The organism is Celeribacter baekdonensis (assembly GCF_003047105.1).
Classification (GTDB): domain Bacteria; phylum Pseudomonadota; class Alphaproteobacteria; order Rhodobacterales; family Rhodobacteraceae; genus Celeribacter; species Celeribacter baekdonensis_B.
The window spans coordinates 901,957-958,571 of record NZ_CP028475.1; the positions used below are offsets into that span (position 1 = coordinate 901,957).

Annotated in this window: 57 protein-coding genes, 1 tRNA gene and 2 pseudogenes (2 of these 60 only partly in view); 24 read left to right on the forward strand and 36 right to left on the reverse strand. The window is 57.2% G+C overall.

The window, feature by feature from the left end; translation table 11 throughout:
* Positions 1–1,322: pseudogene (gene putA, locus DA792_RS07910) on the forward strand (bifunctional proline dehydrogenase/L-glutamate gamma-semialdehyde dehydrogenase PutA) (it extends 2,094 nt beyond the left edge of the window).
* 189 nt (positions 1,323–1,511) lie between these two features.
* Here putA and DA792_RS07915 read toward each other — a convergent pair.
* From DA792_RS07915 to ypfJ, 8 genes are all read right to left on the reverse strand, one after another.
* Positions 1,512–2,234 (reverse strand): amino acid ABC transporter ATP-binding protein, encoded by a 723-nt coding sequence (locus DA792_RS07915; protein ID WP_107719477.1) that lies wholly within the window; start codon positions 2,232–2,234, stop codon positions 1,512–1,514.
* Positions 2,231–2,884 carry an amino acid ABC transporter permease gene (locus DA792_RS07920; RefSeq protein ID WP_107719478.1) on the reverse strand — a complete coding sequence of 218 codons (654 nt, stop codon included), beginning with the start codon at positions 2,882–2,884 and terminating at the stop codon, positions 2,231–2,233. The genes DA792_RS07915 and DA792_RS07920 overlap by 4 nt, the downstream gene beginning before the upstream one ends.
* Positions 2,881–3,555: an amino acid ABC transporter permease gene (locus tag DA792_RS07925; protein ID WP_107719479.1), complete on the reverse strand. Its 675-nt coding sequence runs from the start codon at positions 3,553–3,555 to the stop codon at positions 2,881–2,883. The genes DA792_RS07920 and DA792_RS07925 overlap by 4 nt, the downstream gene beginning before the upstream one ends.
* 68 nt (positions 3,556–3,623) lie before the next feature.
* Positions 3,624–4,451: a transporter substrate-binding domain-containing protein gene (locus DA792_RS07930; RefSeq protein WP_107719480.1), complete on the reverse strand. Its 828-nt coding sequence runs from the start codon at positions 4,449–4,451 to the stop codon at positions 3,624–3,626.
* A 288-nt stretch (positions 4,452–4,739) separates the two neighbouring features.
* A complete protein-coding gene (locus tag DA792_RS07935; RefSeq protein ID WP_159075205.1) occupies positions 4,740–5,390 on the reverse strand; it encodes a hypothetical protein in 651 nt (216 codons plus the stop codon).
* An 87-nt stretch (positions 5,391–5,477) separates the two neighbouring features.
* Complete coding sequence (locus tag DA792_RS07940; RefSeq protein WP_107719482.1) at positions 5,478–5,990, reverse strand: hypothetical protein; 513 nt, start codon at positions 5,988–5,990, stop codon at positions 5,478–5,480.
* Positions 5,991–6,704: 714 nt separating this feature from the next.
* Positions 6,705–6,791, reverse strand: a tRNA-Leu gene (locus DA792_RS07945).
* Between the two features lie 78 nt (positions 6,792–6,869).
* Positions 6,870–7,721: a KPN_02809 family neutral zinc metallopeptidase gene (gene ypfJ / locus DA792_RS07950; RefSeq protein ID WP_107719483.1), complete on the reverse strand. Its 852-nt coding sequence runs from the start codon at positions 7,719–7,721 to the stop codon at positions 6,870–6,872.
* Positions 7,722–7,862: 141 nt separating this feature from the next.
* Here ypfJ and DA792_RS07955 point away from each other — a divergent pair, with 141 nt between their 5' ends.
* The 3 genes from DA792_RS07955 to DA792_RS07965 all read left to right on the forward strand — a co-directional run bounded on the left by DA792_RS07955 (position 7,863) and on the right by DA792_RS07965 (position 9,311).
* Positions 7,863–8,441: a YqaA family protein gene (locus tag DA792_RS07955; protein ID WP_107719484.1), complete on the forward strand. Its 579-nt coding sequence runs from the start codon at positions 7,863–7,865 to the stop codon at positions 8,439–8,441.
* The gene (locus DA792_RS07960; protein WP_107719485.1) at positions 8,438–8,929 is read left to right on the forward strand and encodes a disulfide bond formation protein B; all 492 of its coding nucleotides are present in this window, start codon (positions 8,438–8,440) and stop codon (positions 8,927–8,929) included. Before DA792_RS07955 ends, DA792_RS07960 begins: the two co-directional genes overlap by 4 nt.
* Positions 8,930–9,119: 190 nt before the next feature.
* Positions 9,120–9,311 carry a hypothetical protein gene (locus DA792_RS07965; RefSeq protein WP_107719486.1) on the forward strand — a complete coding sequence of 64 codons (192 nt, stop codon included), beginning with the start codon at positions 9,120–9,122 and terminating at the stop codon, positions 9,309–9,311.
* A gap of 49 nt (positions 9,312–9,360) precedes the next feature.
* Here DA792_RS07965 and DA792_RS07970 read toward each other — a convergent pair whose 3' ends face one another.
* Positions 9,361–9,648, reverse strand: a complete 288-nt coding sequence (locus DA792_RS07970; protein WP_107719487.1) for an usg protein — start codon at positions 9,646–9,648, stop codon at positions 9,361–9,363.
* Positions 9,649–9,897: 249 nt separating this feature from the next.
* On the opposite strand from DA792_RS07970, the gene gyrA reads away from it, so the two are divergent.
* The 5 genes from gyrA to gluQRS all read left to right on the forward strand — a co-directional run bounded on the left by gyrA (position 9,898) and on the right by gluQRS (position 16,338).
* Complete coding sequence (gyrA, locus tag DA792_RS07975) at positions 9,898–12,642, forward strand: DNA gyrase subunit A (RefSeq protein WP_199908138.1); 2,745 nt, start codon at positions 9,898–9,900, stop codon at positions 12,640–12,642.
* A gap of 251 nt (positions 12,643–12,893) precedes the next feature.
* Positions 12,894–13,760 (forward strand): hypothetical protein, encoded by an 867-nt coding sequence (locus DA792_RS07980; protein ID WP_107719488.1) that lies wholly within the window; start codon positions 12,894–12,896, stop codon positions 13,758–13,760.
* Between the two features lie 145 nt (positions 13,761–13,905).
* Complete coding sequence (trmFO, locus tag DA792_RS07985; RefSeq protein ID WP_107719489.1) at positions 13,906–15,255, forward strand: methylenetetrahydrofolate--tRNA-(uracil(54)-C(5))-methyltransferase (FADH(2)-oxidizing) TrmFO; 1,350 nt, start codon at positions 13,906–13,908, stop codon at positions 15,253–15,255.
* 10 nt (positions 15,256–15,265) lie between these two features.
* A complete protein-coding gene (locus DA792_RS07990; RefSeq protein ID WP_009571898.1) occupies positions 15,266–15,469 on the forward strand; it encodes a hypothetical protein in 204 nt (67 codons plus the stop codon).
* Positions 15,466–16,338: a tRNA glutamyl-Q(34) synthetase GluQRS gene (gene gluQRS, locus DA792_RS07995; RefSeq protein WP_107719490.1), complete on the forward strand. Its 873-nt coding sequence runs from the start codon at positions 15,466–15,468 to the stop codon at positions 16,336–16,338. The genes DA792_RS07990 and gluQRS overlap by 4 nt, the downstream gene beginning before the upstream one ends.
* Positions 16,339–16,365: 27 nt before the next feature.
* Here the strand turns inward: gluQRS and hisI are convergent, their stop codons facing one another.
* Positions 16,366–16,725, reverse strand: a complete 360-nt coding sequence (gene hisI, locus DA792_RS08000) for a phosphoribosyl-AMP cyclohydrolase (RefSeq protein WP_009571896.1) — start codon at positions 16,723–16,725, stop codon at positions 16,366–16,368.
* 64 nt (positions 16,726–16,789) lie between these two features.
* Here hisI and DA792_RS08005 point away from each other — a divergent pair, with 64 nt between their 5' ends.
* Both DA792_RS08005 and DA792_RS08010 read left to right on the forward strand, forming a co-directional pair.
* On the forward strand, positions 16,790–17,281 hold the full coding sequence (locus DA792_RS08005; RefSeq protein WP_107719491.1) for an iron-sulfur cluster assembly scaffold protein: 492 nt from the start codon (positions 16,790–16,792) through the stop codon (positions 17,279–17,281).
* Positions 17,282–17,368: 87 nt separating this feature from the next.
* Positions 17,369–18,727 (forward strand): methyl-accepting chemotaxis protein, encoded by a 1,359-nt coding sequence (locus DA792_RS08010; protein WP_254679640.1) that lies wholly within the window; start codon positions 17,369–17,371, stop codon positions 18,725–18,727.
* A 185-nt stretch (positions 18,728–18,912) separates the two neighbouring features.
* Here the strand turns inward: DA792_RS08010 and DA792_RS23060 are convergent, their stop codons facing one another.
* The 5 genes from DA792_RS23060 to sciP all read right to left on the reverse strand — a co-directional run bounded on the left by DA792_RS23060 (position 18,913) and on the right by sciP (position 24,644).
* A complete protein-coding gene (locus DA792_RS23060) occupies positions 18,913–19,035 on the reverse strand; it encodes a hypothetical protein (RefSeq protein ID WP_269771043.1) in 123 nt (40 codons plus the stop codon).
* Positions 19,036–19,161: 126 nt separating this feature from the next.
* Complete coding sequence (gene recG / locus DA792_RS08015) at positions 19,162–21,255, reverse strand: ATP-dependent DNA helicase RecG (protein ID WP_107719492.1); 2,094 nt, start codon at positions 21,253–21,255, stop codon at positions 19,162–19,164.
* Positions 21,252–23,363 (reverse strand): NAD-dependent DNA ligase LigA, encoded by a 2,112-nt coding sequence (gene ligA, locus DA792_RS08020; protein ID WP_107719493.1) that lies wholly within the window; start codon positions 23,361–23,363, stop codon positions 21,252–21,254. Before ligA ends, recG begins: the two co-directional genes overlap by 4 nt.
* A 165-nt stretch (positions 23,364–23,528) precedes the next feature.
* Complete coding sequence (gene ctrA, locus DA792_RS08025; RefSeq protein ID WP_107719494.1) at positions 23,529–24,248, reverse strand: response regulator transcription factor CtrA; 720 nt, start codon at positions 24,246–24,248, stop codon at positions 23,529–23,531.
* A gap of 117 nt (positions 24,249–24,365) precedes the next feature.
* Positions 24,366–24,644 carry a CtrA inhibitor SciP gene (gene sciP, locus DA792_RS08030; RefSeq protein ID WP_009571890.1) on the reverse strand — a complete coding sequence of 93 codons (279 nt, stop codon included), beginning with the start codon at positions 24,642–24,644 and terminating at the stop codon, positions 24,366–24,368.
* Between the two features lie 125 nt (positions 24,645–24,769).
* Here sciP and mnmA point away from each other — a divergent pair, with 125 nt between their 5' ends.
* A complete protein-coding gene (gene mnmA, locus DA792_RS08035; RefSeq protein ID WP_107719495.1) occupies positions 24,770–25,915 on the forward strand; it encodes a tRNA 2-thiouridine(34) synthase MnmA in 1,146 nt (381 codons plus the stop codon).
* 1 nt (position 25,916) lies between these two features.
* On the forward strand, positions 25,917–26,303 hold the full coding sequence (locus DA792_RS08040; protein WP_107719496.1) for a lysozyme inhibitor LprI family protein: 387 nt from the start codon (positions 25,917–25,919) through the stop codon (positions 26,301–26,303).
* Here DA792_RS08040 and DA792_RS08045 read toward each other — a convergent pair.
* From DA792_RS08045 to pyrH, 15 genes and pseudogenes are all read right to left on the reverse strand, one after another.
* Entirely contained in the window at positions 26,293–26,568 is a 276-nt protein-coding gene (locus DA792_RS08045; protein ID WP_107719497.1) for a c-type cytochrome, read from the reverse strand. The two genes, DA792_RS08040 and DA792_RS08045, sit on opposite strands and share 11 nt — an antisense overlap.
* A 57-nt stretch (positions 26,569–26,625) precedes the next feature.
* Positions 26,626–27,768: a lipid-A-disaccharide synthase gene (lpxB, locus tag DA792_RS08050; protein WP_107719498.1), complete on the reverse strand. Its 1,143-nt coding sequence runs from the start codon at positions 27,766–27,768 to the stop codon at positions 26,626–26,628.
* Positions 27,765–28,559, reverse strand: coding sequence for an LpxI family protein (locus DA792_RS08055; protein ID WP_107719499.1), 795 nt, complete (start codon positions 28,557–28,559; stop codon positions 27,765–27,767). The genes lpxB and DA792_RS08055 overlap by 4 nt, the downstream gene beginning before the upstream one ends.
* A gap of 10 nt (positions 28,560–28,569) precedes the next feature.
* Positions 28,570–29,370: an acyl-ACP--UDP-N-acetylglucosamine O-acyltransferase gene (gene lpxA / locus DA792_RS08060; RefSeq protein WP_107719500.1), complete on the reverse strand. Its 801-nt coding sequence runs from the start codon at positions 29,368–29,370 to the stop codon at positions 28,570–28,572.
* Positions 29,371–29,384: 14 nt separating this feature from the next.
* On the reverse strand, positions 29,385–29,849 hold the full coding sequence (gene fabZ / locus DA792_RS08065; protein ID WP_107719501.1) for a 3-hydroxyacyl-ACP dehydratase FabZ: 465 nt from the start codon (positions 29,847–29,849) through the stop codon (positions 29,385–29,387).
* 161 nt (positions 29,850–30,010) lie between these two features.
* Entirely contained in the window at positions 30,011–30,664 is a 654-nt protein-coding gene (locus DA792_RS08070; protein ID WP_107719502.1) for an OmpH family outer membrane protein, read from the reverse strand.
* Positions 30,664–33,009 carry an outer membrane protein assembly factor BamA gene (gene bamA, locus DA792_RS08075; protein ID WP_107719503.1) on the reverse strand — a complete coding sequence of 782 codons (2,346 nt, stop codon included), beginning with the start codon at positions 33,007–33,009 and terminating at the stop codon, positions 30,664–30,666. The genes DA792_RS08070 and bamA overlap by 1 nt, the downstream gene beginning before the upstream one ends.
* A gap of 223 nt (positions 33,010–33,232) precedes the next feature.
* Complete coding sequence (locus DA792_RS23065; RefSeq protein ID WP_269771042.1) at positions 33,233–33,364, reverse strand: hypothetical protein; 132 nt, start codon at positions 33,362–33,364, stop codon at positions 33,233–33,235.
* Between the two features lie 182 nt (positions 33,365–33,546).
* Complete coding sequence (gene rseP, locus DA792_RS08080; RefSeq protein ID WP_107719504.1) at positions 33,547–34,884, reverse strand: RIP metalloprotease RseP; 1,338 nt, start codon at positions 34,882–34,884, stop codon at positions 33,547–33,549.
* A 46-nt stretch (positions 34,885–34,930) separates the two neighbouring features.
* Positions 34,931–36,096 (reverse strand): annotated as a pseudogene (gene dxr, locus DA792_RS08085) (1-deoxy-D-xylulose-5-phosphate reductoisomerase).
* 3 nt (positions 36,097–36,099) lie between these two features.
* Positions 36,100–36,831 (reverse strand): phosphatidate cytidylyltransferase, encoded by a 732-nt coding sequence (locus DA792_RS08090; protein ID WP_254679641.1) that lies wholly within the window; start codon positions 36,829–36,831, stop codon positions 36,100–36,102.
* Entirely contained in the window at positions 36,828–37,619 is a 792-nt protein-coding gene (locus DA792_RS08095) for an isoprenyl transferase (RefSeq protein WP_107719505.1), read from the reverse strand. The genes DA792_RS08090 and DA792_RS08095 overlap by 4 nt, the downstream gene beginning before the upstream one ends.
* Positions 37,620–37,785: 166 nt before the next feature.
* Positions 37,786–38,349: a ribosome recycling factor gene (gene frr, locus DA792_RS08100; protein ID WP_107719506.1), complete on the reverse strand. Its 564-nt coding sequence runs from the start codon at positions 38,347–38,349 to the stop codon at positions 37,786–37,788.
* Positions 38,350–38,561: 212 nt separating this feature from the next.
* Positions 38,562–39,161: an outer membrane protein gene (locus tag DA792_RS08105; RefSeq protein WP_107719507.1), complete on the reverse strand. Its 600-nt coding sequence runs from the start codon at positions 39,159–39,161 to the stop codon at positions 38,562–38,564.
* A gap of 112 nt (positions 39,162–39,273) precedes the next feature.
* Positions 39,274–40,011: a UMP kinase gene (gene pyrH, locus DA792_RS08110; RefSeq protein WP_107719508.1), complete on the reverse strand. Its 738-nt coding sequence runs from the start codon at positions 40,009–40,011 to the stop codon at positions 39,274–39,276.
* 134 nt (positions 40,012–40,145) lie between these two features.
* On the opposite strand from pyrH, the gene miaA reads away from it, so the two are divergent.
* Together miaA and DA792_RS08120 are read left to right on the forward strand one after the other, a co-directional pair.
* Positions 40,146–41,033, forward strand: a complete 888-nt coding sequence (gene miaA / locus DA792_RS08115; protein WP_107719509.1) for a tRNA (adenosine(37)-N6)-dimethylallyltransferase MiaA — start codon at positions 40,146–40,148, stop codon at positions 41,031–41,033.
* A 124-nt stretch (positions 41,034–41,157) separates the two neighbouring features.
* On the forward strand, positions 41,158–42,099 hold the full coding sequence (locus tag DA792_RS08120) for a helix-turn-helix domain-containing protein (RefSeq protein ID WP_107719510.1): 942 nt from the start codon (positions 41,158–41,160) through the stop codon (positions 42,097–42,099).
* 8 nt (positions 42,100–42,107) lie between these two features.
* Here the strand turns inward: DA792_RS08120 and DA792_RS08125 are convergent, their stop codons facing one another.
* Positions 42,108–42,761, reverse strand: a complete 654-nt coding sequence (locus DA792_RS08125) for a lytic transglycosylase domain-containing protein (RefSeq protein ID WP_107719511.1) — start codon at positions 42,759–42,761, stop codon at positions 42,108–42,110.
* 218 nt (positions 42,762–42,979) lie between these two features.
* On the opposite strand from DA792_RS08125, the gene ssb reads away from it, so the two are divergent.
* Together ssb and DA792_RS08135 are read left to right on the forward strand one after the other, a co-directional pair.
* Positions 42,980–43,516 carry a single-stranded DNA-binding protein gene (gene ssb, locus DA792_RS08130; protein ID WP_107719512.1) on the forward strand — a complete coding sequence of 179 codons (537 nt, stop codon included), beginning with the start codon at positions 42,980–42,982 and terminating at the stop codon, positions 43,514–43,516.
* 61 nt (positions 43,517–43,577) lie between these two features.
* Positions 43,578–43,790 (forward strand): hypothetical protein, encoded by a 213-nt coding sequence (locus DA792_RS08135; RefSeq protein ID WP_107719513.1) that lies wholly within the window; start codon positions 43,578–43,580, stop codon positions 43,788–43,790.
* A gap of 29 nt (positions 43,791–43,819) precedes the next feature.
* Here the strand turns inward: DA792_RS08135 and DA792_RS08140 are convergent, their stop codons facing one another.
* The 3 genes from DA792_RS08140 to DA792_RS08150 form a co-directional block, all read right to left on the reverse strand.
* Complete coding sequence (locus DA792_RS08140) at positions 43,820–44,827, reverse strand: GGDEF domain-containing protein (RefSeq protein ID WP_107719514.1); 1,008 nt, start codon at positions 44,825–44,827, stop codon at positions 43,820–43,822.
* A 101-nt stretch (positions 44,828–44,928) separates the two neighbouring features.
* Complete coding sequence (gene aroB / locus DA792_RS08145; protein WP_107719515.1) at positions 44,929–46,053, reverse strand: 3-dehydroquinate synthase; 1,125 nt, start codon at positions 46,051–46,053, stop codon at positions 44,929–44,931.
* Positions 46,050–46,637: a shikimate kinase gene (locus tag DA792_RS08150; protein WP_302667094.1), complete on the reverse strand. Its 588-nt coding sequence runs from the start codon at positions 46,635–46,637 to the stop codon at positions 46,050–46,052. The genes aroB and DA792_RS08150 overlap by 4 nt, the downstream gene beginning before the upstream one ends.
* Positions 46,638–46,918: 281 nt before the next feature.
* Between DA792_RS08150 and DA792_RS22430 the strand changes: the two genes are divergently transcribed.
* From DA792_RS22430 to DA792_RS08160, 3 genes are read left to right on the forward strand one after another with little or no spacing between them, the layout of a single operon-like run.
* Positions 46,919–47,056, forward strand: a complete 138-nt coding sequence (locus DA792_RS22430) for a hypothetical protein (protein WP_199908139.1) — start codon at positions 46,919–46,921, stop codon at positions 47,054–47,056.
* Positions 47,057–47,069: 13 nt separating this feature from the next.
* On the forward strand, positions 47,070–48,668 hold the full coding sequence (locus DA792_RS08155) for a hypothetical protein (protein WP_254679642.1): 1,599 nt from the start codon (positions 47,070–47,072) through the stop codon (positions 48,666–48,668).
* Positions 48,665–49,624 carry a site-specific tyrosine recombinase XerD gene (locus DA792_RS08160; protein ID WP_107719517.1) on the forward strand — a complete coding sequence of 320 codons (960 nt, stop codon included), beginning with the start codon at positions 48,665–48,667 and terminating at the stop codon, positions 49,622–49,624. The genes DA792_RS08155 and DA792_RS08160 overlap by 4 nt, the downstream gene beginning before the upstream one ends.
* A gap of 177 nt (positions 49,625–49,801) precedes the next feature.
* On the opposite strand, the gene DA792_RS08165 is transcribed toward DA792_RS08160, so the two are convergent.
* A complete protein-coding gene (locus DA792_RS08165; RefSeq protein WP_107719518.1) occupies positions 49,802–49,993 on the reverse strand; it encodes a hypothetical protein in 192 nt (63 codons plus the stop codon).
* A 302-nt stretch (positions 49,994–50,295) separates the two neighbouring features.
* Here DA792_RS08165 and DA792_RS08170 point away from each other — a divergent pair, with 302 nt between their 5' ends.
* The 3 genes from DA792_RS08170 (at position 50,296) to DA792_RS08180 (ending at position 53,991) form a co-directional block, all read left to right on the forward strand.
* The gene (locus DA792_RS08170; protein ID WP_107719519.1) at positions 50,296–51,663 is read left to right on the forward strand and encodes an HlyC/CorC family transporter; all 1,368 of its coding nucleotides are present in this window, start codon (positions 50,296–50,298) and stop codon (positions 51,661–51,663) included.
* Positions 51,664–52,455: a 23S rRNA (adenine(2030)-N(6))-methyltransferase RlmJ gene (rlmJ, locus tag DA792_RS08175; protein WP_107719520.1), complete on the forward strand. Its 792-nt coding sequence runs from the start codon at positions 51,664–51,666 to the stop codon at positions 52,453–52,455.
* 411 nt (positions 52,456–52,866) lie between these two features.
* The gene (locus DA792_RS08180) at positions 52,867–53,991 is read left to right on the forward strand and encodes a calcium-binding protein (protein ID WP_107719521.1); all 1,125 of its coding nucleotides are present in this window, start codon (positions 52,867–52,869) and stop codon (positions 53,989–53,991) included.
* Between the two features lie 125 nt (positions 53,992–54,116).
* On the opposite strand, the gene DA792_RS08185 is transcribed toward DA792_RS08180, so the two are convergent.
* Positions 54,117–55,733 carry a helicase HerA-like domain-containing protein gene (locus tag DA792_RS08185; RefSeq protein WP_107719522.1) on the reverse strand — a complete coding sequence of 539 codons (1,617 nt, stop codon included), beginning with the start codon at positions 55,731–55,733 and terminating at the stop codon, positions 54,117–54,119.
* A gap of 700 nt (positions 55,734–56,433) precedes the next feature.
* Here DA792_RS08185 and DA792_RS08190 point away from each other — a divergent pair.
* Positions 56,434–56,615 carry the beginning of an invasion associated locus B family protein gene (locus DA792_RS08190; RefSeq protein WP_107719523.1) on the forward strand. Its footprint extends 445 nt past the window's final position, so only the first 182 of its 627 coding nucleotides appear in the window; the start codon lies at positions 56,434–56,436; the stop codon falls past the right edge of the window.

Here is a 56,615-nt window from a genome sequence, read left to right on the forward strand (position 1 = left end):
TTGCTGCATGAGGCGGGCGTGCCGAACACCGTTCTGCAACTGATCACCGGGCTTGGGTCCACCGTGGGCCGGGTGCTGAGCTCGGACGCGCGCGTGGCGGGCGTGGTGTTCACCGGCTCAACCGCAACGGCCCAATCCATCCGCCGCGCCATGGCTGGCACGATGGACGCAGGCGCGCCGTTGATCGCGGAAACCGGCGGGTTGAACGCCATGTTGGTCGACTCGACCGCCCTGCCCGAGCAAGCCGTGCGCGACATTGTCGCCTCCTCCTTTCAATCGGCGGGCCAACGCTGTTCGGCGCTGCGGTGCCTCTATGTCCAAGAGGACATCGCCCCGCATTTCATCGACATGCTCAAAGGCGCGATGGATGAACTTTGCGTTGGCGACCCTTGGGCGTTGACCACCGATGTTGGCCCCGTCATCAACCAAACCGCCTATGACAGCATCAACGCCTATATCGCCGCCAACGAGGCCAAGGGGCGTTGCTCCATCGCGTTGATGCGCCGACCTCTGGCCTCTTCGTTGCCCCGACCCTGTTGAAAGTTGGCGGTATTGCCGATCTGGAGCGCGAGGTTTTCGGGCCCGTGCTGCATGTCGCCACCTTTAAGGCGCATGAGTTGGACAAGGTGATTGCGGATGTGAACGCGCGCGGATTTGGTCTGACCTTTGGTCTGCACACCCGGATCGACACGCGGGTGCAAGAGATTGCGGATGGCATTCATGTTGGCAACCTCTACGTCAATCGCAACCAAATCGGTGCCATCGTTGGCAGCCAACCCTTTGGCGGCGAAGGGCTTTCGGGCACCGGGCCGAAAGCGGGCGGACCAAGCTATCTGACCCGGTTTGTCAAACCACAGGCCGCCCCCGAGGCGGGTGTTTGGGAGGTTCCTTGTGATGTGGAGACCCTCAAAGCGGTACTGACCAAGACCCAAAGCGGTGCGCTTTTGGCGGCCACGGAAATGCCGGGGCCGACCGGCGAGGCCAACACCCTGCGCAGCTATGCGCGCGCACCGATCCTGTGTATGGGACCGGGACAAGCGGCCGTCGAGGCACAAATCGCTGCTGTTGAGGCCTTGGGCGGGGTTGCGATCCCGGTCAAAGGCGCGATTGACCCCGCCGTATTGACCTCACTGTCAGGCTTTGATGGCGTGATCTATTGGGGGCGTGAACCGCGCGCCTATGCCGAGGCGCTGTCCCTGCGCGACGGCGCGATCTTGCCGCTGATCACCGCCCTGCCGGATGCCGCCCATGTTGCCCATGAACGGCACATGTGCGTTGACACCACCGCGGCGGGCGGCAACGCGGCCCTTTTGGCCGGATAAGATCCGCAGCACTCCGCTGCCGCACTCAAACAGATCCCCCCGCGCCTGAAACATGGCGCGGGGGTTTTACTTGGGTCACACATCGCGCACGAACATCGCGCACGAACATCGCGCACGAACATCGCGCACGAAAAAACCGCCGCTCCTATGTGAGGAACGGCGGTTTTGTTGCTGTGTGATCTGAGGCGATTAGCCGATGGTGGAGAGGAACCGTTGCAGATCGGGGTCTTGCGGATTGTTCATCACCTGCTCGGGCGCCCCGATTTCGGCCAAAACGCCTTTCTTGAAAAAGGCAACGCGATCAGAGACATCGCGGGCAAAGCTCATTTCGTGCGTCACAACAATCATGGTCATGCCCTCAGAGGCCAAAAGCCGCATGATGTCGAGCACTTCGCCAACAAGTTCTGGGTCAAGCGCCGAGGTGGCTTCGTCAAACAACATATAGGTCGGTTCCATCGCCAGCGCGCGGGCAATCGCCAAACGCTGTTGCTGACCGCCCGAAAGCTGCGACGGATAGTGGTTGAGCTTGTCACCCAAGCCGACGTGTTTGAGTTGCTTTGCGGCAATCTCCTGCGCGTCTTTGCGGCTGAATTTCGACACCACACGCGGCGCGAGGGCCACGTTTTCAAGTGCGGTCAAATGCGGGAATGAGTTCCATTGCTGAAACACCGTGCCCAATTTCTGGCGTAACTTGTTGATGTCGGTGCCCTTGGCATGCACGTCCACCCCATCGACGGTGACCTTGCCGCCATCAATGGTTTCCAGCGCGTTGATGCAATAGAGCAACGTCGATTTGCCCGATCCAGACGCGCCGATCAGCGACACGACCTCGCCCTTGTCCACGGTCAGGTTGATGCCTTTGAGAACTTCCAGAGGGCCAAAGGATTTGTGCAGGTTTTCCAGTACGATCATGATTTTTGCCTCTGTTCGTAACGTGCGCCCAATCGCGACAGCGGATAGGAGATGATGAAATAGATCAGGCCGACCAGCAGCATGATTTTGACCGACTCTTGGGTGCGGGTGTTGAGGATTTGCGAGGCGCGCAGCAATTCGACATAGCCGATGGCCGAGACCAGCGCAGAGTCTTTGATGGTTGCCAGTGCGACACCAAGCCAGGACGGAAACGCCGTGCGCAGGCCGACGGGTGTGGTCACATGGCGCATTTCTTGCCAGTAACTCATCCCCAAACAGCGCGCCGCAGCCCGCAAACCGGGCGGCACAGCGTCGATGCCGGAGCGGACCACAACGGCGACAAGCGAGGCGGTGTAGATGATCAACACGATCGTACCCGACCAAAATGCCGGCAACGGAAAGCCCGCAATTGCCACGAAACTGTCAAACAGGATCAATTGGATCAGCAAAGGCACCGAGCGGAACACATCCAGCACGGCCATGACCGCAAAGGTGATCAGCTTGTTGTTCAGCGACATCAGCCAGCCAAACACCATGCCCAAAAGCGTGCCCAAAAGGATGGAAACGACTGAGATTTGGATGGTTTTCCATGCCCCTTCGAGCAGGAAGGTCAGGTCACTCCACTGCAGCGTGGTAAAGACATCGGTCATGATTTTGCCCTTTCCGCTTTGAACAAGGGTCGGCCCAGAATGGCCATCAAAATCAGCGCCATTTTGGCGATCAGATAGTAGATCACGGCGGTGGCGGCGAAGAATTCAAAGGTGCGGAAGGTGCGCGAGTTGAAATATTGCGTCTCGCCCGACAATTCACGCAGACCCGCCAGCATCCCCAAAGAGGAAGCCAGAATGACCCAAGTGAACTGGTTCGTCATCGGCCCGTAAATGGCACGCAACACCTGCGGCAACACCACATAGCGCATGGATTGCATCCGGTTCATCCCCAACGTACGTGCGGCTTTGTCCTGACCGGCGTTCACCGCGTTAAAGCCACCGCGATAGGTCTCGGCCATATAGCCCGCACAGTTAAAGGTCAGCGCGGCAACGACCGCCGTATAGGAGCTGAGAAAAATACCGAACTCGCCAAGGCCCCAATAAAACACGAAAATCTGGAACAGAGACGGCGTGTTGCGCGCAATTTCGACCCAGGTCGAACCAAACCCGCGTAGAACACGCAGTTGGCTTGAGCGGAAGAAATAGAGCACAAGGCCGATCATCAGACCAAGTGCCATTGCGATGATTGAGACCTGAAGTGTGACCAGTGAGGCTTTCAGAAGATCGGGAAGAGCCTGAATAACCGGTCGCCAGTGGAATTGATAATCCATCCAAATGACCCATAATTTGGACGGCGACAGGGGTGCCTGCCGCCGCCAATGTGACGTTAAATCAGGAGTTAGTAGTAGACGCCCAAAGTCGTCAGGTCGGGCATTTCGCCGCCGATGTGTTTCGTATAGAGATCACCGAGCGTGCCGTCGCGGTAGGCGTGGTTGATGTAGAGGTTCAGGTAGTTGATCCAGCCAAATTCGTTCCGCTCGGTCATAAAGCCAACGATATCTGCGCCAAAGGGGGCCACGGGACCGGCTTTGAGGTTGGAAAAGCTTTCCGATTGCAGAATGTTGGCGATGGCGGTGTCTGTGGCGATACCGGCTTCGACGCGGCCTTGGGACACGGCAAGATAGGTGTCGTTTTCGGCTTGGAACGTGGTGATTTTGCCTTTGCCATCCGGCCAATTGGCGGCGCTGTAATCGGTCAGTTCGGATTCATAGGTCGTGCCAACCGCGACACCGACATTGGCGTCTTGGAGTTGGTCCCATTCGGTGATTTCGGAATCGGCAGGCAGCAAGGATTGGAATTGGAACACCATGTAGGGGATGGTGAAGCCAACGGTCTGTGCGCGCTCAAGCGAGTCCGAGGAGGAGGCAATCGCCACATCGGTGCGGCCAGAGATCAGCGACGGAATACGCTCGGCCCAGGTGACGCCGACGACTTCGGCTTCTACGCCCATGCGGGTTGCGAGATCATGACAGATGTCCACGTCCATACCGGCCGGGTCGTTGTTGGCGTCGCGGTAGCCCATGGGTGGGAAGTCGAGCACAACGGCGCAACGCAGCTTGCCCGAGCCCAAAACATCATCAAGTTTATCGGCGGCGGCGGGCGTTGCCAAAGTGGCGCCCAAAAGAGCCAAAGCGCCAAATGCGCCGAGAACTGTGGTATTTTTCATGTGAGATCCCTGAAGTTTTGTTTGGTTATAAAGCCAGAATACAGGAGCAATTGCAGTCATATTGCCCTAAAGGCGCGCGCCTGTGGTCGATATGACTAAATTGAAGGTTAAATCTGGGAAATTTTGTCATCCCGACCTCCACAGCCTCGATTCGCGGCTCACTAAAGCCAGACTAACGTCCGTGGCTACTCTTGGGAACCTTTGGCCAATTTGATTTGTCACGCCGGGATCGACAGGTGCCCCAAACCGGCGATTGAGCGCCTCATTGAGGTTTGTGCGGCACATGGCCTACGGGTCAAATTGTGCGACAAGCACTTCTAACATCGCGAAGGGTTCGACGAGTAGATCGCACAATGCCTCTTTTGAGAGAGTATCCAGCGAGAGCTTCCACGCGCCAATACCAACGATTTTTTCTAAAGACATGTCGGTGATTGGCGTCTCAGAGGAAACAATCTGTGCCGAGACATACGGCTTAAGCGGATTGTCAATTTTGCCATAAATCAAGACCTGGAGGTGCAGATTGTGCCGAAGATGCCGGACACCCATCGTTGTGAAGCGTGCTCCTTGAACTTCTGAACGAGGGACTTCACCGCCGAGTTCAATCATGTGCTCTGTGAAACAGATTTCAATCCATTTAAGAGCCTCAGCCTTGATCGGTTTGATGTCATAAGGTTGCAAAAAACTTATGCGTTTCTCACTCAGCGACATAACTCTTTGCTGCCAGTATGCAGAGGTCGCCTCTTTCAGATCATCTGATGGTTCCTCAAGGCGTAGGGTGCGCTTTGCTTCCGCGACACAGACCTGATAGGCACCCAGATCATCCAAGCCTAAATCATGCAGCGCCTGGGCCGCCATCTCTTTGCACCACCGCACAGATGGCAAGCGGTGCGCATCATCCATTGCGAACAGCTGTTCGACAAACTGGGTAACCAAACGCACCGTTCCCCCGCCGCGCGACCGCGTTTGAGCGACTTTGGGATGGAGCTTTTCGTGGGGTGCTGTAGTGCCTAGTGGTTAAGTCGCTAACTAAACACCGCGCAAATTAAAAATCGACATGAAGCGAAATTGTTTCTCAACCTCAAGTGTCACCTCACCACTTAATTGTTCAATCGAACACATAGCGCCACACACATTAAGACTAATGTTAAAATCTAACCTAGAAACCAATGGGATATCAATCTGAACTGAGGGAAGAGACACCCATCCTTTCTTATCATGTGTCGGTAAAATCAGGCCAGATTTGTCATCATTAATAATCGATATTCGTGCGCCGTCTGCCAAAGTTTGTATTTCGAGTACATCAACAGAACTCACCACTGAAGGCGTCGTAAATAACGGCCTTCCAAGCCTCGCGGGAAAGATATCTGAAATGCGTTCTTGCCTAAATATACTGGTCTCAAAAAAGTAACTTTGCGGCAAAAAAATCTCATATCCGCCTTCATTGCTTGCTCGCAATGTAATCTCAACTTTATGAGACATACCGGGGTTCAAAAAAATAATGATCAACCCAAATGCAAGTATTGCAGCTAGAGTCTTCATTCTCAATGGCCTCTCTCATTTCTTACCAATCGTTCATCCCGACGCGCTTCGTGCGCATGTCGCCTCTGCTCTTGACGTTGTTTTTCTTCTAACTTGGCTCGCTCTGCTTTGGTAAGTGAAACATCTCCATCATAGCCCCATCGAGGATTGAGCAGCCCAAGAAAACGCTCCGTGACGGTTATCGGACCCTTTATTGGATGCGTGCCTAAGGCTATGTGTGGCGCAACATCTGCAACTGCATGTTTCAAAGGGTCCGTGACCGTTAATGCTCTTAGGATGAACGCGGATTACATTCCCAGACTGATTATAACTTTCCATCCATTGTCTGGCCGATCCTGTAGCCGGATTATATTCAGTTACGAATGATGCACCACGCGTTGGGCCTTCCCTTCGAACTGGAATTTCTTCTGTATAATAGCGAATGCGACTATCAGGTCGTGTTTTGGTTGTCACAGCTTCTGCTTGTACCTGCTCTAACGCTGACAGCTTAGAACGCAGAGCAGATTTATTTGACGGACGTTTATAATGTGCCGTTTTAGCGACCCCAAAGATGAGCCCAAAATTCTTTGGGGTTCAAACCCTCAAATTTTCCAAATGGCAGTACAGGTATAAAACGTGAAAATGCTGGAACTTCAGACCTTGATGAGGATCACGATAGAAATTCTCTGCCAACTGGCAGCTAAAAGAGGACTTGGTAGTCACCTCTTTTAATAATGGTACCCGTGGGCGGACTCGAACCGCCAAGCCTGTTACAGCGGGGGATTTTGAATCCCCTGTGTCTACCAATTCCACCACACGGGCAAAAAGTTCCGCGCACATCATCGCGGTATGGGGCATTTATCGAAGCTCGCGGGCGACGACAAGAGGGATTTGTCAGATTTATAACCGATCGGCAGAAAAAGTGTCACAAGAGGCCAAATCTCCGGTTTTATAGCCGGTCGCAAACCAGTTTTGGCGCTGCTCGGAGGTGCCGTGGGTAAAGGTGTGCGGTTGCGGCACCCGTCCGGCGTTCTTTTGCAATGTGTCGTCACCGATTTGTTTGGCCGCATTCAATGCCTCGCGAATGTCGCCATGCTCAATCGACCCAAAGGCCTCATCGGCCTTTTTCGCCCAAATCCCGGAATAACAATCGGCCTGAAGCTCGATCATCACCGAGACCGCGTTGCCTTTTTGCTCTGACACTTGCGCGCGGTAGGCATTGGCCTGACCCAAAATGCCCAATTCGTTTTGGACATGATGCGCCACTTCATGCGCGACCACGTAAGCGGCGGCAAAATCGCCTTTCGCGCCCAGTGCGCGACTCATCGTGGTGAAAAAATCGGTATCGAGGTAAACTTTTTGATCCGACGGGCAATAAAACGGCCCGGTCGCCCCCGAGGCGGAGCCACAGGGGCTTTGGGTCACGCCTTTATAGAGCACCAGAATCGGCGGCTGGTAGCGCGCGTTCAATTGCTCGGCAAAGACACCGGTCCAAATCTCTTCGGTGTCGGCCAGGGTGACGGAGACGAATTGTGCCGCCTCTTCATCGGCGGCGGTGATTTGGGTGTTCTGGGTTTGGGGGCTGATACCCCCTGCCCCTTCCAACAGTGGCGTGACGTCAATGCCAAGGAAATAGCCGATGACCACAACCGCGATCAGGCCCAAGCCGCCGATCCCACCCACGGCCTTGCCGCCGCTCATGGCGCGCCGATCCTCAATGTTGCGCGACCCGCGCCGTCCTTGCCATTTCATCACTCACCCTCGGCCAAAATCAAAACTGTGCTCACAATAACGTCACCCCTGCGTCCGACAAGCCGAAAGCACCCGGCATATGCTTGACCCTTGGGGAAGAATGGGGCCTATAGACCGAGACCAAGCGGGGATTTTGAGCGTATGCTAAAGCGGTTGTACAATTGGACGATGTCTTTGGCGGAAAGTCCGCATGCGCTTTGGGCCTTGGCGGTTGTTGCCTTTGTGGAAAGCTCGGTCTTTCCGATCCCACCCGATATTTTGATGATTCCGCTGATCGTGGCGCGCCCGAAAGATGCGTTCAAAATCGCTGGGATCGCGACTTTGGCCTCAGTTTTGGGCGGGATGTTGGGCTATTGGATTGGCTTTGGTGCCTTTGAAACCATCGGTCGCCCGGTGTTGGAATTCTATGGCAAAGACGCCTATTTCGACGAATTCGCCGTGAAATATAACGAATGGGGCGCTTGGGCCGTGTTGATCGCGGGGGTCACGCCCTTCCCCTACAAGGTGATCACCATCTTGTCGGGCACCACGCATTTGTCTTTGCCGGTGTTCATCGTCGCCTCTATTGCCGCACGGTCGATCCGGTTTTTCGTCGTCGCAGCCTTGTTGTGGAAATTTGGCGATCCGATCCGCGATTTCATTGAGCGGCGGTTGGGGCTGGTCTTCACCGTGCTTATTCTTCTGCTTGTGGGCGGCTTCTACGCCGTTAAATTCCTATGATGTCTCTGATCTCTCGCCTCTGCGCCCTGCAAACCGCGCTTCTTGCCGCGCTGGGGTCGCTGTCGATCCTTTTGGGGGCCTTCGTGTTTCAGGCTATGGGCTATGCGCCCTGTCCGATGTGCCTGTGGCAGCGCTGGCCCCATGCCATTGTCATCGTCTTAGGCGCACTGTTTTTGGCGACCCGCCTGCGGCTTTTGCTGATTTTGGGCGCGCTGGTGATGCTGGTGTCTTCGGGGCTTGGCCTGTTTCACGCCGGTGTCGAACAGGGCTGGTGGCCCGGCCCAAGTTCCTGCACCTCTTCTGGCCCAAGCCTGTCCGGCCTCTCAGGCATGGATCTTTTGCCCTCTGCCGGGGCGGCGAAATTGGTGCTCTGCGATGAGATCGTTTGGGACACATGGGGGCTTGGCATCACCATGGCGGGGTGGAATTTCCTGTTCTCCTTGGTGTTTGTCGCGCTTTGGATCATGGCGTGGAAAAAGCCGCGCTGAGTGATTTTCGCAGCGCTGATCGCCGGGTCGATTTCTGGGACGATTTCTCTGTCGATCGCTGTGTCGCGCTGGGTTAACCCGGCTTTAACACTGATGCTGTTTTAACCATCCTGCCAATTTTGACCAAAACCGCGCTCACAAATGCGTTTTCAGGATTGAAATCGCCGCGCTTTGTGCGAATCTTTAGGATATGAAACAGAGAAAACCCTCCGCACCCACTGTGGTCCCCTTTCCATCCGCGCGCCGCAGTCGCAAACGGGTCGGTGGGCCTTTGGCCGACATGCGCGCCGAGGCGCTGAGGGATCGGTTTCGTCAGGTGTCAGAGGCGTCCTATACAGGCGACGCAACCACACCGCTTAAAAAGCTGTTGAAACGGTTTTAAGCCGCGCCGGATCGTTCTCCGCCGCGCGCCTGTTTTTCATGCATGACCATCAATGTATGGTAAATTCACCCACACAATTGCGCCATTCGCCCGGTGAGATCAATTTGCGATGGGTGAAGCGCACATGGTGCAACGGACCTTCGATGGTCTCTTGCCAAAACGCGATGAATTTGAACAATTTCGGGTAATCTGGCGCAAGGTCATAGAGCTGCCACGAAAACGTATTCAGAACACTTTGGTAATCCGGCATTCGATAGGTGAATTCCGCCAAAGTCAGGCCATATCCCGAGAGCATCATCTCGGTGTCACTCATCTGGTTTTGCTGCGCTGTTGCCATCAAGGTTTCTCCTGTTGCTTGGGTTTTTCCTATACGTTTGCCTCCCTAAGACTCAGTCTGCCTGAAATTGGTTAATTGTCTATAAAAACAATATGTTGTCACTCTTTTGATCTGGCTGCCAGCGGTACGGCATCCGATGGAGCGCAGCAGAGGAAATCATCGCCGGTTCCCCCATTGCACCCCACATCCCGTATGATGTAAGATGCCGCATAACACTATATAGATCGCACCAAACAACAGGCGGACACCGTGAGCGACACTCCAGAAACCCCTGAAAACGAAGAAGAAACCCCACGCGTGCCGATGGCATGGGACGGGCCGAAGATTTCCATCACTCAGGAGATGAAAAGCTCTTATCTCGATTATGCGATGAGCGTGATCGTCAGCCGCGCAATCCCGGATTTGCGCGACGGGTTGAAACCGGTTCACCGCCGCATCCTGTTTGCGATGCATGAGGCGGGCAACACCCATGACAAATCTTATCGCAAATCGGCGCGCTCTGTCGGCGATACGATGGGGAAATATCACCCGCATGGTGATAGCGCGATCTATGACGCCCTTGTGCGGATGGCACAGCCGTTTTCGATGTCCCTGCCCTTGCTCGATGGTCAGGGCAACTTTGGTTCGATGGATGGCGATGCCGCCGCGGCGATGCGCTATACCGAAGTGCGTATGGACAAACCGGCCGCCTATCTTTTGGCCGATATTGACAAAGACACTGTCGATTTCACTCTGAACTACGACGGCAAAGACCGCGAACCGACTGTGCTTCCGGCGCGGTTCCCAAATATGTTGGTCAATGGTGCGGGCGGGATTGCCGTCGGCATGGCCACCAACATCCCGCCGCACAACTTGGGCGAAGTGATCGACGCCACTTTGGCGCTGATCGAAAACCCGGACGTGTCCTCCGAGCGGCTGATGGAAATTGTGCCTGCGCCCGATTTCCCGACAGGCGCGATGATTTTGGGCCGCTCTGGCGCGCGCAAAGCCTATCTTGAGGGTCGTGGTTCCGTGGTGATCCGCGCCAAGACCCGCGTCGAAGAAATTCGCAAAGACCGCTACGCCATTGTCGTGGACGAGATCCCCTATCAGGTCAACAAGGCAACGATGATCGAAAAGATCGCGGAACTTGTGCGTGACAAGCGCGTCGAAGGCATCGCCCATGTCCAAGATGAATCCGACCGTGTTGGTGTGCGCGTTGTGGTCGAGCTGAAACGTGATGCAACGCCGGAGGTGGTGCTGAACCAATTGTTCCGCTTTACCCCGCTGCAAACCTCGTTTGGCTGTAATATGTTGGCGCTCAATGGCGGACGCCCGGAACAGATGACCCTGCGCCAGTTCCTGGAGCATTTCATCACCTTCCGCGAAGAAGTCGTGGCGCGCCGCACCGCGTTTGAACTGCGCAAAGCTCGCGACCGCGCCCATATCCTCTGTGGTTTGGCTGTGGCTGTGACCAATGTCGACGAAGTTGTTGCCACCATCCGATCCTCTGCCGATGCGGCTGAGGCGCGGGCAAAATTGATGGAACGCCGTTGGCCCGCCGCAGACATCGCCGATTACATCCGATTGATCGACGATCCGAGCCATAAGATGAACGACGATGGCACCTATAACCTGTCCGAGACCCAGGCCCGCGCGATCCTCGATCTGCGGCTGCAACGCCTGACCCAGATCGGCGTCAAAGAGGTCACCGACGAATTGCAAGAGCTCGCCGGCAAGATCAAAGATTTCCTCGCCATCCTCGCCTCGCGCGAGCGGATCATGGAGATCATTTCCAACGAGTTGATTGAGGTGAAAACCCTATTCGCCGTGCCGCGCCGCACCGAGATTGTCGATTGGTCGGGCGATATGGAAGACGAAGACCTGATCGAAAAAGAGGATATGGTGGTCACCATCACCGCCTCCGGCTGGGCCAAACGCACGCCTCTGGCCGATTACCGCGCGCAAAAACGCGGCGGCAAGGGCCTGTCTGGCATGGCGACCAAGGACGAAGACGTGATCACCACGCTGTTTGTCGCCAACACCCACACCCAGCTTTTGTTCTTCACCGATGACGGCATGGCCTATAAGTTGAAAACATGGCGCTTGCCGCTGGGTGGCCGGACGGCCAAGGGCAAGCCGATCGTCAACATCCTGCCGATCCCGACGGGTGTGGGCATCGCGGCGATCATGCCGGTGGACCGCGACGAGTTGGATTGGGACGGGCTTCAGATCGTCTTTGCCACCTCGAAGGGATCGGTGCGTCGCAACCGCCTGTCGGACTTCACAAATGTGAAATCCAACGGCAAAATCGCGATGAAATTCGAAGGCGAAGACGAGGGCACCCGCCTGATCAACGCCCGGATTTGCGATGAAAATGATGACGTGATGCTGGTGACTTCCTCCGGCCGTGCGATCCGGTTCCCGGTCACAGACGTGCGCGTGTTCAACTCGCGCGCCTCGACCGGTGTGCGCGGGATCAAGCTGGGCACGGACGATGAGGTCGTGTCGATGTCGGTGATCAAACACTTTGATGCCGAAGCCTCTGAACGGGCCGCTTACCTCAAAATGCGTCGCCAAATGGCCGGTGCCGATGAGGTAGAGGCGACCGACGATGAGGAAGAGGCTGAAGAAGGCTCGATCTCCATGGAACGGTTCGAGGAAATGAAGGCGGCCGAGGAGCTGCTTGTGACCATCACGCAAAATGGCACGGGCAAACTCAGCTCTTCGCATGGGTATCCGGTTCGCGGACGCGGCGGCATGGGCGTGACAGCGATGGACAAAGCTATGCGCGGCGGTGCGCTTGTGGCCTCCTTCCCGGTCGGCATCGAGGACCAAATCATGCTGGCCACCTCAAAAGGCCAATCCATCCGCTGCCCGGTCGAAGGCATCTCCTTCCGCTCGCGCTCGGCGGGTGGTGTGAAAGTGTTCAACACCGGCAAAGGCGAAGAGGTCGTGTCGGTGGCCTGGATCGCCGAAAGTGATGACGAAGAGGACGGTGCTGCGGAGGAATAAAGCGCAAGAGCCCCTCACATAAATGTGAGGACATCTCCCTATCCCACTCATAAAATAGGCAAAAAGCCGCTTGAACTGACGGTTCTTGCGGCTTTTTCTATGCGATTTTTGTCGAGTAACATGTGCGATTTTGTGGTATATGTATCCAAATACACACATATTTTCACACAGATTATAAAAGTGAACGCCCCCTCTAAAATTCGCCTGATGAGAGGGCTAAATGCAGCTCATAATTTTCCATGAGGTTGAAAATGAGCAACGTACAAAAACTTTCACTCGCCTTGGCATTGGTTTCGACAGCAGGCGCAGCCGCCGCTGACGGCCTGACCTACAGCAATGTAGAGGCGGTCTACGGCAATATCGAAGAGCTGGACGTCACCCGCCTGAACGGCGAAGCTGACTACATCATGGGTCAGTACTCCTTCACCGGCTCTGCGGGCCTTGTGTCTGCTGAAGGTGATGACGCCTCCATCCTGCGCGGCACTGCGGGCTACGCGATCATCCCCGGCCTGAACGTCTACGGCCTTCTCAGCTATAGCCAGGCCGAAGGCGGCAACGACGAAACCTCCTATGGTTTGGGCGCAGAATTCCAAAACAACGACTATGGCGTTGCACTGGAATACGAAAAATTTGACGACGCTGATATCGACAGCGTAACCCTTGCTGGTTTCTATGGCTTTGGCGCATCCACCGTCTACGGCTTTGCCAATGAGATGGACAATTTCGGCTCCTATGGTCTCGGCTATAAATATGACGCCGCAGCTTTCGAAGCCAACATCGCCAGCCTTTGGGATGAAGACGGGTTTGACGCAGGGGCAACCGCATTCAGCGGCGCATATGACGTCAATGCGAAATTCACCGTTTTGGCCTCTGTCCTCACCACCAATGACAATTTCCTCGACAACGGCATCTACACCGTTGGCGGCAGCTACAACCTGACGGATACAACATCCGTGGAAGCCAACTATGGTCAGTCCTTCGGCAGCGATATCGTGGACGGCGACGGCTTCACCCTCGCCCTCTCTTTCGAAACCGGCGCTCGTCGTGTTCGCGTGACCGATCAGGTGACCAACTACGTCACAGATACAACGCCGCTCTACGATCTTCTCGACTTCTAAATCCTACTCAGGATCAAGACGATCAAACCTGCCCCACACGTCAGTCTGATGTGTGGGGTTTTTCATGGGCGAGCCGCTTTAAAGCTCTGACATAGGCGCGCGCCCTCTCTTTTCTTTCTCCCAGCTTTGAACTACATCCCGAGCCATGACAGATAAAACACTCCACATCGTCGGCGGCGGCATGGCCGGGTCCGAAGCGGCATGGCAGGCGGCTCATATGGGCCTCAAAGTCGTGCTTCATGAAATGCGTCCCGAAGTGGGCACATTCGCCCATCACACCGGGAATTTTGGCGAGATGGTGTGTTCCAACTCGTTCCGCTCGGATGATGACGAACAAAACGCCGTCGGCCTGTTGCATTGGGAAATGCGCGCGGCCAATGGCTTGATCATGGCAATGGCGCACAAGCATCGCTTGCCCGCAGGCGGCGCCTTGGCCGTGGACCGCGATCCCTTTTCTGAGAGCGTCACAGCCGCGCTCAAAGCCCTGCCCAACGTCTCGGTCGAATATGGTGAAATCACCGAATTGCCCTCTGAGGGCACATGGATTTTTGCCACAGGCCCGCTGACCTCACCCGCGCTTGGCGAGGCGATTGCGCGCGAGACCGGCACGGATCGTTTGGCGTTTTTCGACGCCATCGCCCCCATCGTCTATGCCGAGAGCATCAATATGGATGTGGCCTGGATGCAGTCGCGCTATGACAAGGGCGAGACTGAGGAAGAGCAAAAAGCCTATCTCAATTGCCCGATGACCAAGGACCAATACGAGGCCTTTATCGACGCGCTTTTGGCGGCGGAAAAGACCGAGTTTCATGAAAATGAAACGGCCGGCTATTTCGACGGCTGTCTGCCGATCGAGGTCATGGCCGAACGCGGTCGCGAGACGCTTCGGTTTGGGCCGATGAAGCCGATTGGCCTGACCAATGCGCATCAGCCGGATGTGAAACCCTACGCGGTGGTGCAGTTGCGCCGCGACAACAAACTCGGCACGCTTTTGAATATCGTCGGCTTTCAAACCAAGATGAAATACGGCGCGCAAACCGCTGTTTTAAAAATGATTCCCGGTTTGGAAAATGCCAGTTTTGCCCGTTTGGGTGGTATTCACCGCAACACGTTTTTGAACTCTCCGACGCTATTGGATGATCAAATGCGGCTCAAATCCCGGCCCAATATCCGCTTTGCCGGACAGGTCACAGGTGTGGAGGGCTATGTGGAATCCGCTGCCATGGGGTTGCTCGCTGGCCGCTTGGCCGCAGCCGAACTTTTGGGCCATGAGATGGGTCCGCCGCCCGGCACCACCGCCATGGGTGCGCTCATTCATCACATCACCGGCGGGGCTGAAGCCAAGAGCTTTCAGCCGATGAATGTAAACTTTGGCCTGTTCCCGCCACTTGACGGGATGCGTGCTGGTCGCAAGGGCCGCAAAGAGCGCTATAAAGGCTATACAGACCGCGCCAAAGAAGAGTTCACCGCATGGTTGGGCGTGGCGGAGGTTTAGGAGGCGTGCCTTGAATTACATCCTCGCGATTTTCTTACCGCCCCTGTCGATCCTGCTGACCGGGCGGCCCTTTGTGGCCATTTTCACCTTTTTGATCTGGGTGCCTGCGCTGATTTTTTCCGGTGGATTGACCCATCCGATGTTTATCCTCTTGGCTTGGCTTCTGATCTTTCAAGCGCGCGAGGATCGGCGTGACCGCGGGCGTCGCCCGTGAAGCCCCCTGCGCGTCGCTATGTCACCCGGTTTGCCCCAAGCCCCACAGGGCCTTTGCATCTGGGCCACGCCTATTCGGCGCTGACCGCCTATCACCGTGCGCGGGCGCATGACGGGCTGTTCCTGTTGCGGATCGAAGATGGTGACATCACCCGTTGCCGCCCGGAATGGGAGGCGTTGATCTATGCCGATCTGCGTTGGCTCGGCCTGTCTTGGCCTGAACCGGTTTTGCATGTCACCGCACGCGAAGACATCTACGCAAGTGCTTTGAATCGTCTCGAAGAATTAGGCCTGATCTACCCCTGTTCCTGCACCCGCCGTGATGTGATGAACGCACTCTCCGCCCCGCAAGAAGGCGCACCAATGGGACCGGATGGCGTGATCTATCCCGGCACCTGCCGGTCCCGCACGATGGCATCCTTTCGTCCCGGTGAAGCGGTGCGTTTGAATATGCAAAAAGCCGTGGAATATCTTGGGGATGTGACGCGTTTCTCATGGGTTGAAACTGGCCCGGACGCCCCCGGAACTCATCGTTTAAGTGCCCGTCAATTGATCCATCACGTCGGTGACATCGTTCTGGCCCGCAAAGACATTGGCACCGCCGCTTATCACCTCTCGGTGGTCTTGGATGACGCGCATCAAGGTGTGACCGAGGCCGTGCGTGGCGCGGATTTGAGGGAGGCGACCCAGATCCACCGGCTGTTGCAAGCCCTGTTGGATCTGCCGGACATCGCCTATCACCACCACGCTTTGATCCGCGACGCCGAAGGCATACGGCTCGCCAAACGTGCCGATGCCAAGGCAATTTCGAAGTTTCGCGAAGAGGGATTATCGCCTGAAGACATCAAGATGATGATCGGTTTAATTTAAATATTTCATATATTTACGAGGCGAAACTCACACCATAGGTGACATCAGTTCAACCACATCACCATCCCGCACCGCGCGATAAAAACACGACCGGCGGTTGGTGTGGCAAGCCGGGCCAGTCTGGGTCACCGTCACAAGAATGCAATCGCTGTCGCAATCATAACGGAAATCGACCAGCTCTTGCACATGGCCCGAGGTCTCACCTTTGATCCAAAACGCCTGACGCGAGCGCGACCAATAGGTCACCCGCCCCGTTTCCAGCGTCTTTTGCACCGCCGCCGCATTCATCCACGCCATCATCAAAACATCACCACTCTCGGCGTCTTGGGCGATGGCCGGGATCAGCCCTTTGTCATCATATTTAAGCGAAGCCGGATCAAAGCGCATGACGGGTCCTTTCCATAGGCGGGTCTGTGACCTATCTAAGAGAGCAGTTGATGAAAGGCAAACCATGTCCGCTCAAACTCCCGCGCATACGTCAGCGCAAAGCACCGTCGATTTGGCCAAGCTCTACTCTGGCAAACTTTTGGCTTTGGCCGCCGATATTCCGCTGACCGGGCGGCTTGAGATGCCACAGGCCAGCGTGCGCGAACGGGCGCCGTTGTGTGGATCGACCGTGACCGTGGACTTGGATGTGGAGGATGGGAAAGTCGTGCGGTTTGCCCAGGACGTCAAAGCCTGTGCTCTGGGTCAGGCGGCGGCCTCCGTGTTAGGCGCGCATGTCATCGGGCGAACCGGCGCGGAATTGGCGCAGGCGCGCGATGAACTTGAGGCGTTTTTGAAACAGAACGGCCCGGTGCCCTCCGCGCCCTTTGAAGGCTATGAGGCGCTTTTGCCCGCGCGCGACTATAAAAATCGCCATGCCTCGATCCTTTTGGCCCTCACCGCGGCAAAAAATGCCTTTGAATTGACTGAAAACGCCACGGATTTAACGAACTCGTAAGAGGCGTGGTCCATTGTCCTCCTGCAATTGGAGGCCAAAATGATTCCGAATCCTGACTTTGAAAACGCAACATCTGCGGATCACAGAATGAGCTTGTTGGCCAAATATGCCGGTCAGCTTGGGTTTGAAGTTGTGGATATCGCGGGGTTTCTCGACAGTGTCGATGAGCAATCCAAAAGCCAAATCGCGGTTTTGGGCGATGTACAATCCTCCGCCACGGATGTGATGACCGCCAATGGCGCCGTGCGCGACGCTTTGGCCACGGTCACCGACATCACCGATCAAACCCTCAATCGCGTCGAAGGCTCGGTTGGGTTTGTGCGTGAAAGCGGCCAAAAATCGCAACAGGTTGCCAGCTGGGTCAAAGACCTGTCCGAGCGCATGGAACGGGTCGCAAGTTCGCTAAGTGCCGTTGAGGCGGACAACACAAATATTGCTGACATCGCGCGTCAGGTGAATATTCTCGCCATCAACGCCAAAATCGAGGCGGCGCGTGCGGGTGACAGCGGTCGCGGCTTTGGCGTGGTGGCCGAAGCCATCAACGAATTATCGCGCAAAACTGCCCGTGCTGCCGCCGGGATCGAAGAAAACATTGCCACCCTGTCCGAGTGGGTCGGGCGCCTGCGCGAAGAGGCCACGGGGGTCTCCAATGACGCCGGGCATGTCATCTCTTCGGCTTCGGAAACGGATCTGGCTCTGAGCGAGATTGCCCAAGGGGTGCGCAAAACCCATGATGCCACCCGGATTATGGTCACAGAGGCAGACAAGGTCCGAGATGCCGTCGCGCGGTTCCAACCCGCCTTTGACCAAATCGGCAAATCCGCCCATGCCACGGCTGAGGGTATTCACGTCGCCCACGAACGTGTCGACAAGCTGATCGACACCTCTGAAACCATTTTTCAAACCACCGTTGCCTTGGGCGGCGCGAGCGAAGATTTGGCCTTTATCAATAAGGTGCAAGAGGCCGCCGCGCAGATTTCGGCGCTTTTTGCCAAGGGCATGAGTTCGGGGCGCATCAGCCACTCAGACCTTTTTGATCGAAGCTACGTCGAACTTGCCAATACCAATCCACAACAATACATGGCACGGTTCACGACCTTTACCGATGAGGTCTTGCCTGCGATTCAGGAGCCTATGCTTGAGTTCAGCCCAAAAGTTGTCTTCTGTGCCGCCCTTGATCCAAACGGCTATCTGCCAACCCACAATGCAAAATTCTCTGCGCCACAGGGGCATGATCCGGTCTGGAACGCCGCCAATTCCCGCAATCGGCGTGTGTTTGACGACCGTGTCGGTCTGAAAGCTGGGCGCAACACTGACTCTTTCCTCCTCCAAGTGTATCGCCGCGACATGGGAGCGGGTAAATTCATGATGATGAAGGATCTCTCGACCCCGATTTTCGTGGATGGCAAACACTGGGGCGGTTTGCGTTTGGGATATACGTTCTAACGCATCATCCCTCCCCCAGTGCGCCAAAAAAATCCGCCGCGCTTCAAAAGAAGGCGGCGGGAAGTACGATCTGAGGCCCGCGGGGTTGATGGGATGAGGGTCCATCACTGACGGGAACAGGTAAATGTCAGACCCAAAATTGGGCTGCGGGTTGGGGATCAGATCTGAGGCAAGTGTAGATGTGGTTACACCAGGGCCGGAAGGCTCAGCCCACCCAAGAGGATGACCAAAAGTGCAATCGCACCGATCATGTCTTGTACCAGTGTTCCTTGCGACCGGGTGGCAACGGATTTGAGGTCCTTGATCATGTGAGCATCCTTTGAACAGGTTGGTTAATGATGTGTTGCCACTTTGTTCTCACTTTTAAAGATCTATGTAAAGAACTTTTTAAGAACATTTGCGAACAAAATAAAACTCACCCGCGTCAATACGTACTAACCCACTGAAATCAAACGAATTGCCTCATCTTTACCCATCAGCCAAAGAAGAACACGCACCGCCTGTCCACGTTCGCTTGAAAGCGTCGGATCATCATGCATCAGCTTGCGGGCATCGCTTTGCGCCAAAGCCATCAACGCCGATTGCCGTTCCAAATCCGCCACCCGAAAGCGCGGAAGCCCCGATTGCGCCGTGCCCAACACGTCACCCGCGCCGCGCATCGCCAAGTCTTCCTCGGCAATGCGAAACCCATCTTCGGTCTCTCGCAAAATCTCCAACCTGCGCCGCCCGGTCTCGGTCAGAGGCGGCTGATACAACAGCAAACAGGTCGAGGCGACATCGCCCCGCCCGACCCGTCCGCGCAATTGGTGCAGCTGCGCCAGACCAAAATGTTCGGCCCTCTCAATCACCATGATCGACGCATTGGGCACATTGACCCCAACCTCAATCACCGTCGTGGCCACCAAGACTGCAATCTCGCCCGCCGCAAACTGTGCCATGGTCCGGTCTTTGTCCTCCGGGGCCATCTGACCATGCACAAGCCCAACATGCCCCTCGCCCAACACGGCGCGCAGATGTTTGAACCGTTCTTCGGCGGCCATCATATCGACCAGCTCGCTTTCCTCGACCAGCGGACAGACCCAATAGGCCTGCCGGCCGTTCTCAATCGCTCCACGCAAATGCGCCACGACTTCGTCGATCCGATCCGTTGCGCTTAAGGCCGTTTTGATCGGCGTGCGCCCGGGCGGCTTTTCGTCCAAAATCGACAGGTCCATATCGCCGTAATGGGCCAAGGACAGCGAGCGAGGGATTGGCGTCGCCGTCATCACCAACACATCCACGGCCTGCCCCTTTTGCGCCAATGCCAAACGTTGCGTGACCCCAAACCGGTGCTGCTCGTCAATGATCGAAAGCCGTAAATCGTGAAACACCACATCGTCTTGAAACACCGCATGGGTGCCGACCAAGATCTGAATATCCCCGCTTGCGAGCGCATCGAGTTTGGCCTGGCGGTCACGGCCCTTGTCACGCCCGGTCAACAGCTCAAGCACCACACCCGCCGCCTCGGCCATCGGTTTGAGCCCCTCAAGGTGTTGACGTGCAAGGATTTCTGTTGGTGCCATCATCACGCCCTGCCCGCCCGCCTCAACCGCGACCAAAAGCGCGTCCAAGGCCACAAGCGTTTTTCCAGATCCGACATCACCCATCAACAGACGGTTCATCCGCACCGGTTGCGCCATGTCGTCGGCGATCTCCGCCATAGCCCGCGCCTGTGCCCCAGTGGGGCGAAATGGCAAAGCGGCCAACACCTTTGAGCGCAAATGGCCATCTCCCACATTGACCCGCCCCTTGCCGCGACGCACCCGAGCGCGTGCCAAAGCCAAGGTCACTTGATGGGCAAAAAGTTCGTCATAGGCCAATCGTTGCCGCGCGGGAGCCGTCGCCGCCACCTCGTGCAACGACAAAGGCCGGTGTGCTTGCGCCAAAGCGGCGTGAAATTCTGGCCACCCCTCGCGCGCGCGCAAGGCCGGATCAATCCACTCCGCCATTTCCGGCACCCGCTCCAACGCGCTTTCACTCGCCTTGGCCATCGTTTTTTGCGTCACGCCGGCGGTCAACGGATAGACGGGCTCAAACTGCCCCAAGTTGCCCGCCTCATCTGTCTCCAAAATATGATCGGGATGCGGCATTTGATATTGGTTGTCGTACAGCTCAACCTTGCCAGACAGCAGCCGGCGTTCACCAATCGGCAATTGCGCCTCGATCCATTTTGGTGCGCCGCGAAAGAACACCACTTGAAACGCGATCTCTGCGTCCTCCACGATGACGCGATACGGCAGGCCCTTACGGATGGGCGGTTGATGGCGCAGCACCGTGACCTCGACCGTGGCGATTTCGCCCGGCACACCCTCGCGCAAACTGTCGCGCCGCCGTCGATCCACCACAGCATGGGGCAGCGTGAACAACAGATCGCGGGGGCGCTCGATCCCAATCGCAGGCAGCGCTTTTGCCGTCTTCGGACCAACCCCCGCGAGGGTTTCAAGCCCGGCAAACAGCGGGAACAGGATATCTGGCCGCCCCGCGCTCATGCGTCGCCGATCAGGGCCAACCAGCCGTCTTCATCAAGAGTGTCAATGCCCAACTCGCGGGCCTTTTTCTCTTTCGATCCGGCTCCCGGCCCTGCGACCAACAGGTCGGTTTTGGCCGACACCGACCCCGAGACTTTCGCGCCCAAAGATTCTGCGCGAGCTTTGGCTTCCGCTCGGGTCATTTTCTCGAGCGTGCCAGTGAAGACGACGATCTTGCCACTGACCGGGCTGTCGTTTTTGGGCTTTTCCGCGTCAACCACGGTCAGATGCGCAACCAAACGGTTGATCGAGTCGCGCTCGGCCTCTTGGTGGAAGGCGGTGATCACTGAGGTGGCCATGACCGCGCCGACGCCATCGACGGCCAAAAGGTCGTCCCATTGCGCACCGACACCGATCTGAGCCTCGGTCATCGCGGTCTCAAACGCGTCCCATGTGCCGTAGGTTGTGGCCAAAAGGCTGGCGGAACTGTCACCGACGTGGCGGATGCCGAGGGCAAAAATGAGCTTGGCCAAGGGGATGGTTTTGCGGGCGTCGATGGCGTCAAACAGGCTGTTGGCGGATTTTTCACCCCAGCCTTCGCGGTTTTTGAGCTGTTGCAGCCCCGCAGAGAAGCGGTCGCGCAGGGTGAAAATATCGGCGGGCTCTTTGACCCAGCCATCTTTGCAGAACTGCTCGATCTGCTTGGCCCCAAGCCCGTCTATGTCAAATGCACCGCGAGAAACGAAATGTTTCAATTTTTCAACAGCTTGCGCAGGACAAATGAGCCCGCCCGAGCAACGACGAACGGCGTCGCCTTCTTCACGGACCGCCTCAGAGCCGCATTCGGGACAAACGGTCGGATAGAGGAAGGGTACGGCGTCCTCGGGGCGTTTGGTCAAGTCGACATCGGCGATTTTGGGGATCACATCACCGGCACGATAGACCTGAACCCAGTCGCCGACGCGAATGTCTTTGCCGTCCCGGATGTCACCGCCTTTGCTGTCGCGCCCCGTGATGTAATCTTCGTTGTGCAAGGTTGCGTTGGACACAACGACCCCACCGACCGTGACCGGGATCAGGCGGGCGACAGGAGACAACGCGCCAGTACGACCGACCTGAATGTCGATGGCTTCCAACCGGGTCCAAGCCAATTCGGCGGGGAATTTATGGGCAATGGCCCATCTCGGCGTGGTCGAGCGAAAGCCGAGGCGGCGTTGCAGCGCCAGATCGTCGACCTTGTAGACGACGCCGTCGATGTCATAGCCAAGCGTGGCCCTTTGGGCCTCGATGCTACGATAATGGGAGATGAGATCACTGATCTCGGTGAAACGTCGGGTCAGCGGGTTGGTTTGAAACCCAAGGGCATGCAGGCGCTCAATCGCCGCCATTTGAGTTTCGGCCAAGGGCATGGACAGCTCGCCCCAGGCATAGGCGAAAAATTTAAGCGGGCGGGCGCGGGTGATTTCGGGGTCGAGTTGGCGCAGTGATCCCGCGGCCGCATTGCGCGGGTTGGCGAATGTTTTGCCACCGCGCTCAGTCTGGCGGGCATTAAGCGCCTCAAAATCGGCGTGGCTCATATAGACTTCGCCACGCACCTCAAGCACATCAGGGGCACCGTCCAGCGTTTGGGGAATATCCGCAATGGTCAGGGCGTTGGCGGTGACGTTTTCTCCGATCTCTCCATCGCCGCGGGTTGCGGCATGGATGAGCTGCCCGCTCTCGTAGCGAATGGAGAGCGACAATCCGTCGATTTTGGGCTCCGCCGTATAGGCAATTTCACCCGGCGCACCGAGATATTTGCGCACGGACTGGTCGAACTCCACCACATCCTCATCGTCAAACGCATTGGACAGCGACATCATCCGCACCGCATGGGTGATTTTGCCAAAGCCCTCGGACGGAGCGGCCCCGACTTGTTCGCTGGGACTGTCAATGCGTTTGAGATATGGGAATCGCGTCTCAATCTCAGCGTTTCGACGTTTGAGCGCGTCATAGTCTGAATCGTCTAGCACGGGTGCGTCTTCGCCATGATAGGCGGTATTGGCGCGCGCCAAAAGATCGGCCAAACGCGCCAATTCTGCGCGCGCCTGCGCCTCATCAAGATGATCTATGGCGATGTCTGCCGACATAAAAAAACCTCCCCGGAATGCGCCTGACCTATGGTTTAGGAGAGGTGCACGGGGAGGTCCAGTCAGATAGATCCACGGAGAGAGAGAAAACACCAAAGCCAATCGTTACATTTCGGTCGGACCCATCATCAGAAAGGCCCTGAGCAAAGAACTGGCGTGCGCAGGTTAAGCGCCCACGGCCATTTGTTCATCCATACCGCCCGCAGAGGGTTCCGGATCGCGCAGCACATAGCCACGGCCCCACACGGTTTCGATGTAATTGTCGCCATCTGTGGCATTGGCCAGTTTTTTGCGCAGCTTACAGATAAAGACGTCGATGATTTTGAGTTCAGGCTCATCCATACCGCCGTAAAGGTGGTTGAGGAACATTTCCTTGGTGAGCGTGGTGCCTTTGCGCAGCGACAGCAATTCGAGCATTTGATACTCTTTGCCGGTCAGATGCACGGGTTTGCCCCCCACAGACACAGTTTTGGCATCGAGATTGACCTCGATTTTGCCAGTGCGGATGATGGATTGCGAATGGCCTTTGGATCGGCGGATGATCGCATGGATACGGGCGACCAATTCTTCGCGGTGGAACGGCTTGGTGAGGTAATCGTCCGCGCCAAATCCGAACCCTTTGATCTTATTCTCGGTGTCATCGGCCCCGGACAGGATCAAAATCGGTGTATCGACACGGGCCAAACGCAATTGGCGTAGCACATCGTGACCATTCATATCCGGCAGACCAAGATCCAAAAGGATCAAATCGTAATCATAAAGTTTGGCGAGATCGATGCCCTCTTCACCCAAATCAGTCGTGTAGACGTTTAGATTCGCATGCGACAACATCAGTTCGATGCTTTTCGAGGTGGTGGGGTCGTCTTCAACCAGCAAAATACGCATACCCTAAATCTCCGTTGCTATCTTCTAATAAGCGTTCTTGTTGCGTTCGCTCCTTAGGAAGATGGTCAAAAATGGTTAACTACACGTTACCAGTTTTAACCTTTTCGCATTTTCAACTCAAGGTTGTCTATATTTTTGCACTGCAGTGGCCTTTAACGCCGCTTCCCCGTACTCAGAAATCGCATTTTTCCAAGAATTGAACTCTTCTTCGGACAATCCGTAGAGTTTGAGCGCCTCAGTTTGGGGAATCAGTCCAAACACCACACCTTTGACAACCGAAGCCTTACGTGACGCCACCCAGCGGCGCGTTTCTGCCGGAGGCAGGTCAGCGCGGGTCATAATGGACCCGTCCGGGAGGGTCACCGCGCGCGGTCCATCGACTTTTTTGAGATACATGGGCTCACCCTTCGTTAAATTGCACCCCTCTTTTGCAACAACTCCCTTAATGGGGGGTGAAACCGCCCCTTGAGAATAGCTCGTATTTTCCTATATTATGGTCCTATTCCCGAAAGGATTTGTTCATGTCTCATGACGGCGCTCTCCCGCTGAACTCTTTGGGCTTTGCCAAAGCCCCCCAAGACACCCGCGTCGTCGTGGCGATGTCGGGTGGTGTCGACAGCTCTGTTGTGGCCGCGCAACTGGCCGAAGAAGGCTATGATGTGATCGGTGTCACGCTTCAGCTTTATGACCATGGGGCCGCTTTGGCCAAGAAAGGCGCGTGTTGTGCCGGACGCGACATTCATGACGCGCGCCGCGTGGCCGAAGAGATGGGATTTCCGCATTATGTGCTCGATTATGAAAACGTGTTCAAAGACGCGGTGATTGATGAGTTTGCCGACAGCTATCTGGCCGGGGCCACGCCTGTGCCCTGTATCCGTTGCAACGAGCGGGTGAAGTTCAAGGACCTGTTGGAAACCGCCAAGGATTTGGATGCCGATTGCATGGCGACAGGCCATTATATTCAGCGCGTGATGGGCGCCAATGGGCCTGAATTGCACTCAGCGGCGGATGCGAACCGCGATCAAAGCTATTTCCTGTTCTCGACCAAGCCCGAGCAGCTTGACTACCTGCGCTTCCCGCTGGGCCATTTGCCATCGAAAGATGCGACCCGGGCGCTGGCGGCGAAATACGGGTTGAGTGTGGCGGACAAGCCCGACAGCCAAGATATTTGCTTCGTGCCAAACGGCAATTACGCCCAGGTGATCGAAAAACTGCGCCCTGGTGCGGCGGACCCCGGCGAGATTGTCGATCATGAGGGCAACATCATGGGCACTCACAATGGGGTGATTCATTACACCATCGGGCAGCGCCGCGGGCTTGGCATCGGCGGGCTGGCCGATCCGCTTTATGTGGTCAAACTTGATGTCGACAAAAAACAGGTCGTCGTCGGGCCAAAAGACATGCTTGCCACCCGCAAAATTCCGGTGCGCGAAATCAATTGGCTGGGCGATGAACCGTTTACCTCGCGCGACGAATGGCATGTGATGGTTCGGGTGCGTTCGACCCGACCGCCGCGTGATGCGATCATCCGGCCGATCTCCGACACCGAAGCCGAGGTCGAATTGTTTGTCGCCGAAGAAGGCGTCTCACCCGGTCAGGCCTGTGTGTTCTACGACAGTGACAGCCCGCGCATTTTTGGCGGCGGCTGGATTTGGCGCGGATATTGAAATGAGACACTTGGCGCTGGCAATCATCGCGATCTTGATCTTGCCCACTGTGGCACTGTCTGATCCGGCGGGGGAATGTGGTGGCGGCTCTCAGGTTGAGATCGCGGACTGTGTGGCGCTGCAAGAGGATGCGGCGGAGCAGTCGATGCAGACCATCCTCGGCTTTGCCCGTGCTTCGGCGACAGAGTTGGATGAGATCACCGAGCGTTCTGTTGCCCTGCCCGCTTTGGAGGCGGCGCAACAGGCGTGGGAGACCTACCGCGCCGCGCAATGTGACTTTGTCGGCAGCACCTATGGCGGTGGTTCAGGCACGGGGATTGCGATCCGCTCCTGCCGGATTGAGTTGACCCGCGCACGCGAGGCAGAACTGCGCGGCGCTATTCGCTGAGCTCTTGAGTGGGGGCCTGAGGCAACAGATACGCCACCAAATCCGCCCGGTCCTGATCCGAGCCCTGATCCGAGCGCGTGCGGTGGCGGGTGAGAAAAAGCATCAAATTCTCTGGCGTTGCCGACGCGAGATCAAGCTGGGCCACATCGCGATGACAGCGGGCACAGGATTGGGCATAAATCAGCGCGCCTTGCGCAGAATCACCCAGCGGATCGGCGTAAAGCGGCACGGCCATCACCATCATTAGAACGAGAAAACGGGCCATTTTGCGCCTCCTGTCCGTAGAGTAGCGCCGCTGAAGCGATCTGTCGTTGATCCAGAGCTACCCAGCGATGCCGTCCAAAATCGCCCGTGCCGCGCGCAGGCCTGGGGCGTCGCCACCACGGCCAAGCCGCTCCATCGTCACTGAGAGCGCGTCACTTTGTGCCTCTGGGTGCAAAAGGATGACGCTCAGTGCCGGGGCGATTTTCTCGGGCACACACTTTTGCGCCAAAAATTCCGGCACAACGCGGGTTTCAGACACAAGATTGACCAGGGTCACCGTGTCGATCAGCAATTTGCGCTCGACGATCTTTTGCGTCAGCCAATTCATTTTATAGGCGATGACCATCGGCGTATCATTCGCCGCCAATTCCAAGGACACCGTGCCAGAGGCCGCCAGCGCCATATCGGCGGCTTTGAAGGCGGCGCGTTTTTCCGCGCGGTCCGTGGCCTCGATCAGGATCGGCGGCACGGACCACTGCGACGTCAAATCGCGCACCACATCCTCGACGCCCTGCGCCATCGGCAAAACGACCCGCGCGCTGGGATGGGTTTGGGCGAATAAATCCAAGGCTGCACCAAAGGTCTCGGCCAACCGCGTGACCTCGCCTTTGCGCGATCCGGGCAGAACCAAGACCAAGGGCGCATCGCCGATCTGATGTTTCGCGCGAAAAGCGACGACTTCGTCTTTGGTTGCGATCTCATCGGTCACGACCGGGTGGCCGACGAAATCACAGCGCAGACCGACGCTTTCAAAATACGGCGGCTCAAACGGGAACAGCGCCAGCACTTGATCCACACGGGCGGCCATTTTCGCCGCCCGTTCGGGCCGCCATGCCCACACCGTCGGGGCAACATAATGACAGACGCGAATGTCAGAGCGGGCTTTGACGATGTCGGCCACGCGCAGACAAAAATCCGGGCTATCAATGGTCAAAACCACATCAGGTTGCCAGTCCAGAATGGCCTCGACCACCTCGCGAATGCGGCGTTTGAGGTGGAAATACTTCGGCAGGATCTCCATGATCCCCATCAGTGACAGTTCGGACATCGGAAATTGGCTCGACAGGCCCGCCTCCGTCATCATCGCGCCACCGACACCGCGAAACTCCACATCACAGAGCGTTTTGAGCGCGGCCATGCAAGACGCGCCCAATTTGTCGCCCGAGGCCTCTCCGGCAATGACAAAAACCTTCAGGCTCATATCGCTTTCAAGAACATGCCCGCCTCCGCAATCCGCGCTTTGACCGCATCGGCGTCCAAAACAATCACCTGTTCAGCCGGAATGACGACCCCGCCCAGCCCGGCATCACGCGCCGCCGTGATCGTGTCCGGGCCAATGGTCGGCATGTCGATGCGCAGGTCCTGACCGCGTTTGGGAACTTTGACAAACACTCCCGGCGCGCGGCGCAAATGATCGGGCGTTTGCGCGACATAGGCCAACATCGCATCCGTCCCCTGCACGGTTTCAATGCCCAACATCTGGCCCCCGGCGCAGACCGCGCCTTGGCCAACGTCCAAGGGCGACAGCGCATCTAAGACGGATTTTGCCCGTACCGCATCCGCCTCGTCCTGCGCGGTCGGTTTACGCCCCCAAAGCGTGCCTTTTTCCAAAACCAAATCCGGGCAAATCTCGGTCGCCGAGCGGATGATGAAGCCTTGGGATTCAAACAAAGCGATCACCTCGCGCAGCAGACCATCATCGCCCTTGCCCAAAGACATGGCGAGTTTGAGCGCGTGGCGATCCATCAGCACCGGATTGATTTTGGGCCGCGCCATGGCCCCCGCAAAGGTGACTGCCACGACATCATGCGCTTTCAACTCTTTGAAAAGCTTTCCAAGTTTTTCGACCCGTGCCGAGATATGTTCCGCGCCTTTGGGCACCGCAATGTCTGAGAAGGTGACATAGACCGGATTGACCAGTGCCTGCGCCAATGTGGCGGGCAAACGGCCCGATCCGGCGATGATCGCGGTTCTTTTGGCCGGGGACGTCATCGGCGCGCCCTCATTTTGGCGTTAAAAATCCGCGGTCGCTGTCGCCCATCACAAAGGCCACCATGCGGGCAACATAATCGCTGTCAAAATCCTCCGACAGGCGGTGGGCGCGATCTTTAAACGCGCCTTCGCCCTGTTTGAGCATCTGAAACGCGGCGCGCAATTGATTGATGTCGTCGCGGGCCACACCTTTGCGTTTGAGACCAACCAGATTAAGCCCGTCCAATTCCGCGCGCGGACCTTGGACCAACGCATGTGGCAAGACATCGGCGGTGACCATGGAAAGCGCGCCGATGATGGCGCCCTGGCCGATCCGCACCCATTGGTGAATGCCCGACAGCCCACCGACAATCACGTCGTCTTCGATCACACAATGCCCGGCCACGGCGACTGAATTGACCAAAATCACCCGATCGCCGATCTGGACGTCATGGGCAACATGGGCGGAGGCCATAAACAAGCCATCGTCGCCGACGCGCGTCACCCCGCCACCCCCTTCGGTGCCGAGGTTCATCGTCACATATTCGCGGATGCGGTTGCGTTTGCCGATCACAAGGCGGGTCTCTTCGCCTTTGAATTTCAAATCCTGCGGGATCGCTCCGATCGAGGCAAATTGAAACACTGTGGTCTCATCACCGATCTCGGTCATGCCCTCAATCACCACATGGGATTTGATCACAACCCCTGTCCCCAGCCGCACCTTGGGCCCGATCACACAAAACGGGCCAATCTGGCAGCCCGCGCCAATCACGGCCCCCTCTTCAATGACAGAAGACGGATGGATCTTGGCGCTTGGGTCGATGAGGCTCATGAGATCGCTCCTGATCAGGTGTTGGACGCAGACAGATCCATCATCGCGGTAAACGAGGCCTCACAGGCCACCTCGCCATCGACTTCGGCTCGGCCATCGAATTTCCACACTTTGCCACCGCCGCGTTTGACCGTGACATGCATCTTCAGCTGATCGCCCGGCACCACTTTGCGGCGGAATTTACAGCCGTCGATGTTCATAAAGAACACGTTAAAGACCTTGTCGGCCAGATCCATATGCACACCGACCAACACAGCCGCCGTTTGCGCCATCGCCTCGACAATCATCACGCCGGGCATCACCGGCATGCCGGGAAAATGCCCGGTGAAATGCGGTTCATTGAAGGTGACGTTTTTGATACCGGTGCAGCCGGTGCTGGTGTCGATGTCAACCACCCGATCCACCAACAAAAACGGATAGCGATGCGGCAAAATCCGTTGAATCAAATCAATATCGGCGGTTTTCAAGTGGTCCGTCATATCTCTTCCCTCGGCCTTTGATCTTATTTTTATCTGTGTAACGCGACGCCGGGGCCGAACATACGGGCCAGATCAGTCCCATGTGCCAGTCTGGCGTGAAATTCGTCCTGTTTTCTACCAACAGCGCCCCGCCGTGACAAGCGGTCTGGAGACTGTTGGACTCAGTCGGCGCTCGCGGGGGTGTCTTCTGTCGATCTGTCTTCGGCGGGTGGCGTGGTCGGCTCTTGGGCGTCCGCGGCGTCGCGTTCAGCCTGACGTGCATCCAGTTGATCAATCACAACTTTTGACACATCAATCGACCCGGCCATCAAATAAACCTGTTGCCGTTCCAGCACCACCACGGCGCCAAGATCACGCGCGACACGGGTCAAAACCGCATTCATTTCCGTTTCCAACTCTTCCAGACCACTGTCATAGAGGCTTTGGACATCGCGCGCCTTTTCGTCCTGCTGGTCGCGCACCTCGGTGACCTTAGCGTCAAATTCTGCGGCCCGCGCGCGAAAGGCCTCATCGGTCATCATCGGGCGCTGATCTGAAATTTCTTGTTCTTCGGCTTCGAGATCTGCGTAGATTTGGTCGTTCTCGACCAAAAGAGCAGACCGAGCGGCCTCAATTTTTGCCTCAAGGGCCATGCCCATCTGGCTCTGCGAAATCACCCGCGACCGATCAAACGCCAAAATCGGAAAGGTCAGTTTTGGCTGAGCTTGTGGTATTTCGCTGCTCGGGGCGTCTTGGGCCGTGGCCAATGGCGCGCCCGCCAAGAGAGACACTCCTGCCGCAACAACCGCCAAAGACCACAGCCGGAGACCCGACATCAGAAGCTCGTGGAAATGGTCAGATCGAAGCTTTGCTCTTTGTCATACTCTTCTTTGTCCAACGCTTTGGTGAAGTTAAAGCGCAGCGGCCCCAGAGGGGTGGTCCAGAAAATCGACGCACCGACAACAGAACGCCAATTTGGATCGTCACTGCCTGCAATGATGCCCGACGCATCATCGAGCCCCCACACGGAGCCATAGTCAAAGAACAAACCGCCCGAGAGACCATATTCTTCTGGCAGGCCCAGCGGGAAATTCGCTTCAAGCCGCGCCACGGCGTAATAGTTGCCGCCCAGAGCCACATCATTGGTGGACGAGCGTGGACCAATGCCGCCCGGCTCGAACCCGCGCATGATTGAGGAGCTGTTGAAATAGCGGTTGGACACACGAGTGCCATCATCGCTTTCAATGATCCCGCCCTCAACGGTGGCGCGCAGGGTCACCTCTTCGTTCAGGACTTTCATCTCACCAGTCAGTTCCGCCGAGGTGCGGGTAAAATCAACGTCGCCGCCAATCACACCGGCATAGTCCTGACCAAATTTGAACAGGAGGCCTGCGTTCGGATTAAGCCCGGTGCGGCGGGTGTCATAGCTGTAACTGTAGCCAAGCGAATGGGTGATGACCCCGCCCGCGTCAATGTCGTTTTGGATCTGAGACGGCAGATCGGCGTAATTGCTGTCAACCTCGCGAACTTCGCTCCATTCGCCCCGGTAGTTCAGGGTCAAAACGCCATTTTCAGACACAGGAAAGGACAGGCGCGGCGAGAGATACGCCCGGCGCAGGTCATGCTCGGCGTAGCCCGGTTGCGAGCTGCTGATCCCAGCCCCAAGACCAAAGCCCACATCGCGCCCCAAGAAAGCCGGTTCGGCAAAGTTGAACGACAGGTTCCCGTCGTCCAGCTTCGTGGTCAGGTTGAAGGACAGGCTTTGTCCCCGCCCCAAGAAATTTGCCTCACTGAAAGAGGCCACAAGATTCGCCCCGTCAGACACAGAGAAGTTTGCGCCAAAGGTGAACGAGCCGGTTGGCTTTTCGCTGACATTGACGTCCACCACGACCTGCTCGCCCGAGGAGCCTTCGCGGGTGTTCACATCAGCGTTGGAGAAAAAGCCAAGCGCGCGAATACGATCCGCCGCTTCGCGAATTTCGCGCGGGTTGAACGGGTCGCCTTCGACCACTTTAAACTGATGACGGACAACGCGGTCCAATGTGGTGGCATTGCCTTCGATGTCGATGCGTTCGACAAACACGCGCGGGCCACGCACAAGGGCAAATTCGATGTCCAGCGTCAGATCGCGGTCATTGCGGGTCACGCGCGGCTCAACCCGAAGGAAATCAATCCCCTTCTTGGTCGCCAGCGTTTCCATCCGCGCAATCACATTGTCGATCGCCAGCGGCGAATAGGTTTGGCCGCTGCGGATATTCGCCACTTTTTGGAACTCTTCGGCATCCGCCTCATCAATGCCGGAGACGGTGGAAATCGTGCCAAAATCGTATTTCTGGCCTTCGCGCACGTTGAAGGTCAGGAAATAGGCGTTGCGTTCGCGCGAAAACTCGGCGGCCACATTCAACACCTGAAAATCGACATAACCACGCGAGGTGTAGAAATCCATCAACACTCGCTTGTCGAATTCGATGCGGTCTTCGGCATAGGTATCTTTGCCGATGATAAAGCGGAAAATGCCCGCCTGTTTGGTTTCCAAAACGCGGCGCAGGCGACTGTCAGAAAACTCACGGTTGCCGACAAAGCTCAGCCGTTCAATTTCAACGCCTTTGCCCTCAGTCACCTCAAACACCACATCCACGCGGTTGTCGTTGCGGCGGATGATTTTCGGGGTCACGGTGGCGACAAGCTGGCCTTTGACCTCATAGGCCTGGGTCAATGCGGCGGCATCGGCTTCGGCGGTGGCGGGCGAATAGACCCGGCGCACCTGCGTCGACAACATCGGCATCAACGCGTCATCAGAGATTTTGCGGTTGCCTTCAATCGAGATGCGCGACACCACCGGGTATTCGCTGACTTTGATCAGCAAAGTCGATCCGCTTGGGACAAATTCGACGGTTTCAAACAGGCCGGAGCCCAAAACCTTTTGATAGGCGTCATTCAGCTCAGCGGCTGAGACGCTTTGACCACGAGCGATTCCCGCGTAGGACAGGATGGTGTCGGCCGAAACGCGTTGTGCGCCTTCGATCGTCACGTTGGAAAAGCGATAACTCTGCGCCTGTGCTGCCGTGGGAAATACGGCATAAGACACTGAAGTTGCTGCAAAAGCTGCAAAAGAGAGGGCAAAGGCACGCGCAGCAATGCGGTGTTTGCGACGGGTCGACTTTTGAATGATGGACACCATGACAGCTTTCTCGAAATTCCACAAAACGTTGTAGCTGAGTACCGGGATTACGGCCTCTTGTCAAAAGCCTAGCCCGCAGCACAGGGGCCTTAACACTGTGGCATATACGCGAAGGTGTCATGCGCAAAACAAAAGGACCCTCGCGATGCGAAAGCCCCTGCTTTGAAATCATAAAGATGCAGCTTTGTGCCCGGGGGAGGTCCCCCACATGTTCAGCTCTCGTTTACAAGAAAAACTGGCCAAAAAACGCACCGGCGACAAGCGCCACGGTGATCGTTGCCGCGTACAAAAGACGATCCCAATTGAGATCGGCCAATTGCGAAAGGCTGCGATAGCTTGCACGGATTGCGGTCATCTCAGTCCCATCCTCTCTGTCTCAGCCCCATACACCGGGCCTTTTTCGGTATGTCGCGCGCCACATCGGCGCTCAGACAGAGGGATACATCCCGAATATGGCAAGAGTTGGGCCGTTTTCTCAATCACCTTGAAAAAACGGCCCCTCAATCGCGGATCAATCGCGGAGACCGTATGTTTTGATCAGACGCAGAACAGATCCGCAGACAGCCCCAGCACCATAAAGCTCAGGATCACCACAAGACCCACGGTCATCATCACGCCCACGGCTCGGTCCGGCAAAGGTTTGCCGCGCACAGCCTCATAGGCGTAAAACACCAAATGCCCGCCATCGAGCACCGGGATCGGAAACAGGTTCATCAGGCCGATCGCCGTTGAAAGCGTCGCGATGGTCAAAAAGAACGAGGACACACTCACCGAGGCCGCCGAGGACACGACCTGTGCGATCCCCACCGGGCCCGACAGGTTACAGGCCGAAATCGCCCCGATCGACATGTTGTAAATCGCCGACAAGGACAGAGAAATCACCGCCCAGACTTGGCCCACACCGGCGCTGACCGCCTCGCCAAAGGACACAGGCACCGAGCCGATGGTGAAATAGGTGCCACCCGCGATGCCAATCATGTAGCGGGTCTCAAACCCGCCTTCGGGGAGCGGCAGATCACGTTGGCGCGGCGTCATTTTCGCTTCAAAGGTTTGACCATCACGCAGCACGGTCAGGGTTGCTTCGCCGCCTTTGAAATCGCTGAAATAGGCCAAAAGATCACCAAAGGTCGCAACCTCCACGCCGTCAATCGCGGTGACCATATCGCCGGTCTCCAGCCCTGCGTCTTTGGCGGCGGATTTCATGCTAAATTCGTCGATCCGCGCCGGAAACGGATGCGGTGCCTCGACAGTTTGCTCAACACCATCGCGCAGAACGGTATAGGGCAAGCTCATCTCATGCGGCAGGCTGGCGATAAAATCACTATAGCCCTCAAGACCTTCGGGCACAGGCGTGCCGGCAATCGCGATGATCTTATCCCCCGGCTCGATGCCCACCTCAATCGGCATTTTGGAAATCTCATCGACGATCAAGACGTCGCCGGATTTGCCCATGGTGAACAGCACAGCGACAAACACCAGCGCCGAAAAGAGAAAGTTGAACACCGGCCCCGCCGCAACAGTGAGCGTGCGCGCCCAAAGCGGTGCCCCCGGCATGGTGTGGCGCGCCTCATCCGGGCTCATGCCCTCAACCGCATGGGCATCGGGAGCGGAGGCGGCATTGGCGTCGCCTGCGAATTTCACATAGCCCCCAAAAGGCAGCGCCGCGAGTTGCCACACCGTGCCGCGTTTGTCCGTGCGCGACCAGATCACTTTGCCAAAGCCCAAAGAGAATACATCCGCCTTGATCCCGGACCAGCGCCCGACGATGTAATGGCCATATTCATGCACGGTGACGATGATCGACAAGGCAATGACAAACACGATGACGGTATAAATGGTGTTGCCAAAGCTCATCAGGAGCGCGGTGATTTCCATGGGCTGTCGATCCTCTGATCTCTTTATTTCTGCGGCGGTTTCCGCCTTAGAGTGTTTTTTGCACCGAGAAAGCGCGGGCTCTCGCCTCTTTATCCGCTTCCAGCACATTATCCAAGCTCAAGGCATTGACCCGCAGGTTCACACCCGATGACATATCGTTGAGGACCGTTTCCACGATCCGCGCCATGTCCAAAAATCCAATTTTTTCGGCAATAAAAAGGTCCAAAGCCGCCTCTTTTGCGGCGTTGAACACGGCCCCGGCCAAGCCGCCAATCGCCATCACATCGCGCGCCAACCTGAGCGCCGGGAACCGGATCTCATCCGGCGCCTCAAACTGTAGCGTGCCGATTTTGGCCAGATCCAGCCGCGCCACCGGCAAATCGCGCCGCTCTGGCCAATGCAGCGCATAGCCAATGGCATGACGCATATCGGGCGCGCCCAGATGCGCCATCAGCGCCCCGTCGCGAAACCCGACCAGCGCGTGCACATAGGAGCCGGGATGCACCAACACTTCGATTTGTTCCGGCGCAAAGCCAAAATATTCTCGCGTTTCAATGAGTTCCAATGCCTTGTTGAACATCGAGGCGGAATCAATCGTGATCCTCTGCCCCATGTCCCAAGACGGGTGCGTGCAGGCCTCGGCCAAGCGCGCATTCTTCAGCCGCTCCAAGGACCAGTCGCGAAACGGCCCCCCGAGGCGGTGATGATCACCCGCTCGACCTCGGATTGATCCTCGCCCACAAGGCCCTGAAACACCGCCGAATGTTCGGAATCCACCGGCAAAATCCGCGCGCCGTGGCTTTGGGCCGATTGCATCAACAAAGACCCCGCCGTCACAAGGCTTTCTTTGTTGGCGAGCGCCAAGGTGGTGCCGTGGCGCAAAGCATGAAGACCGGGGGCCAGCCCCGCCGCACCCACAATTGCCGACATGGTCCAATCGACCGCGCGTTCGGCGGCCTCAAGCAGCGCGTGGTCCCCCGCCGTGGCCTGAATGCCCGTGCCAGACAACGCCTCACGCAGCGCGGGCAAACAGTCCTCATAGGCGGTCACTGCGACCTCGGCCCCAAGAGCGCGGGCGTCATGGGCCAAAAGATCGACATTGCGCCCGCCGGTCAGCGCCACCACATCATAGGCCTCGCGGTCGCGTCGGATCAGATCAATCGTAGACTGACCGATGGAGCCGGTCGCGCCGAAAATGGAAATACGTCGCATGGATTATCCAAACAGCAGGTTGAGCAGAAAGGCCAGCGCGCCGAGCGCCAAAAGCGCGTCAAACCGATCCAAAACCCCACCATGGCCGGGGATGATATTGGAGCTGTCTTTGACCCCCATCCGGCGTTTCAACCCGCTTTCCAAAATATCGCCAAGTTGGGAGGCGAAGGCCAGAATCACCGAGGACGTGATGAAAAACCAATAGCGCACGAAACCTTCGGGCATGAATTGATGGGCGTAAGCCGCCAAAATGGCAACGCCGATCCAACCGCCCAAAATACCGGACCACGTTTTTTTCGGGCTGATGCGGGGCCAGAATTTTGGCCCGCCTAAGGTTTTGCCAACCAAATAGCCCATGCTGTCGGCGACAATCACCAAGCCGATGATGTACAGCAACAGCGTGCGTCCACCTTGGGAGGACAGTTGCAACAGGCCCAAACAACCAAAGACCAAAAGGACGAAATAGCCCGCAAGTGCGGCGATGTCGCTGGGGGCAAAGCCGCCCTGCCCGCTTTTGTGGCGCGCCATGCGGACCAATTCCCATGCTCCGATCAATCCCGCCAAAGCCACAAGCGCGCGAAACGCGTCATGCCCGGACAACACCGCGCCCAAGCCAAGCGTGACCATCACAATCGCGGACAAAATCCGCGGCCGCAAATCGCGCCAGTTGCCTTTGGCCAAAAAGCGGGGGCCAGATTTTAACGTGGATTTCGGTTTCGTCGGGCGGTCCGTCACGATTTAACCCCGCCAAACCGACGATCCCGATGAGCAAACCGCGCCATGCAATCGGCGAAGACCTCTGAGGTGAAATCCGGCCAAAGCGTGTCGATGAACTCATATTCCGAATAGGCCGATTGCCACAAAAGAAAGTTGGAAATGCGCGCCTCGCCCGAGGTACGGATCACCAAATCGGGGTCGGGCAAGACCCGTGTGTCGAGGTAGCGCGTCAGCGTGGTTTCATCGACCGTTTCCGGGTCCAACACGCCGGTTTTGACATCGCGGGCCATCTCTTTGATCGCACGGGACACCTCATCGCGGCCACCATAGTTGATCGCGATGGTCAGATGCACCTTGGTGTTCTCGCGCGTCACCTCTTCGAGATCATCCATCAACGCGATCAGTTTTTTATCCAACCGTGGCCGATCGCCAATAAAGCGCACCCGCACGCCCTCGGCGACCAAACCTTTGAGTTCGCTTTGAATATAGCGGCGAAACAGCGACATCAGACCCGACACTTCGGTCTGGGTGCGTTTCCAATTCTCGGTCGAAAAAGCAAAGATGGTCAGGTATTTGACGCCCAGATCAGGACAGGCGCGCACGATCTCTTTGACCCGTTTCGCGCCGGCATGGTGACCAAAGAGACGCGGTTTGCCACGCGCCTGCGCCCAACGCCCATTGCCGTCCATGATCACAGCCACATGGGTGGCGTGCTCCGCAGTCGGCTCAGATTGAGCGGCGGACTTCTGCGTGTCCGCGTGCTCGGCTGTGCCTTCCGGCGTCTGGTTTGGCCTCATTTCGGGCATCGCGCCTCTCTGTCTGAACCGTGGTCCCGACAGGACCATACTCTCGTCTTTACACTCAAAACGCCCCCAGGGGGAGCGCTTGCTCTTGAATTTAGCCCATGTTGAGCGCAATCGCGGGCTCTTTGCGACACCTGAAGCGGGGCAAACGTCGCGATCTGCGGTGATCTTAAACCTGCATGATCTCTTCTTGCTTGTGCTCAAGCATTTCGTCGATGCGTTTGATATGGGCGTTGGTGAGATCTTGCACTTCGGATTCCCAGATTTTTTGGTCATCCTCGGACATGCCGTCGCCTTTGGCGCGTTTGATTTGCTCCATGCCGTCGCGGCGCACGTTGCGCACCGCGACGCGGGCGTGTTCGGCGTAACCGCCCGCCACTTTGGTCAATTCGCGGCGGCGTTCTTCGTTCAACTCGGGGATCGGCAACATGATGATCGTGCCGTTCAGCTGCGGGTTGATGCCAAGGCCGCTTTCGCGAATGGCTTTTTCAACCTTGTTGACCAGACCTTTGTCCCAGACGTTGATCGTCACCATCCGGGGTTCTGGCACGTTGACTGTGCCCACTTGGTTGATCGGGGTCATCGAGCCGTAGGCATCCACCATGATCGGTTCCAACATCGAGCCAGAGGCACGGCCTGTGCGCAAAGAGGCAAATTCCGTACGCAGGTTGGCCAAAGCGCCATCCATACGTTTGGACAGGTCATCTGTATCGAGCATGAAATCGTCGGACATGGGTGCTTTCCCTTTTCGTGATGTCGTGCGCGCTCCGTCTGATGAGCGCAGCGGCAAATTTGCAGCATTCAATAAGCCACCGGGGTTCGGATGTATAGCCCTTCTGCCGCGCCGCGTGTTGCGTCAAGACATGAAGACGCCCCGCGCCGGAACGCGGGACGTTTGATTGGCTTGCCCGGAGTTTGGAGCCCGCATCAAAGACAAGCGAAAGATCAGAACTTATACGACAGGCTCAAAGTCAGCGTGTCCGCCGTCAGCTTGTTGTCAAAGGGAATAGCATCCTCAAGATAGTCGCGGTAAATCGTGCGCGACAGCTCGATGCCCCCCATAAGTTTCTCTGTCATGATCATCTTCGCGCCAATGCCAAAGGCCACGCCATTCTCTGTGGTGTCAAAATCGGGAATTTTGAATCTGACCAATCCGACATGCGCATAGGGTAAAAACCGCCCGGCATCATAGCCCGCCATCAGGCTCAGAGCCATGCGCGAAGGATCGTCGTCAAAGACATCACTTTCAACACTCACAGTAGTGTAGCTCATCTGAACGCCACCAACGAAGGTGCCGAAATCGCGCAGATATCCGACATGCGCGCCCAGATAATCCGCCGCGTAATCCAGCGACACATTTCCGCCGTCAAAGTCGGTCGTGGTGTCGCCAAATCCAAGCTGAACCCCTGCGTAGAACCCGGTCCAATCGGTCGAAACAGGCGATGCGATGACGGGTGGATCTTGCGCGACGGGGGCCATTCCACCGGCCAAAGCCCCGGATGCACACAACGCCGCAGCGCAGACCATTGTGGTAAATTTGATCATGTCAGTGTCCTCCTCCACAATATCACGAGATATTGGACCACAGGAGGCGATGTCAGCACAACGACACAGATCAAATCAGCACAACAAACGGCGGCTTTTTGGCAAAACCCAATCAGCTGACGGTGGTGTAAATCCCCTCGCCCGCCAAAATCGAGCGAAAGCCACCCGGCGCATCGAGCGGGAACACGATCAGCGGCAGGTCATTGTCACGCGCCAAAGCAATTGCAGAGGCATCCATGACCTTGAGGTTCTTGCGCAGCACCTCGTCATAGCTGACGTGATCATAGCGCTTCGCGTCGGGGTTGGTTTTTGGATCTTTGTCATAGACACCATCGACGCCGTTTTTGCCCATAAAGATCGCCTCACAGCTCATCTCATTGGCGCGTAATGTCGCGGCTGTATCGGTGGTGAAATAGGGGTTGCCAGTGCCGGCCGCGAAAATACAAATCCGACCTTTCTCAAGGTGGCGCACAGCGCGGCGGCGAATGTAGGGTTCGGCCACTTCGTTCATCGTAATCGCGGAAATCACCCGGGTGTTGATGTCGAGCGCTTCCAAAGCGGCCTGCATCCCCAGCGCGTTCATCACGGTGGCGAGCATCCCCATATAATCGGCGGTGGTGCGTTCCATCCCCTGCGCCGACCCTTGCAGCCCGCGAAAGATGTTGCCGCCGCCGATGACCATACAAATCTCAACGCCCAGATCGTGCACCGTCTTCACTTCTTGTGCGATCCGTTCCACCGTCGGCGGGTGCAGGCCAAAACCCTGCGTGCCCATCAGCGCCTCGCCTGAAATTTTCAACAGCACACGTTTGTATTTCGTGGCAGGATGACCCTGTTCCGCGTTGCTCATCTGATGTCCCCGGCGTTATGTCTGAAATCGGTGCCAAAATGAGCCAAAATCGGCAAAGGTTCAATGCAGCATATGAGATATTTTTCCCCTGCGCCCTCTGGACAAGCCCCACACAGACTGTCACCCGAAACACCATGACCTTGCCCTTTGACATATCCCCCGACCAACCGGTGCTCATCGCCGGGCCGACCGCCTCCGGAAAATCCGCGCTTGCGCTTGAGATTGCGACCACCCAGGGCGGCGTGATTGTCAATGCCGATGCACTACAAGTATTTGATAACTGGCGCATTTTGTCCGCCAGACCGGGGCCGGAGGACACTGCACTGGCGCCACATGCGCTCTATGGTCATGTGCCCGGACATGAGGCCTATTCGGTCGGCCATTGGCTGCGCGATGTCACCCCCTATCTCAGCGGTCCCACCCGTCCCATCATCGTCGGCGGCACAGGGCTTTATTTTTCAGCACTCACTGACGGTTTGGTCGAGATCCCCGCCACACCGCCGGCGCTGCGCGCCGAGGCCGATCAAAGGCGGGTGGATGAGGGCGGACATGCCGGGCTTTTGGCCGAATTGGACGCCAAAGATCCGCGCACGGCGGCCCAAATAGACCGACTGAACCCGATGCGGGTGCAACGGGCGTGGGAAGTGTTGCGCGCCACCGGACGGGGCTTGGCGGATTGGCAGGCTGACACCCCGCCACCGCTGTTGCCGCTCTCCGCCTGTTGCCCTCTCGTTCTGGACGCAGATCGCGATTGGTTGGCGGACCGCATCGCACGACGATTCGCATTGATGCTTGATCAGGGGGCTTTGGAGGAAGCGCGGGCCAATTTGGCCACATGGGACCCTGCCGCGCCGTCGTCCAAGGCCATCGGCGCGCCGGAATTGATCGCCCATTTGCGTGGCGAGATGTCGCTGGAGGCGGCAAAACAGGCCGCAACCATCGCAACGCGGCAATATGCCAAGCGTCAACGCACTTGGTTTAGGGCACGCATGGGCGCATTCCACAAGATATCGCGACCGTAACCAGCCCTAGGATCACCTCAAGATATACCCACATGTCATTGAAATACCTTTATATTTCCTTTGACAGCGCTGATGTGACGCTTAGTGTGACGAAAGTTATACAAATCGAACACATCGGATCACCATGGCCGTTTCTGAGACACGTAAAATATTCAAAACCCTTCCTCTGGGTGAAATGTCCGCCTCTGCGACCTCTGCGCGCGAACCTACGGAATCGGTCTCCGTATCCCGTCCACGCAAGGCATCTGTGGCCAAAACCCCCGAGATCCCCACCCCACCCGCCTACCGGGTTCACCCGCTGGGCCGAGGCAGCGCCTCTTTGTCGGCCGCTGCAAAATGGCGCACCGAAGCCATGCGCAGCCACCGCAGCCCGACGTTGTTGTGGTTCACGCGTGGTCAAGGCCGGATCACCGTTTCGGGCGTGACCCGCGGCTTTGGTCCGCACAACCTGATCTTTTTGCCGACCCGCACCATGTACGGGTTTGAACCGATTGGTCAGGTGATGGGCCATGCCGTCCATCTGCCCGACGATCCGACTTTGGGCCTGCCGCACGAGCCGCTGCACATGCGGTTTCGTGAGGTGATCCAGCAAAATGAGATCACCGGGATGATCGAAACCCTTCAACGCGAGATTGACCAATCTCAGCCCGGTCGCGAGCGCGCGATGGCATTTCAGGCCGGGATGATTTCGGTCTGGTTGGAGCGGCAAATGAGCATCATGCCGGAATATGATCTCACGCCTGACGCCTCGCGCCGTTTGGCGGCAGCCTATACGTCCTTGGTTGAAAACGAGCTTTATGACGGTCGTACGGTGACGCATTTTGCCGCCGAGCTGGGGGTCACCCCCGGTCATTTGTCGCGGGCGTGTAATATCGCCTGTGGCCGGTCTGCCTCAGCGATTTTGGCCGATCGTGTGCATTTCGAAGCGCGCCGAATGTTGGCGGAAACCGATCTCCCGATCAAATATATCGCGGAAAAATTAGGGTTTCATTCGGCGGCCTATTTCAGTCGGGCGTTTCACAAACACACCGGCTACGCTCCGCGCAATTTTCGTCAAAACGGCTAATCATCACGTCACTGGCGTGGGTTTTGGGGATTGGTGTCCCGAGGCCACGCCCGTCGTCCCAGTCTCAATAAACGTTCGCCCGGAGCGTTTAAAACGGCTTTACGACCCCAAATGATCCGAACGTAATTCATCGTTTCTTTATAGGGTGGCACGCCGTTGTATTTGGTCACCGCCTCAGGCCCCGCGTTATAGGCCGCAAGCGCGAGACGCCAATTGCCAAAACGATTGTACATCTGACGCAAGTATCGCGCGCCGCCTTCGAGGTTTTGCGCCGGATCGTTGATATTGACCCCCAACCGCCGCGCCGTGTCTGGCATCAATTGCGCCAATCCGGTTGCGCCCACCGGGCTTTTGGCGTGGGTATTCCAGCCACTTTCCTGTTGCACAAGCCGCAGGAACAAATCGGTCGGCACCCCATGTTTGCGCGCGACATTCGTCGCCACAGGCAACCACTCGCCCTTATAGCTGCCCATAAACGGCAGGCCGACAGTGGCGCCCCCAAACCGTTCGGGCTGAAGGGTCACGGAATTGGAATATTGATCCGCCGCACGGCCATCCAAAACGTCCAGTTGCGAGCTAAAAATCGCCAAACGGTTTTTGGTCGAAAATATGTCTTCGGCCCCGGCTGCACCGACAAAACCAGTCGCGCACAGGACCCCCAAAGGCCAACCCGAAGAGCCGCACCGCGACCAAACCCCGTCACACCCATCACGCTCGTTCCAATTCTAGTGATCCATCTCGCGCAATATAGGCACAAAGCCCGATCTTTCCAAGCGCCTCGGCGTCGCAGGCGGATTTTGGCCCTTTCCTTGCGCGCCCGGGTTTGGTGTAAGGTGCCTCCAACATAAGATTCTGTAAAACATCTCTGGGAGTAGATCGCATGGCCGGTTCGGTGAACAAAGTCATCCTCATAGGCAACCTTGGACGCGACCCCGAAGTGCGGACATTCCAAAACGGCGGCAAAGTGTGCAACCTGCGCATCGCCACCTCTGAAACTTGGAAAGACCGCACCACGGGCGAACGCAAAGAGCGCACCGAATGGCATTCAGTCGCGATTTTCCAAGAGGGTCTGGTGCGCATCGCTGAACAGTATTTGCGCAAAGGCTCGAAAGTCTACATCGAAGGCAAACTTCAGACCCGCAAATGGCAGGACCAATCCGGCCAAGACAAATACTCCACCGAAATCGTGCTTCAGGGCTTTGACGGCGTGTTGACCATGCTGGATGGTCGTGGCGAAGGCGGCGGTCAAGGTGGTGGTGGTGGTGGCCAAGGCGGCGGTTACGGCGGTGGCTCAGGTGGCTACGACCAAGGCGGCGGCTATGATCAAGGCCCCTCTTCGGGCGGTTATAATCAAGGCCCGTCCTCGGGTGGCGGCGGTGGCCGTCCGGCGATGGACGACGACGAAATCCCGTTCTGATCCCGGTTCAAACCCCGCCCTTGTGGCGGGGTTTTTCATTTCAAGACCAAAGGCTTAAAAGATGAAAAAAGTCCCAAAACCCACCACAGACGATGCCCTGATCCAAGAGTTTTTGGCCAAGGGCGGCAAGGTCAGCGTTGGCAAAACCAAACCCATGCCGCATGACATCGGCTTGAGCAAAAACGTCTGGGGGGCAAAACTCACCAAAGAGGAAAAAGCCGCCAGAGACGGAGCATTGCCAGAGCCGCCCAAGAGCAAAGCGCGTAAAAAGTAGCGCCACACTCTAGAATTTGGCGGGCTGGGTTACGGTCTGTGCAGGGTTTGGCGTGAGTTCATCACCTGATTGCGTCCGGCCTGTTTGGCCCTATAAAGATGATCGTCGGCACGGCGCAAAGCCGCCCCCAAATCGCCATGGGCGCGATAAATCTCGACCCCAATTGACACAGTCACCCGCGCCTCTTCGGGCATGGCGGCGTCGCTGATCACCTGACGGATGCGTTCGGCCACACGCATCCCCATATCCTCGGGCATTTTCAGCAACACGATGGCAAATTCTTCGCCGCCGATGCGAAACAGCAGGCCCTCCCCATGCAACACCTCGCGCATAAGCCCAGCCACATTGCGCAGGATGTCATCACCGACAAAATGGCCGTAGCGGTCATTGATCTCTTTGAAATGATCAATATCGACAAACAAAACCACCCCACCCGATCCAAGCCCGCCTTTTTGTTCCATGGCCATAAAGGCGCGCCGATTGCGGCATCCGGTTAAGGCATCATAATTCAGCGTGTCGGTTAATTGCGCCTGAAGACGCCCGATGGTCACCAAAGTATAGCGCATAAACAAGATGGTGGTGATCAGCGCCATACCAAGTCGAAACGAGAACCAAAAATCCTGTGCCGCCCAATAGGAGACCGCAACCTCCAACACCGCCACCGCCACCCCCAACACCAGCGCCACCCAATGGGCAGAGAAAAAGAACCCCGCGATGGTGATGGGAAAGGCCCAAAAGGCCGACGAAATACCGTGGTTTGCAACCAACATCAAATCGCCGATATGGACCGCGATCAAAACCATGGTGGCGTTGATCGGCAGACGGCGGGACTTGAGATGTGCCCATAGATCAAAGGCCATAACCGCACTTAAAACCACGAAATAGCCTGACAACAAGTAATTGCCTTTGATCGCATATTTCACAATCGCAATCGGCAAAATGAACAAGGAAATCGACGTGATGTATTTCGCAATCAACGGCGCGCCGAGAGCGCCCGGGACTTTGAACCCGTTGATAAAATCCGATTTTCCCACCATTGGCCCATACTCTTATTTACGCGGGGTCAACTATGGATCAAAATTCAATATTCCCAAAAGCTTTTGCATTCCGATGGGCAAAAAACCACGGTCAAAAAACTTCAAATTGCGTCTTTTAGGACCTGAACCACCATGTCGCGCGGCACATCGGCGGTCACGAAACTGTCGCCAATCCCCCGCGCCAAGATAAAACGCAACTGACCATCGACGACCTTTTTGTCCTGTCCCATCAGGTCCACCAAAGCCTCGGCGGAGGGCAATGCGCCGTCAATATCGCGCAGATCGCATTTGGTGCCCATGGCCTTGAGATGCGCGCGCACACGGCTGGGCGCTTCTTGCGCACACAGTCCCAAACGCGCCGACAGTTCAAAGGCCAAGGCACAGCCAATGGCCACGCCTTCACCATGCAACAACCGGTCTGAATACCCGGTCGCGGATTCCAACGCGTGACAGAACGTGTGCCCCAGATTGAGCAATGCCCGGTCCCCCTGCTCGGTTTCATCGCGCACCACGATGTCGGCTTTCATCTGCACCGACCACCGCACCGCCTCGGCGCGTTTGACCATATCGCCCGCCGCCAAATCCGGCCCGTTGACTTCAAGCCAGTCGAAAAACGTCTCATCGCCCAAAAGGCCGTATTTCTGGACCTCGCCATAGCCGGCTAAAAAATCGCGCGGCGTGAGCGTCCCCAAAAGGGCAATATCAGCCAAAACCAACGAGGGTTGATGAAAGGCACCGATCAGGTTTTTGCCGTAGCTGGAATTGATCCCGGTCTTGCCGCCGACCGAACTGTCGACCTGCGCCAAAAGCGTGGTGGGAATTTGCACGAACCGCACGCCCCGGCGCAGCACAGAGGCGGCAAACCCGGCCAAATCGCCGATCACACCGCCGCCAAAGGCCACGACAATGTCGCGGCGTTCGCATTTTTGCGCCAAAAGCCATTCAACCGCGCGGGTGAACTGCGGCCAGGCCTTGGTGCTTTCCCCAGCGGGCAACGCAAGTGACACCATTTCGATGCCAGCGCTCGCCAATCCGGCCTCAAGGGGGGCCAAATGCAGCCCGGCGACGGTTTCATCCGTGATGACAAAGACCTTTTTCTTGGTGCCTAACAGCGGCGCGATATGCGGGCCCGCCTGCGCCACAAGCCCCGCCCCGATGCGCACATCATAGGCACGATCGCCCAGGGGCACATGCACGGTTTGATAGGCTACAGATCCGTATGTCATTGGCTTTCCTTCAAAATTCCGCCGTGCTGCGCCAGCGCGTCAATCACCTTATCCGCCATGGCCTCAATGCTCAGACCCGGCTCTGCGTCCACGATGATCCCGGCTTTGGCATAAAACGGCTCGCGCGCCTCAACCAAGGATTTGAGCGTCTCATACGGGTTTTCCGTGCGCAGCAACGGCCGTGTCGATTTATGACGTACCCGGTTCCACAGGATATTCAAATCGGCCTTCAGCCAAACCGCCACCCCGTTTTGCGCGATGATGTTGCGATTGGTTTCGGCCAAAAATGCCCCACCGCCGGTCGATAAAATCGCCTGCTCTGTGTCAAGCAGTCGCGCGATCACTTCCGCCTCGCGTTGGCGAAAAAATGCTTCGCCGTCGCGACTGAAAATTTCCGCCACGCTCATCGCGGCCGCTTTTTCGATCTCCGCATCCGAATCGAGAAACGGCACACAGAGCCGCGCAGCCATGGCTTTGCCAACTGCGGTTTTGCCGGCCCCCATCATGCCGACCAATGCGACCGTTTTTTTTAGCCCTTTTGCCATCGTCTCCCCCAAAAGAGCGTGTACAGTTGTGTCAGACAGTGCATGAAGGCCCTCGTGCGCCTTGGCATCGTCGCCACAGCGTCCCTGCGATCATGGCAACATCTTGCCGACAAAAATTTCGCCCCTTCAATGGCGTGATCTTGCCGGAAATACCATATATAAAACGGATAAAACCAGCCCGGGTCGGCAATCAGCCGTGAAACCCCGGAGAATACAAACAAAACACAGGCAATATTAACTCGGGCAATATCAATTCGGGCACAGGACTGGGACCACGCATCCCGCAACCGCCCAAGACCCCTGAACGGAGGCAGACCGCAGTGCGCAAATTCCTTTTTCGTCTTTTGGCCATCATCATCTTACTTGGGATTTTGGGCTTCATCGGCTTCGCCTATGTCGGCGATCTTTCGCCTGAGCGGGTGGAACATTCGGTCACCGTGCCGCTTGATGCCAAGTGAGGGGGCTTTCCCTGTGACGCCCTTTTCCCTCAGCACCCGTTTTGTCAGCGCCTCTTTGGGATGCGGCATCTGCCTGCTGATCGCGCTGGGGGGCGCGGCACGGGCACAAACGCCCTCAGCGACCGCCCCCGACAAACCGATCTCCGCCATCGACTGGCTCTCGGACTCGCTGGACGCTCCGCGCGCGCCTGCGACGAGCGCGCCACAGCCCAGCGACATTGCGCAGAACGCCCTGCCCGAGGATGTCAGCGTCGCCCCGCTTGACACGCCCAGCCCCGATGCCGCCGGGCTATTGCCAAGTGCTGTCACGGGCCTGCCGCGCGATCTTTGGGGCGCCTCGACCGCCACCGATCTGGCACGGCGGATCACCACGATTTCCGCCCGTCCCGATCTTTTGCCCGCCTCCCGCCGCTTGCTCAACACGCTGGTCTTGGCCGAGCTGAACCCACCGCTGCAATCACAAGCGGACGGGCGGCTGTTTTTGGCGCGCATTGATGCGCTCCTGAGCCAAGGTCTTTTGGATGAGGCCGATGCGTTGATGGAGCTTGCGGGGCTCTCCTCTCCGGCGATTTTCCGCCGCGCTTTTGATACAAAGCTACTGCTTGGCACCGAAGACGAGGCCTGTGCGCGTCTCACCCACACCCCCGGCCTATCCCCGACACTGCAAGCGCGGATTTTCTGTTTGGCGCGGGGCGGCGATTGGGATGCGGCGGCGTTGACGCTTGAAACCGGCGAGGCTTTGGGCCTCATCCGCGAAGATCAGGGCGAACTTTTGGCGCGATTTTTGGACCCGGAATTGTTCGAGGGCGAGCCGTCTCTGCCAATCCCCGATCACCCAACGCCTTTGACCTTTCGTTTGATGGAAGCCATTGGTGAACCGCTGGCCACCTCGTCTTTGCCTTTGGCCTTTGCCCAGTCCGATCTGCGCGCCACCACCGGATGGAAAGCCCGCGCCACCGCCGCCGAACGGTTGGCCCGTGTCGGTGCGCTCTCCCCCAACCGCTGGCTGGGGATTTGGTCCGAACATCTGCCCGCCGCCTCAGGTGGGATTTGGGACCGGATCGAGGCGTTGCAACGGTTTGAAACCGCGCTGAGCACCAATGATCCGGGGGCCGTGTCTCACGCCCTGCCACCCGCGTGGTCGGCGATGCGCGTGTCTGGGCTGCAACCGGTCTTTGCCGAATTATTCGCGGCCCGCTTGGCGCTTTTGCCGCTCAACGGCGAGGCTGCGGACATCGCTTTTGAAGTTGCGCTTTTGTCGCCGGACTATGAAAAAATCGCGACGAAATGGGCTCCGGCGTTGAGCCGAGATCAGGCCTTTTTGAAGGGCATCGCAATGGGCGATCTGCCGACACAGCGCCCGAGCACCGACATGGCCCGCGCCATTGCCACTGGGTTTCGCGGCACCGGGGTTCCGGTGCGTTTGACCAGCCTGGTCAGCGAGCAAAGGCTGGGCGAGGCTATTTTGCGCGCCATCGAGGTGCTGGAAGGCGGGGCTGCGGGGGATATCGACGAACTCTCGGACGCGCTCCAGTTTTTCCGTGCGGTTGGTCTTGAGGCCACCGCCCGGCGCGCGGCTTTAGAGTTGATGTTGTTGGAGCGACGCGGATGAGTGTTGCGCCACAAGATGCGCGGTGGATTTCGGGATTTGCCGAGGCGCAGATGGCGGAATTGGGCGCGGCAGAGAACACACAGATCTCCTATGGCCGCGATTTGATTGGATTTTCTGAGTGGCTGTGCGGACGCGGACAGTCGTTTGAAACCGCCGAGCGTACCGATGTTGAGGCCTATTTGATTGCTTGTGAGGCCGAAGGATTGGCGCAATCGACCCGCGCACGGCGGCTGTCCTCGATCAAGCAACTCTATAGATTTGCCTATGAGGAAGGCTGGCGCGCAGACAATCCGGCAATCCAGATCAAAGGCCCCGGACGCAGCAAACGCCTCCCCAAAACGCTTTCTGAGGCGGAGGTTGGTGCGCTTTTGGCGGCGGCGCGTGAGATCGGGCGCAGCCCAGCCGACCGTCTGCGCAACACCTGTTTGATGGAGCTTTTATACGCCACCGGGATGCGGGCCTCTGAGCTGGTGTCTCTCCCCGTCTCCGCCGCGCGCGGCGATCCGCGGATGTTGTTGATCCGGGGCAAAGGCGGCAAAGAACGGATGGTGCCCCTGTCGGAACCGGCGCGCGTGGCGTTGAGTGCATGGCTGATGGCGCGCGATCAGGCCGAAGACATCGCCAAGATTGAGCGTGGCAAAAAGCCTTCGGGCTTTGTCTTTCCCTCACGCGGCAAGCTCGGTCATTTGACCCGCATCGGCTTTTATCAACTGATCAAAGACATCGCGGTTCAGGCCGGGATCAGCCCCGACAAAGTGACGCCGCACACGCTGCGTCACGCCTTTGCCACGCATCTTTTGGCCCATGGTGCCGACCTGCGCGCGATCCAAACGCTTTTGGGTCACGCAGACCTGTCGACCACCGAAATTTACACCCATGTTTTGGATGAACGGCTCAAAGAGCTGGTGCTGACCCGGCATCCTTTGGCCGACCTTGGGCCGACGCAAACCGAATAGCGCGATGCATAGCAGGTGCCAGGGGGATCTTGCCGGACAAAACAACCAAGCCGCGTGCGCGCAACAGGCACTTGATCGCTCTCCTGAGACGACTGAAAAGCCGTCATTTTCAGATTTTTGGCGTCTTTACCGCCTCCCTTGGATCATCATTTTTACGAAAAACTCAGGGCCATATCGCTATTTTCTCTTTGGATTGAACCGCGTCCATGCCTTGCGCAGCTCCGCGCCGACTGGGGCATAAGATTCATCAAAAATCGAATGGCGCACAGGTGTTTGTGCCTGTTGTTCCGGCGTTGCGGTGGCGGCGGAAACGGCTTTGGCTTTCGCTGCGCGTTTCGGAGTCTCAGGGTCAGATTTCAACGTACTCATGTGACAGATATCCTATTGGGGAAAGGGGGCAGGATCGAAAAGAAAAAGCGGTGCATCGCTTGTCTTTGACAAGGGGATACACGCGGCACAAAACGAACAGACGGGGCGGAAAAGCGCAAAGGTGACGCGCGTCAAGACAGGCCCATGTCAGGCCTTATCGCACCAACCTTACGCCTATCGGGGCGCAATAGCGAGCGTGGCGTTTGACAAAGAGGCGCGATGCACCCCCAATCGCGCAAACCACGCCAAATTCCGCCTTCGCCCCCCTTGCGCGGACCTCGGAGGCTCCCCATAACCATCTCATGACCGATATGACCGACCCCACTCCGCTTCTTGATGCCGCCTTTTGGATCACCGCCGCCGCGATTGCGGCGCTTTTGGTGATGTCGGCGTTTTTCTCTGGCTCCGAAACCGCGCTGACCGCTGCCTCGCGCGGCAAATTGCGTTCACAGGCCGACAAGGGCGAAAAAGGTGCCGAGCGCGCGTTGAAAGTGACCGAGGACAGCGAACGGCTGATCGGCTCTGTATTGCTGGGCAACAACCTTGTGAATATCCTTGCCACCTCTTTGGCCACCGCTTTGTTCACCAAAGTGTTTGGCCAAAACGGCGTGGCTTTGGCGACGTTGATCATGACGCTTTTGGTGCTGATCTTTGCCGAGGTGCTGCCCAAAACCTACGCCATCACCAACCCGGAATCTGCCGCCGCCCGCGTCGCCGCCCCGATTGCGTTAATCGTGACGATCTTTGCCCCGGTGGTCGGGTTTGTCCGGCTTTTGGTGCGCGGCATGTTGCGGATGTTTGGGGTTGAGACCGACCCGGAGGCCGATATTTTGGCGGTTAAAGATGAGATTGCCGGGGCCATCGCGTTGGGCCATGTCGAAGGCGTGGTGCAAAAGGAAGACCGCGACCGGATTTTGGGGGCGCTTGATCTGGGCGAACGCACGGTCGAGGAGATCATGTTGCATCGCTCTCAAATCGAGATGATCGACGCCGATCTGCCGCCCGCCGAAGTGCTCGCACGCAGTCTCAAAAGCCCGCACACGCGTTTGCCGATCTACCGCGATGATCCTGAAAACATCATCGGCGTGATCCATGCCAAAGACCTGTTGCGCGCCATGCATGCCGAACGCGAAGTGCACGAACGCCAAGGCCGCGAGAGCCAATCGCTGGACGGTGACACGCCGCTTGTGTTGATGGATTTCAGCGATTTTGACGTGTTGGCCGTGGCGATGAAACCCTATTTCGTGCCCGAGACCACGACGCTCGATGACCAAATGCGGCAGTTCTTGCACCGCCATACTCATTTTGCCCTCGTGGTCGATGAATATGGCGCGCTTCAGGGGTTGATCACGCTGGAGGATATTCTTGAAGAGATCGTTGGCGAAATCACCGATGAGTTTGACCGCTCAGAGGCCAGCCCCGTGCGCTCAAAAGACACCGGCGATTGGGTGGTTGAGGGCGGCATGACGATCCGCGACTTCAACCGTTCGACCGAATGCAACCTGCCTGACGAAGAGGCCAACACCATCGCCGGTCTGGTGATCCATGAGGCGCAGATGATCCCCAATGCCGGTCAGGTGTTTTCTTTTCATGGCTACCGTTTCGAGGTCGCCAGTCGCAAGGACAACCGCATCACCAAACTTAAAATCCGCCCTTTGGGAGACAGCTGAATGCTCTCTTATCAACACGGCTTTCACGCCGGAAATCTCGCGGATGTTCAAAAACATGCGCTTCTCGCCGTTATGCTCGACTATATGACGCGCAAGGACAAACCGATCTCATATATCGAAACCCATGCTGGTCGCGGACTTTATGATCTGACCAGCGCGCAGTCGCAAAAGACCAAAGAGGCGGCGCAAGGCATTGAAAAGGTGGGGAGTTGGTTCAAACCGGATCACCCCTATGCCCGTGCACGTCAAATCATTGCCGAGGCGCATGGTGCGACCACCTACCCCGGCTCTCCGGCGATTGCGCAGGCTTTGTTGCGCGCCAGCGATGCGATCCATTTGGCCGAATTGCACCCGGCCGAATTTGCCGCCCTTGATGAAAACACCAAGGCCAGCCCCGGCCAATCTGTGCTCAACGTCAAACAGATCGACGGGATGCAATTTGCCCAATCCATCTGCCCGCCCGATCCCAAACGCGGACTGATGCTGATTGATCCGTCCTACGAGATCAAAACCGAATTTGAGACCCTGCCAAGCGCGATCTACAAGCTGCACCGCAAATGGAACATTGGCGTTATTGCGCTGTGGTATCCGGTGTTGAAAACCGGACAGCACATGCCGCTGGTCAACGGCATGCTCTACGCCAATTTCCCCGGTTGTCTGCATCACGAGGTGCGGTTTCGCCCGGCGCAAAAGAACCATGGCATGATCGGGTCCGGCCTGTTCGTGATCAATGCGCCTTTTGGCCTCAATGATGAAGCGGCGCGACTGACCCGGCTGTTTAACACGCTGTAGGCAATCAGACAGAGACGCGTGCCCTGCGTGTCTCTGTCGTGGACGATGGCCCTGTCCGACTCACCCCATGCGTGTTCCCACCAAGCGGGATCATCCAGATGTGTGATGCGGGGGTCTTCAACCTCAACGCGAAACAAATTGCACCGATCGTCGCTGGCTTTGCATTTTAAAAAGAGCCACCTCTATATTGGCCGCTTAAATGTGAATTTTCCCTAAAACTCTATTGAAAACCTTGTTCCTTTCCAGGCCCATGCGCTAAATCTTAACCCATTGTTAACTTTTAGACCGACCGCGTTTGAACGGCTTCGAACGCTTTAACGATGACTGCGCGTTTAGAGCGACGACATAGTTTCAACCGGACGGGTCTCATGTCCCCTTGAGGGACCCTATTTGTGTCTGGGGGGACACCATATGCTTGGATTACTTGCACTGACCACGTCCGTTTTTGCCCTCTCTGCTGTCATGGGCACCTTTGGCGACGACACCATCACCGGCACAGAAGACGACGACAGCATCATCGGCGATCAAGGCGATGATCATATCTCTGGCGAAGGCGGCAACGACATGATCGCTGGCTGGTCCGGCGACGACGCCATCAGTGGCGGCGAGGGTGATGATTTTCTCTACGGCAACCGCGGCGATGACACGCTTTGGGGCAATGCGGGCGATGACGTGCTGCGTGGCGGCGAAGGCGAAGACAACCTGTTCGGCGGCAATGGCGACGACTTGATTTCTGGCGGTGCCGACGATGACCACGTCTATGGCGGCTCTGGCAGCGATGACATCCAAGGCGATGACGGCGATGATCGCCTCAATGGCAGCAAAGGCGACGATAGCGTTGCGGGCGGCAACGGTGATGATGTCCTGTCTGGCGGTCGCGATGACGACACTCTGACCGGCGACGCGGGCGATGATCGCCTCTATGGCAACCTTGGCAATGACACGCTTGATGGTGGCGAGGGCGACGATATCGTCTATGGCGGCGACGGCGATGACACCCTGTCGGCAGGCGACACGGAGGAGAGCGCGGGCACCGATTGGTTGGTCGGTGGGTATGGCAATGACACCCTCTCCGCGTCCAGTTCCGATACGGTTTATGGCGACAACGTCAATGGTTCGGGCCATGGCGATGACAGCTTTACCATCACCCAAGACACGCTTGGCGAAGGTCAGGTTGTCACGGGCGATGGCGCGGACAATGTCACCGTGGTCGCCGCCGCGACCGGTACGGACATGACCGACGACACCGCAGAAGAAACCGAAACGGACCTTGCCGCAGAGGCGGACGCCGAGACCGCCGAACTGGGGCATGTGACGATTTCGGATTACACCCCTGGCGAAGACGTGTTGACCCTCGACCTCTCCGCCACCCCGGATGCCACGGTCGAGATTTCTTTCGATGCTGAGGCAAATGCCTTTCAACTGTACCTGACCGAAGGCGACAGCTCGCGTCTTTTGGTGGTCGTGGAACCGGCCGAAGGTGTGATCTTTGACGAAGCCTCCCTCAACGTCGAAGACGTCATCATCGCGGCCTAACACACAAAGACATAGCTCTGCGGATCTGTGGTCTGCGGATCTGTAGCATGAAACAGTTTGGGCGGAAGGGTGCACCCCTTCCGCCCAATGTTCGTTTTGGCCAAATCCGCGTTTGAGTTTTGACCTCAGCGGGCTTTGAAAATACCGCCCAAAATACCGCGCACGATGCGTTTTCCGGTGGTGCCCTTGAGCTCTTGGATCACCATTTTCGTCACCGTCTCGCCAATGCTGCTGGACTTTGAGGAGCGGCGCGAGGATGTGCTGCGCTCATAGTTCTTGCCGTCATAGCGCCGGGCCTTGGCAAATTCGCGCTCCAATTTGGCGCGTTGGGTCTCTTCGGCCTTGTGGGCTTTTTCCGCCGCCTTCTCGGCCTCCAATTTGCGCGCGGCTTCCGCTTCGGCACGCTCCGCCGCCTCGGCTTCTTCTGTCGCCGCATTGGCGCGTTTCAACAGGATTTCATAGGCGCTTTCGCGGTCCAGAATCGTCTCATATTTCCCGGCAATCGGCGAGGTGTTGATGATCTCGGTGCGCTCTCCCACCGTGATCGGCCCAAGCTGCGAGCTGGGCGGGCGAATGAGCGTGCGCTCGGAAATCCCCGGCACGCCTTTGGCCTGCAAGAACGAGGTCACCGCCTCGCCAGTCCCGACCTGTTTGATCGCCTCTTCAATGTCAAAGCGCGGGTTGGGGCGATAGGTTTCCGCCGCCCGCACCAGCGCTTTTTGATCGCGCGCTGTAAAGGCGCGCAGAGCGTGTTGGACGCGATTGCCCAATTGGCCGAGGATGTCTTCGGGGATGTCATCGGGATTTTGAGTGACGAAATAGACCCCAACGCCTTTGGAGCGAATGAGGCGCGCGACCTGTTCGACCTTATCGACCAACGCTTTGGGGGCATCATCAAACAAAAGATGCGCCTCATCGAAAAAGAACACCAGCTTTGGCTTGTCCGGGTTGCCGATCTCCGGCAGCTCCTCAAACAGCTCGGACAACAACCACAACAGGAACGTGGCATAAAGCCCCGGTGCGGACATCAACGTGTCGGCGGCCAGAATGTTGATCCGCCCACGACCGTCCACATCGGTACGGATGATGTCGGACAGTTCCAGCGCCGGTTCGCCAAACAGGTTCGCCCCGCCTTGGTTTTCCAACACCAACAGATCGCGCTGAATGGCACCAATCGAGGATTTGGAAATATTGCCGTAGCGCAGGGTCAATTCGTCGGCATGTTCGCCGCACCAAACCAACAATGCCTGAAGATCTTTGAGGTCCAAAAGCGGCAGGCCCTGTTCGTCCGAGACGCGGAATGCGACGTTGATCACACCCTCTTGCGCCTCTGATAGTCCCAACAGGCGCGACAACAACAGCGGCCCCATTTCCGCCACTGTGGTGCGGATTGGGTGGCCCTGTTCGCCGAACAAATCCCAAAACGTGACCGGGAAACGCTCATAGACCAGATCAAGCCCGATGGTCTCGGCGCGCGATGTGAAGGCCCCGTGCAATTTACCCTCGGCGCTGCCGGATTTGGCCAGCCCGGACAAATCGCCTTTCACATCCGAGAGAAACACCGGCACGCCTGCGTTGGAAAAGCCTTCAGCGAGGATTTGCAACGTGACGGTTTTGCCCGTCCCGGTGGCCCCGGCGATCAACCCATGGCGGTTGCCGTATTTCAACAGCAAATCCTGTGCCGCGCTGTAACCTTCGCCGCCGCCCCCGGTGAAAATGCGGTCCACAATACCTTCGCTCATACCCAACGTTCCCCTTAGATGGCTGATTCCTTCAAGGTTTAGGAGAAACATCAGATTTTTCAAAGCTGTATGATAAAGCAGCGCCCGAAAAACCCACATCAGGGCCTCGTTCAGCGGTCACAGCCTTTATCTGCCGCGGATCGGTTTCTCTCAAACCTGTCTCAGATTGAAAGAAACGTGCTGTTGAACAATACAATTTTAACCTCTTGCTGCCAGTCTGTGTGTATTCGAACCCTCTCCTCTTCGGTTCGAATTGACTTCCTCCCTGTCAGACTGGCCGCCCGGGTGCGCTTTGCCCCGGTGCGGCCTCTTTTCTAACAAGTCGTAAATCTATCAGGGCGCAAAACTGCCATTTCCCCAAATCCAATCAGAATCAGCTCATCAAATCCCCGTGAAAATTCTCGTTGACGAGGCCGATTCTGTGTCATACCGTTGTCGCAATAAGTCGGCCAAGTCCGACAGGGAGTTATAAGATCGCAAGATCTACGGATCACAAGATCACAAAAGCCTCGGTTCTGCCGGGGCTTTTGGTTTTTGGCCAAGGCACCCACCGCCGTTTCACCCTATTCTCTTTGCGGATTTCCGCCGCCCCTTGCCTCACGCCCCGTGTCTTCACGCGAATTTTTGCCAATCGCGCCTGACAGCCCCCAAGTGACGTGCTAAAGCAGGGTCAAATTTGCAAACAACATATGGACAGATAATGCCTTCCATCGCTCGCAAGACCGCCACCTTCGCCACCGCTGCCCTGATCGCCTGCGGTGCCGCTTTGCCCGTCTTTGCTCAAGACGCAGCCCCTTCCTTGTCTGCCGGTACGCCGATCGAACCCGCAAGCAACATTGGGCGGCCCTATGCGCTTGAAACACAGGGCGATTGGGAAATCCG

Excerpts from the sequence above, each read along its gene's own strand:
- DA792_RS08055 (WP_107719499.1), bottom strand. The coding sequence starts at position 28,559 with ATGACGTCCCCGGCCAAAAGAACCGCGATCATCGCCGGATCGGGCCGT.
- DA792_RS07925 (WP_107719479.1), bottom strand. The coding sequence starts at position 3,555 with ATGGATTATCAATTCCACTGGCGACCGGTTATTCAGGCTCTTCCCGAT.
- DA792_RS07980 (WP_107719488.1), top strand. The coding sequence starts at position 12,894 with ATGAGCAACGTACAAAAACTTTCACTCGCCTTGGCATTGGTTTCGACA.
- rseP (WP_107719504.1), bottom strand. The coding sequence starts at position 34,884 with ATGGAAATCACCGCGCTCCTGATGAGCTTTGGCAACACCATTTATACC.
- DA792_RS23060 (WP_269771043.1), bottom strand. The coding sequence starts at position 19,035 with ATGATCAAGGACCTCAAATCCGTTGCCACCCGGTCGCAAGGAACACTG.
- DA792_RS08140 (WP_107719514.1), bottom strand. The coding sequence starts at position 44,827 with ATGGTGGGAAAATCGGATTTTATCAACGGGTTCAAAGTCCCGGGCGCT.
- pyrH (WP_107719508.1), bottom strand. The coding sequence starts at position 40,011 with ATGAGCAACGCGGAACAGGGTCATCCTGCCACGAAATACAAACGTGTG.
- DA792_RS07940 (WP_107719482.1), bottom strand. The coding sequence starts at position 5,990 with ATGAAGACTCTAGCTGCAATACTTGCATTTGGGTTGATCATTATTTTT.
- recG (WP_107719492.1), bottom strand. The coding sequence starts at position 21,255 with ATGAGCGCGGGGCGGCCAGATATCCTGTTCCCGCTGTTTGCCGGGCTT.
- DA792_RS08160 (WP_107719517.1), top strand. The coding sequence starts at position 48,665 with ATGAGTGTTGCGCCACAAGATGCGCGGTGGATTTCGGGATTTGCCGAG.
- DA792_RS08095 (WP_107719505.1), bottom strand. The coding sequence starts at position 37,619 with ATGCCCGAAATGAGGCCAAACCAGACGCCGGAAGGCACAGCCGAGCAC.
- rlmJ (WP_107719520.1), top strand. The coding sequence starts at position 51,664 with ATGCTCTCTTATCAACACGGCTTTCACGCCGGAAATCTCGCGGATGTT.
- DA792_RS07955 (WP_107719484.1), top strand. The coding sequence starts at position 7,863 with ATGCTAAAGCGGTTGTACAATTGGACGATGTCTTTGGCGGAAAGTCCG.
- sciP (WP_009571890.1), bottom strand. The coding sequence starts at position 24,644 with ATGTATCTCAAAAAAGTCGATGGACCGCGCGCGGTGACCCTCCCGGAC.
- ypfJ (WP_107719483.1), bottom strand. The coding sequence starts at position 7,721 with ATGAAATGGCAAGGACGGCGCGGGTCGCGCAACATTGAGGATCGGCGC.
- lpxB (WP_107719498.1), bottom strand. The coding sequence starts at position 27,768 with ATGAGCCTGAAGGTTTTTGTCATTGCCGGAGAGGCCTCGGGCGACAAA.
- lpxA (WP_107719500.1), bottom strand. The coding sequence starts at position 29,370 with ATGAGCCTCATCGACCCAAGCGCCAAGATCCATCCGTCTTCTGTCATT.
- trmFO (WP_107719489.1), top strand. The coding sequence starts at position 13,906 with ATGACAGATAAAACACTCCACATCGTCGGCGGCGGCATGGCCGGGTCC.
- ligA (WP_107719493.1), bottom strand. The coding sequence starts at position 23,363 with ATGTCGGCAGACATCGCCATAGATCATCTTGATGAGGCGCAGGCGCGC.
- DA792_RS08165 (WP_107719518.1), bottom strand. The coding sequence starts at position 49,993 with ATGAGTACGTTGAAATCTGACCCTGAGACTCCGAAACGCGCAGCGAAA.
- aroB (WP_107719515.1), bottom strand. The coding sequence starts at position 46,053 with ATGACATACGGATCTGTAGCCTATCAAACCGTGCATGTGCCCCTGGGC.
- DA792_RS07930 (WP_107719480.1), bottom strand. The coding sequence starts at position 4,451 with ATGAAAAATACCACAGTTCTCGGCGCATTTGGCGCTTTGGCTCTTTTG.
- DA792_RS08040 (WP_107719496.1), top strand. The coding sequence starts at position 25,917 with ATGAGACACTTGGCGCTGGCAATCATCGCGATCTTGATCTTGCCCACT.
- frr (WP_107719506.1), bottom strand. The coding sequence starts at position 38,349 with ATGTCCGACGATTTCATGCTCGATACAGATGACCTGTCCAAACGTATG.
- DA792_RS08135 (WP_107719513.1), top strand. The coding sequence starts at position 43,578 with ATGAAAAAAGTCCCAAAACCCACCACAGACGATGCCCTGATCCAAGAG.
- DA792_RS07960 (WP_107719485.1), top strand. The coding sequence starts at position 8,438 with ATGATGTCTCTGATCTCTCGCCTCTGCGCCCTGCAAACCGCGCTTCTT.
- DA792_RS08120 (WP_107719510.1), top strand. The coding sequence starts at position 41,158 with ATGGCCGTTTCTGAGACACGTAAAATATTCAAAACCCTTCCTCTGGGT.
- mnmA (WP_107719495.1), top strand. The coding sequence starts at position 24,770 with ATGTCTCATGACGGCGCTCTCCCGCTGAACTCTTTGGGCTTTGCCAAA.
- DA792_RS07970 (WP_107719487.1), bottom strand. The coding sequence starts at position 9,648 with ATGGCAACAGCGCAGCAAAACCAGATGAGTGACACCGAGATGATGCTC.
- hisI (WP_009571896.1), bottom strand. The coding sequence starts at position 16,725 with ATGCGCTTTGATCCGGCTTCGCTTAAATATGATGACAAAGGGCTGATC.
- DA792_RS08185 (WP_107719522.1), bottom strand. The coding sequence starts at position 55,733 with ATGAGCGAAGGTATTGTGGACCGCATTTTCACCGGGGGCGGCGGCGAA.
- DA792_RS07920 (WP_107719478.1), bottom strand. The coding sequence starts at position 2,884 with ATGACCGATGTCTTTACCACGCTGCAGTGGAGTGACCTGACCTTCCTG.
- fabZ (WP_107719501.1), bottom strand. The coding sequence starts at position 29,849 with ATGACGGACCACTTGAAAACCGCCGATATTGATTTGATTCAACGGATT.
- DA792_RS07915 (WP_107719477.1), bottom strand. The coding sequence starts at position 2,234 with ATGATCGTACTGGAAAACCTGCACAAATCCTTTGGCCCTCTGGAAGTT.
- DA792_RS08170 (WP_107719519.1), top strand. The coding sequence starts at position 50,296 with ATGACCGATATGACCGACCCCACTCCGCTTCTTGATGCCGCCTTTTGG.
- DA792_RS08005 (WP_107719491.1), top strand. The coding sequence starts at position 16,790 with ATGTCCGCTCAAACTCCCGCGCATACGTCAGCGCAAAGCACCGTCGAT.
- DA792_RS07965 (WP_107719486.1), top strand. The coding sequence starts at position 9,120 with ATGAAACAGAGAAAACCCTCCGCACCCACTGTGGTCCCCTTTCCATCC.
- DA792_RS08180 (WP_107719521.1), top strand. The coding sequence starts at position 52,867 with ATGCTTGGATTACTTGCACTGACCACGTCCGTTTTTGCCCTCTCTGCT.
- DA792_RS08105 (WP_107719507.1), bottom strand. The coding sequence starts at position 39,161 with ATGATCAAATTTACCACAATGGTCTGCGCTGCGGCGTTGTGTGCATCC.
- bamA (WP_107719503.1), bottom strand. The coding sequence starts at position 33,009 with ATGGTGTCCATCATTCAAAAGTCGACCCGTCGCAAACACCGCATTGCT.
- miaA (WP_107719509.1), top strand. The coding sequence starts at position 40,146 with ATGACCTTGCCCTTTGACATATCCCCCGACCAACCGGTGCTCATCGCC.
- DA792_RS08070 (WP_107719502.1), bottom strand. The coding sequence starts at position 30,664 with ATGTCGGGTCTCCGGCTGTGGTCTTTGGCGGTTGTTGCGGCAGGAGTG.
- ctrA (WP_107719494.1), bottom strand. The coding sequence starts at position 24,248 with ATGCGTATTTTGCTGGTTGAAGACGACCCCACCACCTCGAAAAGCATC.
- ssb (WP_107719512.1), top strand. The coding sequence starts at position 42,980 with ATGGCCGGTTCGGTGAACAAAGTCATCCTCATAGGCAACCTTGGACGC.
- DA792_RS08045 (WP_107719497.1), bottom strand. The coding sequence starts at position 26,568 with ATGGCCCGTTTTCTCGTTCTAATGATGGTGATGGCCGTGCCGCTTTAC.
- DA792_RS08010 (WP_254679640.1), top strand. The coding sequence starts at position 17,369 with ATGAGCTTGTTGGCCAAATATGCCGGTCAGCTTGGGTTTGAAGTTGTG.
- DA792_RS23065 (WP_269771042.1), bottom strand. The coding sequence starts at position 33,364 with ATGACCGCAATCCGTGCAAGCTATCGCAGCCTTTCGCAATTGGCCGAT.